The sequence below is a fragment of the Paenibacillus sp. SC116 genome (genome assembly GCF_024733555.1).
Taxonomy (GTDB): domain Bacteria; phylum Bacillota; class Bacilli; order Paenibacillales; family Paenibacillaceae; genus Paenibacillus_B.
The window spans coordinates 461,370-519,040 of sequence record NZ_JANIOF010000002.1 but is presented as its reverse complement, the minus strand read 5'-3'; the positions used below and the strand labels follow the sequence as shown (position 1 = coordinate 519,040).

The 57,671-nt window shown below is 41.0% G+C and carries 39 protein-coding genes (1 of these 39 only partly in view); all 39 read right to left on the bottom strand.

Annotated features, from left to right (window positions below):
• Window positions 1–138, bottom strand: the start of a protein-coding gene (argJ, locus tag NQ117_RS13995) for a bifunctional glutamate N-acetyltransferase/amino-acid acetyltransferase ArgJ (RefSeq protein ID WP_258278639.1). 1,146 nt of this gene lie to the left of the window's left edge; only the first 138 of its 1,284 coding nucleotides appear in the window; it begins with the start codon at window positions 136–138; its stop codon lies off the left edge, out of view.
• A gap of 57 nt (window positions 139–195) precedes the next feature.
• Window positions 196–1,263, bottom strand: coding sequence for an N-acetyl-gamma-glutamyl-phosphate reductase (gene argC, locus NQ117_RS13990; RefSeq protein WP_258278638.1), 1,068 nt, complete (start codon window positions 1,261–1,263; stop codon window positions 196–198).
• A 531-nt stretch (window positions 1,264–1,794) separates the two neighbouring features.
• Window positions 1,795–2,688 carry a YitT family protein gene (locus tag NQ117_RS13985; RefSeq protein ID WP_258278637.1) on the bottom strand — a complete coding sequence of 298 codons (894 nt, stop codon included), beginning with the start codon at window positions 2,686–2,688 and terminating at the stop codon, window positions 1,795–1,797.
• A 318-nt stretch (window positions 2,689–3,006) separates the two neighbouring features.
• A protein-coding gene (gene prfB / locus NQ117_RS13980) for a peptide chain release factor 2 (protein WP_258278712.1) occupies window positions 3,007–4,123 on the bottom strand; the annotation gives its coding sequence in 2 pieces (ribosomal slippage) (window positions 3,007–4,050 and window positions 4,052–4,123; 1,116 coding nt in all).
• A 168-nt stretch (window positions 4,124–4,291) separates the two neighbouring features.
• A complete protein-coding gene (secA, locus tag NQ117_RS13975; RefSeq protein ID WP_258278636.1) occupies window positions 4,292–6,793 on the bottom strand; it encodes a preprotein translocase subunit SecA in 2,502 nt (833 codons plus the stop codon).
• A 269-nt stretch (window positions 6,794–7,062) separates the two neighbouring features.
• A complete protein-coding gene (gene hpf / locus NQ117_RS13970; protein ID WP_258278635.1) occupies window positions 7,063–7,620 on the bottom strand; it encodes a ribosome hibernation-promoting factor, HPF/YfiA family in 558 nt (185 codons plus the stop codon).
• Window positions 7,621–8,039: 419 nt separating this feature from the next.
• Window positions 8,040–8,237, bottom strand: a complete 198-nt coding sequence (locus NQ117_RS13965) for a cold shock domain-containing protein (protein ID WP_019424729.1) — start codon at window positions 8,235–8,237, stop codon at window positions 8,040–8,042.
• A 163-nt stretch (window positions 8,238–8,400) separates the two neighbouring features.
• Complete coding sequence (gene fliB, locus NQ117_RS13960; RefSeq protein ID WP_258278634.1) at window positions 8,401–9,636, bottom strand: flagellin lysine-N-methylase; 1,236 nt, start codon at window positions 9,634–9,636, stop codon at window positions 8,401–8,403.
• Between the two features lie 98 nt (window positions 9,637–9,734).
• Complete coding sequence (locus NQ117_RS13955) at window positions 9,735–11,063, bottom strand: UDP-glucose dehydrogenase family protein (protein ID WP_258278633.1); 1,329 nt, start codon at window positions 11,061–11,063, stop codon at window positions 9,735–9,737.
• Between the two features lie 82 nt (window positions 11,064–11,145).
• Window positions 11,146–13,035, bottom strand: a complete 1,890-nt coding sequence (locus NQ117_RS13950; RefSeq protein ID WP_258278632.1) for a glycosyltransferase — start codon at window positions 13,033–13,035, stop codon at window positions 11,146–11,148.
• 286 nt (window positions 13,036–13,321) lie between these two features.
• Window positions 13,322–16,675, bottom strand: a complete 3,354-nt coding sequence (locus NQ117_RS13945; protein WP_258278631.1) for an FkbM family methyltransferase — start codon at window positions 16,673–16,675, stop codon at window positions 13,322–13,324.
• Between the two features lie 225 nt (window positions 16,676–16,900).
• Entirely contained in the window at window positions 16,901–18,754 is a 1,854-nt protein-coding gene (locus tag NQ117_RS13940; protein ID WP_258278630.1) for a tetratricopeptide repeat-containing glycosyltransferase family 2 protein, read from the bottom strand.
• A 3-nt stretch (window positions 18,755–18,757) separates the two neighbouring features.
• Entirely contained in the window at window positions 18,758–19,861 is a 1,104-nt protein-coding gene (locus tag NQ117_RS13935; RefSeq protein WP_258278629.1) for a glycosyltransferase, read from the bottom strand.
• 61 nt (window positions 19,862–19,922) lie between these two features.
• Window positions 19,923–26,012, bottom strand: coding sequence for an IPT/TIG domain-containing protein (locus tag NQ117_RS13930; RefSeq protein ID WP_258278628.1), 6,090 nt, complete (start codon window positions 26,010–26,012; stop codon window positions 19,923–19,925).
• Window positions 26,013–26,030: 18 nt separating this feature from the next.
• On the bottom strand, window positions 26,031–26,357 hold the full coding sequence (locus tag NQ117_RS13925; protein ID WP_258278627.1) for a hypothetical protein: 327 nt from the start codon (window positions 26,355–26,357) through the stop codon (window positions 26,031–26,033).
• Window positions 26,358–26,373: 16 nt separating this feature from the next.
• Window positions 26,374–26,772: a flagellar export chaperone FliS gene (fliS, locus tag NQ117_RS13920; protein ID WP_258278626.1), complete on the bottom strand. Its 399-nt coding sequence runs from the start codon at window positions 26,770–26,772 to the stop codon at window positions 26,374–26,376.
• A gap of 31 nt (window positions 26,773–26,803) precedes the next feature.
• Window positions 26,804–28,300, bottom strand: coding sequence for a flagellar filament capping protein FliD (gene fliD, locus NQ117_RS13915; RefSeq protein ID WP_258278625.1), 1,497 nt, complete (start codon window positions 28,298–28,300; stop codon window positions 26,804–26,806).
• Window positions 28,301–28,315: 15 nt separating this feature from the next.
• Window positions 28,316–28,651 (bottom strand): flagellar protein FlaG, encoded by a 336-nt coding sequence (locus NQ117_RS13910; protein WP_258278624.1) that lies wholly within the window; start codon window positions 28,649–28,651, stop codon window positions 28,316–28,318.
• A gap of 91 nt (window positions 28,652–28,742) precedes the next feature.
• Complete coding sequence (locus NQ117_RS13905; protein WP_258278623.1) at window positions 28,743–29,582, bottom strand: flagellin N-terminal helical domain-containing protein; 840 nt, start codon at window positions 29,580–29,582, stop codon at window positions 28,743–28,745.
• Window positions 29,583–29,748: 166 nt separating this feature from the next.
• Window positions 29,749–29,991 carry a carbon storage regulator CsrA gene (gene csrA / locus NQ117_RS13900; RefSeq protein ID WP_258278622.1) on the bottom strand — a complete coding sequence of 81 codons (243 nt, stop codon included), beginning with the start codon at window positions 29,989–29,991 and terminating at the stop codon, window positions 29,749–29,751.
• Window positions 29,991–30,419, bottom strand: coding sequence for a flagellar assembly protein FliW (gene fliW / locus NQ117_RS13895; protein WP_258278621.1), 429 nt, complete (start codon window positions 30,417–30,419; stop codon window positions 29,991–29,993). The genes csrA and fliW overlap by 1 nt, the downstream gene beginning before the upstream one ends.
• A gap of 66 nt (window positions 30,420–30,485) precedes the next feature.
• Window positions 30,486–31,058: a DUF6470 family protein gene (locus NQ117_RS13890; protein WP_258278620.1), complete on the bottom strand. Its 573-nt coding sequence runs from the start codon at window positions 31,056–31,058 to the stop codon at window positions 30,486–30,488.
• Window positions 31,059–31,068: 10 nt separating this feature from the next.
• Window positions 31,069–31,962 (bottom strand): flagellar hook-associated protein FlgL, encoded by an 894-nt coding sequence (gene flgL / locus NQ117_RS13885; protein WP_258278619.1) that lies wholly within the window; start codon window positions 31,960–31,962, stop codon window positions 31,069–31,071.
• Between the two features lie 15 nt (window positions 31,963–31,977).
• Window positions 31,978–33,546, bottom strand: coding sequence for a flagellar hook-associated protein FlgK (flgK, locus tag NQ117_RS13880; RefSeq protein WP_258278618.1), 1,569 nt, complete (start codon window positions 33,544–33,546; stop codon window positions 31,978–31,980).
• Between the two features lie 167 nt (window positions 33,547–33,713).
• On the bottom strand, window positions 33,714–34,211 hold the full coding sequence (locus tag NQ117_RS13875) for a flagellar protein FlgN (protein ID WP_258278617.1): 498 nt from the start codon (window positions 34,209–34,211) through the stop codon (window positions 33,714–33,716).
• 8 nt (window positions 34,212–34,219) lie between these two features.
• A complete protein-coding gene (gene flgM / locus NQ117_RS13870) occupies window positions 34,220–34,501 on the bottom strand; it encodes a flagellar biosynthesis anti-sigma factor FlgM (protein WP_309137879.1) in 282 nt (93 codons plus the stop codon).
• A gap of 132 nt (window positions 34,502–34,633) precedes the next feature.
• On the bottom strand, window positions 34,634–35,038 hold the full coding sequence (locus NQ117_RS13865) for a TIGR03826 family flagellar region protein (RefSeq protein ID WP_258278710.1): 405 nt from the start codon (window positions 35,036–35,038) through the stop codon (window positions 34,634–34,636).
• A gap of 170 nt (window positions 35,039–35,208) precedes the next feature.
• Window positions 35,209–36,120, bottom strand: a complete 912-nt coding sequence (locus NQ117_RS13860; protein WP_258278616.1) for a ComF family protein — start codon at window positions 36,118–36,120, stop codon at window positions 35,209–35,211.
• Window positions 36,121–36,332: 212 nt separating this feature from the next.
• Window positions 36,333–38,375 carry an ATP-dependent helicase ComFA gene (locus NQ117_RS13855; RefSeq protein ID WP_258278615.1) on the bottom strand — a complete coding sequence of 681 codons (2,043 nt, stop codon included), beginning with the start codon at window positions 38,373–38,375 and terminating at the stop codon, window positions 36,333–36,335.
• Window positions 38,376–38,743: 368 nt separating this feature from the next.
• On the bottom strand, window positions 38,744–39,187 hold the full coding sequence (locus NQ117_RS13850; protein WP_258278614.1) for a glycosyltransferase family protein: 444 nt from the start codon (window positions 39,185–39,187) through the stop codon (window positions 38,744–38,746).
• A 278-nt stretch (window positions 39,188–39,465) separates the two neighbouring features.
• A complete protein-coding gene (locus NQ117_RS13845) occupies window positions 39,466–40,188 on the bottom strand; it encodes a response regulator (RefSeq protein WP_258278613.1) in 723 nt (240 codons plus the stop codon).
• 4 nt (window positions 40,189–40,192) lie between these two features.
• Window positions 40,193–41,353 (bottom strand): sensor histidine kinase, encoded by a 1,161-nt coding sequence (locus tag NQ117_RS13840; protein ID WP_258278612.1) that lies wholly within the window; start codon window positions 41,351–41,353, stop codon window positions 40,193–40,195.
• A 62-nt stretch (window positions 41,354–41,415) separates the two neighbouring features.
• Window positions 41,416–44,109 carry a stalk domain-containing protein gene (locus NQ117_RS13835; protein WP_258278611.1) on the bottom strand — a complete coding sequence of 898 codons (2,694 nt, stop codon included), beginning with the start codon at window positions 44,107–44,109 and terminating at the stop codon, window positions 41,416–41,418.
• A 270-nt stretch (window positions 44,110–44,379) separates the two neighbouring features.
• Complete coding sequence (locus NQ117_RS13830) at window positions 44,380–48,747, bottom strand: Ig-like domain-containing protein (protein WP_258278610.1); 4,368 nt, start codon at window positions 48,745–48,747, stop codon at window positions 44,380–44,382.
• Window positions 48,748–48,920: 173 nt separating this feature from the next.
• A complete protein-coding gene (gene metK / locus NQ117_RS13825) occupies window positions 48,921–50,120 on the bottom strand; it encodes a methionine adenosyltransferase (RefSeq protein ID WP_258278609.1) in 1,200 nt (399 codons plus the stop codon).
• 181 nt (window positions 50,121–50,301) lie between these two features.
• Window positions 50,302–50,589 carry an alpha/beta-type small acid-soluble spore protein gene (locus tag NQ117_RS13820; protein WP_258278608.1) on the bottom strand — a complete coding sequence of 96 codons (288 nt, stop codon included), beginning with the start codon at window positions 50,587–50,589 and terminating at the stop codon, window positions 50,302–50,304.
• 204 nt (window positions 50,590–50,793) lie between these two features.
• A complete protein-coding gene (locus tag NQ117_RS13815; RefSeq protein ID WP_258278607.1) occupies window positions 50,794–51,375 on the bottom strand; it encodes a hypothetical protein in 582 nt (193 codons plus the stop codon).
• A 31-nt stretch (window positions 51,376–51,406) separates the two neighbouring features.
• Window positions 51,407–53,935 carry a hypothetical protein gene (locus NQ117_RS13810; protein WP_258278606.1) on the bottom strand — a complete coding sequence of 843 codons (2,529 nt, stop codon included), beginning with the start codon at window positions 53,933–53,935 and terminating at the stop codon, window positions 51,407–51,409.
• 151 nt (window positions 53,936–54,086) lie between these two features.
• Complete coding sequence (locus NQ117_RS13805) at window positions 54,087–57,146, bottom strand: S-layer homology domain-containing protein (RefSeq protein ID WP_258278605.1); 3,060 nt, start codon at window positions 57,144–57,146, stop codon at window positions 54,087–54,089.
• Window positions 57,147–57,671 lie beyond the last annotated feature (525 nt).

The following is a 57,671-nucleotide window of genomic DNA, read 5'->3' as shown; positions in this document are numbered from 1 at the left end:
TCCACAATGAAGACCTGCTGCCCGGAATCCCGCCGGACATGTAATCGAGCCATCCACAACTGCAAATAGCTGTTGCCCGCTTCCACTCTGATCTGCACTGGCAACCGTTGCTGATGCAGATATCGCCTTATTCGTCATGGCTATCCCTCCGCCTACTCTATATCCAATCTGTACTGGTCCGTATCTACCTATCGATTACGGATAAACAGGCACATATGATAGTCCTGTTGTCTCGTCCCAGCCCATCATTAAGTTCAAATTCTGAATAGCCTGCCCAGCAGCGCCTTTGACCACATTATCGATGACGCTAATAATGGTCACTCTCTGCGTACGCTTATCTACACTGAAGCCAATATCGCAATAATTGGAGCCGTATACTTCTTTCGTTGCTGGCCAAGTACCCTCAGGACGTACACGAACGAATTGCCGACCCGCATAATGTTCACTATACATTTGCACAAAGTCTTGATCGGTATAGCTACCGTTCAACTTGGCATACATCGTGCACATAATTCCACGCGTCATTGGCGTCAAATGCGTTGTGAATGTAACCGTAACTGGCTTACCATGTACATCTTGCAGCACTTGTTCAATCTCAGGAATGTGCTGATGTCGATTTACTTTGTATGGCTTGAGGTTTTCATTGATCTCCGCATAATGTGAGGTCAAGCTTACTCCCCGACCCGCACCTGATACACCAGACTTGGCATCAATAATGATCGAATCCGCATCGATCCAACCTGCCTGAAGAGCCGGTGCAAGCCCAAGTAATGTCGCAGTAGGGAAACAACCAGGGTTGGAAATGAAAGACGAACCTACCACATCGTTTCCATACCACTCACTCAGTCCATATACCGCAGATTGCAACAATTCAGCGGGTGCTGGCTCATGTTTATACCAATGCTCATATTGCTCGCCGTTCTTCAATCGGAAGTCTCCCGACAGATCGATCACCTTCAGACCCACCGCCAGCAACTGTGGCACCAATTTCGTACTTACACCTGAAGGAGTTGCTGTGAAGACAACGTCTGCCTTTGCCTTCATTCCAGCCGGATCAACCCCATCCAACGTATTCATCAAAATTTGATTTAAATGAGGATAGCCCGCTGCAATAGACTCTCCTGCGCTAGACGCCGAGATAACAGATGTAATTTCCACCCCTGGGTGATGGATTAAAAAGCGAATAAGCTCGACACCGCCATACCCTGTCGAACCGACAATTGCGACTTTCACCTTTTTTTGATTCTGCTCTGTCGTATGCAACTAACTCTCTCCCTCCACCTGATACTTCGGAATCCAACCGCCCGTTGGCTCCAATCAAGTATCTGTTTATTTATGTATAGCCGATAAGAAGTTATGCATTATTATACTTTCAATGTTATATAGATACAATAACTTTTTTGCTCCACTTTAAATAAACAAACAAAAGGAGCAAATAAAAAGCGAATAAAATCCTTGCACATCAATGCTTTTCAACATTTTTAGTTCCTTTTAAAATTTTATGTACGAATAGACATTATTCATTCATGCATGAATAACGCATAAGAATTGAGATGTAAAACGCTCATTTGAGATAAGTGAACGAATGAGAAGATTGAAGATATATTAGGGAGGGAAACCAATAACCATTATTCCTTAATGCCGTTAGTATAGGGACAACCAATAACTGCTGTCTAATCGTCAATTTCCGAAAAATAGATACTAAAAAAAGGACCGTATGCACGGCCCTTCATTTATTGCATATTTCGTATTCCACCATCTTCAGTATGGTAAAATGCCACTTTCGTATAATTCTTATGTCGGAATTTTAAAGCCCTCGCCCAACACTTCATTCGTATCGCTAATAATCACAAATGCATTAGAATCTACGCTTTGCACGAGCTGCTTCAGTTTAATGACTTCCGTTTGGCCAACTACTACCATAAGCACGATCCGTCCTTCGCCAGTGTAGCCACCTTCACCCTGCAGCTTCGTCAAACCACGGTTTAAGTCCTTCAAGATCGCAGTACTCATCTCGTCTGTCTTATCCGTAATAATGAATGCCACCTTCGTATAACTGAAACCGACTTGCACAACATCAAGCGTCTTACTCATCACGAATAGGCCAATAAGAGCGTACATCGCATCCTCAAACGATAATAATACTCCCGCCAAAATAATGACGATTCCATCACACATCGCAATTGCGAGCGGCCTGCTAATGCCTAGATAGGTATGAATAAGCTGAGCCGTAATTGCATTCCCACCTGAAGAGCCACGACCATGGAATACAAGACCAAGACCAAGGCCAATTCCGATACCGCCAAAAATAGAAGCCAACAATGGATTATATGTTGCAGCGGACAAATCAGAGGTTAAGAAAATGAATGATGGCATAGCGATTGAACCGACCAACGTCCGTATACCAAACTGCTTGCCTAACAACATGACACCTAAAATAAAGAGCGGGATGTTAAACGCATACTGCGTTATTGCTGGCACCCATCCAAATACTTCTTCCAATACAATTGATAATCCAGAAATGCCGCCAGAAGCAATTTTATTAGGCAGCTGAAACATATTGAACGTAACACCCATAATCAAGGCGCCGAGCAAGATTAATGCGTAGTCTAACACAATACGAATGGGATGATTGACGGGAAATAACGGCGCTCCTCGTCGTTCACGCTTTAATGACCAAGATGACATAAGTATAAATTCTCTCCTTTTTATGAACCTGCCTACTTTTCTCCATACAGACCTTACCTTACTTTTGCAATCTCTATCTATTTGTGTATCAAAATCATTGCCTCGCCCGCCCCATGGATTGACTCATAAGAGTATCGGATGACACTACTTCGCAAATCTTCACTCTATCTTTTCATACTTCAAAATGTGACGATACATTCACGCTGCAAATGTAGTATGTGCATCTATACGGCAAGCATTCTTTGTTAAGGTAGTGCGTTCAAGCACACAAAAAAACCTGCCCCGACAATGTCGGCGCAGGTTCATTTTAAAGTACTATTAGCTCTCCGAAGAAGAGACGATTCTAGTGCGCAAATAGGCTTCAATGAACATGTCGAGGTCACCATCCATGACGGCGCCGACATTGCCAGATTCCGCTGATGTGCGGTGGTCTTTGACCATGCTATAAGGGTGGAATACGTAAGAACGGATTTGGCTGCCCCAGCCAATCTCCATTTGCTCTCCGCGTATTTCCGCCAGATGTTTCCGCTGCTCTTCGATCTTCCGTTCAACGAGCTTGGAGCGAAGATGCGTCATTGCGCGTTCACGGTTCTTGATCTGTGAACGTTCTGTCTGACACGTAACAACGACACCTGTAGGGATATGTGTAATCCGTACCGCGGAATCCGTTGTATTGATGTGCTGTCCACCCGCACCACTTGCACGGTACGTGTCGACCTTCAGATCTTCCGTACGAATTTCTACTGTTGTATCATCCGTAATCTCAGGCACAACGTCACAGGATACGAACGATGTATGTCGACGTCCAGAGGAATCGAATGGGGATATACGAACAAGTCGATGAACACCCTTCTCCGCTTTCAAATATCCGTAAGCATTAAAACCTTTAATTAGAAGCGTGACACTTTTAATACCCGCTTCGTCACCAGGTAGGTAATCTACAACTTCTACCTTAAAGCCACGTTTCTCTGCCCATCTCGTGTACATCCGCAGCAGCATTTGTCCCCAATCTTGAGACTCTGTACCGCCCGCTCCTGGATGCAACTCTAGAATTGCATTGAATTTATCATAAGGCTCACTCAATAACAATTGCAACTCAAAGCTTTCTACCTTATCCAACAGTTGCTTTACTGTGGACTCCAGTTCAGTCGCAAGCGATTGATCCTGTTCTTCCTCAGCCAACTCCAACATCATGGCTACGTCTTCATGTTCTTGAGACAAGGCCTGATACTGGTCAACGCTACCTTTAACACCGTTAAGCTCAGCAATTAAACCTTGCGCACGTTCGTTATCATCCCAAAAGTCAGGTGCGGCCATTTTTTCTTCAAAGTTCGCTACCTGCTCTAACTTAAGGTCTAGGTCAAAGAGACCCCCTAAGATTCGTGAGCTTGGATGCGATATCTCGCAGTTGATGACGGACATTTGGATCGATCATCATAATTCACCTCACTAAATATTCATGTACATAACAACGGGCACCCAATGCGGCTGCCCGTTGTTTCATACAGTTCTACCTCGGTTATTATTAAGTCACGTACACTAAAGGTCTTTCAGATGAATTCCCGTTTAGCTTTATACACTTTACTAAGTGATAATACGTTCTTTATTTACCGTGGCACTGTTTATATTTCTTACCGCTGCCGCAAGGACAAGCGTCATTACGTCCGATTTCTTCATCCTTCTGAACAGGACGCTTCACGCCTGGTTCAGCATTCGTAGAGATCTTGCTCTCATCAATGACAGCCTGACGCTGTACATTTTGCTCTACATGGGACTTCATCACAAGCGTCGATACTTCTTCCTGAATCGCTGCAATCATCTGATGGAACATCTCATAGCCTTCAAATTGATATTCACGAAGCGGGTCTGTACCACCATATGCACGGAGATGAATACCTTGACGCAGGTGATCCATCGCATCGATATGATCCATCCATTTCGAATCTACTGCACGCAGCACGATAACTTTCTCGAACTCACGTACAAGCTCTTCGCCCATCGATTGCTCGCGCTCGATATATTTCTCTTCAACCTTCTTGAAGAGAACTTCCTTAATCTCTTCTTTCTCTTTGCCCCATAGATCGTCCTTCGTAATCGAACCATCTTCAAGCAAATGAAGGTGCATATATTTCATAATTTCTTCGTAATCCCAGTTCTCAGGAATCTCTTCGTCATTACAATGCGCATCTACGATACGATCGATGCAAGGCGAGATCATATCCATAACGATTTGGCGGATATTTTCTGCTTCTAGAACCTCACGGCGCTGCTTGTAAATGATCTCACGTTGTTGGTTCATGACGTCGTCATACTGAAGAACGACTTTACGCATGTCGAAGTTGTTACCTTCAACGCGTTTCTGAGCCGACTCAACCGCCTTCGTAATCAACTTGGATTCGATCGGCTGATCTTCTTCAAAGCCCATACGTTCCATCATTGCCATAATGTTATCAGCACCGAAACGACGCATTAGCTCATCTTCAAGAGACAAGTAGAACTGAGAAGAACCTGGGTCACCTTGACGTCCTGCACGACCACGCAACTGATTATCAATACGACGGCTCTCATGACGTTCCGTACCGATAATGTGAAGACCGCCCTTGTCAGCTACGCCTTCACCAAGCAAGATGTCCGTACCACGACCTGCCATGTTCGTTGCAATCGTAACGGAGCTCGGCTGACCTGCACGAGAGATAATTTCTGCCTCTTCCTCATGGAACTTCGCATTCAATACTTTATGCGCAATCCCCTTTTTGCGAAGCATGTCAGACAAACGCTCCGAATTCTCGATGGATACCGTACCTACAAGTACTGGCTGTCCCTTCTTGTTACATTCAACGATCTGCTCAACTGCAGCCTTGAATTTGCCGTTAACTGACTTGTAAACGACATCCGGCGTATCTTTACGTTGGTTCGTCTTATTCGTCGGAATCTGAATAACCTCAAGACCGTAAATGCTCTTGAACTCTTCTTCTTCTGTCTTCGCTGTACCCGTCATACCAGCCAGCTTACGATACATACGGAAGTAGTTCTGGAATGTGATCGTCGCGAGCGTCATGCTCTCGTTCTGAATTTCCAGACCTTCCTTCGCCTCGATCGCTTGATGCAAGCCATCACTGTATCGACGTCCAGCCATCATACGTCCTGTGAATTCATCAACGATGACAATCTCTCCATCGTTAATAACATAGTCTACATCCAGACGCATAATATAATGCGCACGAAGTGCTTGCTGAAGGTGGTGATTCAGCGTTACATTCTTCACATCATACATGTTCTCGATGCTGAAAGCTTTCTCAGCCTTTGCCACACCAGCTTCAGTAAGAGAGACTTGACGCGTCTTCACGTCTATTGAATAGTCCTCCTCCACTAAACGGCGAATAAAGCGATCTGCTCCAAAATATAATTCAGCAGACTTTGCAGCCTGTCCAGAAATAATAAGTGGTGTACGCGCCTCATCGACCAAGATAGAGTCAACCTCATCGATAATCGCAAAGTTCAATGGTCGCTGTGTCATTTGCTCTTTGTACAACACCATGTTGTCACGCAAATAGTCAAAGCCGAACTCATTGTTCGTTCCATAAGTAATATCACAAGCGTACGCTTCTTGCTTATCATCAGCATCCATGTTAGCCAAGTTCAATCCTACGGTCATACCTAGGAAATTATAAACTTGAGACATGATCTCGCTGTCACGTGTCGCCAAATAGTCATTGACTGTAACCACATGAACGCCTTTACCTGCCAACGCATTCAAATAAACCGGCAAAGTTCCAACAAGCGTTTTACCTTCACCCGTTTTCATTTCTGCAATCTTACCTTCATGAAGTACCATACCGCCTAGAAGCTGTACATCATAATGGCGCATACCCAAGGTACGCTTCGCTGCTTCACGAACAGTAGCGAATACTTCCGGTAAAAGTTCATCCAATGTATCGCCCTTCTCAAGGCGCGCACGGAACTCATCTGTTTTCGCACGAATCTGTTCATCCGTTAATTTTTCGAATTCTGGTTCCAAGCTATTAATGAACTCAACGGTCTTCATTAACCGTTTCACTTCACGTTCATTAGCATCTCCGAATAGTTTTTTCACAAGTCCTAGCATGGTTAGCCCCTTTCACGCAAAACAGAACGCATTCTCACGGCTTATCTTGCTAAATTAGGCCTGCAATAGAGAACTTGTTCGTTGACTCGTTTTGCAATAAATTGTAACATTTTCATGGGATTGTCGCAACCGTCCCAGCCCCGTCCTACGGGTCTATCATTCTTATAATCTATTATACGTGAAAAGAGCCCATTCCGTTGTGGGAAATAGGCTCTGATCTTCATAAATTAGGGACATCGTCCTTTATAATAGAAAGTGCGCCTTATCAGTTAGCCTTGCTCAATGAGGCCGTAGCGACCGTCATTACGGCGATATACGACGTTGACTTCCTTCGTATCAGCATTAGAGAAGACAAAGAAATTATGTCCAATCATATTCATCTGGAGAATCGCTTCCTCCACATCCATTGGCTTCAGCGTGAAACGTTTCGTTCGAACGAGCTCTAGCTCATCCTCTTGCTCCTGCACTTGTACAGAAGAGTGAGAAGCTTCTCCTTCGGTAAACAATTGCTTCAACCCGCCGTCTGGACGTTGGCGGAACTTGCGGTTTACTTTTGTCTTATGCTTGCGTATTTGGCGCTCAAGCTTATCAACTACTGCATCAACAGATGCATACATATCTTTGCTGCGGTCCTCAGCACGCAACAGTAAACCTGGCATTGGAATCGTGACTTCAACGCCGTGCAAATCACGGGTAACGCTGAGCGTTACGTTCAAGTCAGAAGTAGGTGCTTCAAAATAGCGTTCAAGTCGGCTTAGCTTCTTCTCCACATATTCGCGGAGAGCGTCAGTAACTTCAATCTGTTGGCCTCGAATGCTGTAATTCATAGGGCACTCCTCCTTTGCTTACCTCTATTATATCATATGGGCACACATGATTTCAAAAGAACGTTTACGATAATAAGAACTTTATTTCATTACTTATACCCGTTCTCATGGAGGCATGAAACAATGAAGGAACATTGTTAATAAGCAAAGGAGAATAATCGTGCTGTACAAAGAATTTATGGAAAGAAGCAGCATATCTCGTCTGAAGTTAACATACCTACTACAGATAAGATGGACACCGAAATTTAAGATTTTTCAGGAAGGCATGAAGAGTAGTACAAAGATCGAAAGTGCTTTAAAACCCTGTAGAGCTAGGGTGATTTGTTTAATCAACTTTCTAATACGCACAGAAAAACCCTCTGAACAAGTCAGAGGGTTTAGCTACCGTATCATATATTATTCGGCAATTGCCGGTATAATTACAATTTGATTACGTTAGCTGCTTGTGGTCCGCGAGCGCCTTCCACGATATCAAACTCAACTGCTTGACCTTCTTCCAATGTCTTGAAGCCATCAGTTTGGATAGCGGAGAAGTGAACGAACACGTCGTTACCTTCAGCTGTTTCGATGAAACCGTAACCTTTTTCTGCGTTGAACCATTTAACTTTACCTTGCATCTTTATACATCCCTTCATCTTCAAGTACCGTGAAGTTTATCTTCACAATATCGACTATATCATTCGGTGGAAGCGGTGTCAATGAGAAATAGTTATTTTATACCTGCTCGTTAAATTCGATGTTTTTGACCTTAACAACAGGGGTTCGGCCATCTAAACACCTTTATTTCATATCCTTTATTAAAGTCGAAATATGGGCCATTGTATTGAACTTATTCGCATCTAGCATAGTCAATACACCTTCTAAATAGTGACTGTGGTGTTCCGTTGTTTTTACCAACGCTTGAATTGTTTTAATAATTATTTCATAATCTAACCGCTTATTATATCCTGCCACTCCCACAAGATGAACTTTGATCATTGCATAATTGACCATCAGCGTCGTATATTCTTGAAATACTTGGTTCATATCACTTGGAAATACATTTTTAAATATTGCATTTACAACATAGTTCTCAAGAATATATTCATGCTCATTAATAAATGGATAGTAATAATTGAGATAATTATGCTTATAAACTTCAACTACTTCACTTATTTCATTCCCTATTTCATCTATAGCATATCCTTCTTTTAACTCACTCAAAACCTGCTCATATCGTTTGCCTACAGTGCCATAGTTAAACCTATTTTGTAGAATTCCAAGAAGAACTTTAACTTGCAACTCAATACTTACATCAATATTGTGAATAGCCTCTAAATATTGAGTATTATTCATTTTCATACGATATTCATGAATAATATGTTCAATATCATGTACATTACCTGCTGCTAATTCCTGTTGGATGCGAGCAATAAACAACCCTAATGCAACTAAACGGTCTGGAAGTTCAACTCTGCGATTCTGTACTATCTCAATGCTAAACATTCTTATTGGCCAAAATAGATGCTGATTCGTTAATGTATCATGGGTGTTCATTTGTTGAGATATAGCCCAGTTACTAGACATATCAAATTCAACTTCGTCAAATTCAATCCCATTTTCATTTAACAGTGCCAATCTAGCCACTTCAGGACATGATAAGCTAGCAGACATCTCTAGTTGCTCATTTATCCGATTTATTTTACGAGGATATGTTGAACATGTAGGTGATAGAGCCTGCTCTCCTAATTCTAATTGAATAGAGCACAATCCGCCTGTAGTAATCATAGGGCAACGTTCATTTTCATCCATCTTAAAATAAGCATAAGAGCGGTCACTATGTAAAAACTCCGGGGTTTTTTCAATTTTCCCTTGCATCCTTGATTTAAGGTCTTTGCTCTTCGTTTTTTTATAGGATTTATAGGATTTTTTATCGAGCGTTATTGACCACCCGCTGCAGCATGTATCTTCACATGCTCCACCTATACATTCAAACTTCCTCATATAAGAGGGCATTAGTGAATTTTCAATCGTCATTATCCTGACCCTCTTTCTGCAATGTATCTACATATTTCTAGAAAAGTGATTCAAAACACCTATTGCCATAACTCCTTTTCTCTCCAAACACTTAGTGATTAGCATAAAATCTCACTAGTATTTAAAATAATGCTTCTTCTGCCAATAGAATGATACTCCACAGGGAATTGTTCAACTTCATCCAAGTGGTAACAGTTACGACCATCAAATACTATTGGCTGTTTCATTAAAGTGACGTAGCTAGATATAGGTTGATTCGTAACCTCTTCCCATTCTGTTAAAATCATGGCACAGTCCGCTTCTTGTATTGCCCCCTCAAAAGAATCCGTATATTCAACCTGATCAGGCAAGACCTTTTTAGCATTGTTTATTGCTACTGGGTCGTACGCAACAACATGTGCTCCTTCTTTTATTAGCTGATTAATTACCACAAGAGAAGCTGCTTCCCTGATATCATCCGTATTAGGTTTAAAGGCAAGCCCTAGTACTGCAACTCTCAAGCCTTTTAAAGTCCCAAAACGTATTCTTGCTTTTTTCACCAGTAAACCTTGCTGCTCGTTGTTTACTTCTATAACTGATTTGAGCAATTCAAACTCATGTTCAATATTCCCTGCAATCTGTACCAAAGCATTGGTATCCTTAGGGAAACATGAGCCGCCATAGCCAATTCCAGCCTTTAAAAATTGCCCTCCTATACGCTTATCCATCCCCATGCCATAAGCTACTTCTTCTATATCTGCGTTCAGCTTCTCACACAAATTAGATATCTCATTAATAAAACTTATTTTTGTTGCTAGAAAAGCATTTGACGCATACTTTATCATTTCTGCGCTTCGGATAGTCGTTCTATAAATAGGAATCTCGAATGGTCGATTTATTTCCTCTACAATTTCCGCTGCTTTATCACTGTCAGCACCTATTATTATTCTGTCTCCCTTAAATGTATCAAATATAGCAGAGCCCTCTCTTAAAAACTCGGGGTTGGAAACAACATCAAACGATGCAGATTTTTGTTTGTGCTCCGCAACCAAGCTTCTAAGCCTGTCGTTCGTACCAATAGGCACTGTACTCTTCGTAATAATCACCGTGTAATCTGATATACGTTTAGCAATTTCTATACCGACTTGCTCAAGAGCTTCTAAGTTAGCTGTTCCATCTCGCTTGGCAGGCGTCCCAACGGCGATATAAATAGCCTTTGCACCACTTAATCCCTCTTGAAAATCATTGGTAAAGTGCAGTCGATCCGCTGTAGTATTTTTCTGAATAAGCTCTTGAAGCCCTGGTTCATATATAGGTGATTGACCGTTCTTCAAAAGTTTGATTTTATTTATGTCTATATCTATACAAGTAACTTGATGTCCTACTTCTGAAAGACATACACCTGTCACTAATCCTACATACCCTGTGCCAATTACAGCAATTTGCATGTCCATCACTCCAAGCTACGATTATTCTAAAATCCTATCTCGTTGAAATGTAAAATCTATGTTCAGCTTGCTGCGATACCGTTCAATCTTTTAAGGAAATTATGTTAACAACTCCAAGTAACTCGGTTAGCAGTTCCTTATCCGTCCATCCTTTTTCGAATACGATATTTGCAAGTGCCTCAATATTTTGTATTGCTTCTTGACTGAAACAAGGGTTACCCAAATTATGAGCATTCTCTCTCACAATTTTAATATCTAACTTAATTTCATCCGTTAAACTCTTACCCGCATACACTAACGCACGTTCAATAAATGCTTCCAACATTAAAACTACATTGTCGGATTTAAAAACATCTTTATATATTTCACTGATTTGAACTGTACGATATAATTTTTTGAAAATAATTTGTTCGTAGTCATTTGTTTTCGCTATGATGTCATTGTACGTTACCGGACTTTGTTCCGATCCCCTTACCCCATTATGAGTTCTATATCGAACTGTTGGTACCGGCAAGTACTCCATCTCGAAATAACGAGCTAGCCTCAACCAATAATCATAATCTTGGGCTCTAATAAGTTCGACATCCCACTCTCCAATGACACGTAGGCATTCTCTTTTAAAAATAACAGTAGGCCCATGAATGAAACAGCCGCGAACTAACTGCTTAAAGTCGAGTTGCTCTGATAAAGGAGATAAATCATGAACGAGATCCACTTGATGCGTAGCTCCATTGAAACTGATCCCACGCGTGTGCACCATCCCCAAATTAGGGTTTAACTCAAATCTCTTAAGTTGAAGCTCTAGCTTTAATGGCAATGCGATATCATCATCATCAAATACCCATATAAAATCACCGTTCACATGCTTTATAGCTTCATTTACTGCCGATGATTTGCCGCCATTCTCCTTATAAATGTAGGTGATCCGATCTAAATAAGGTGCAAGCGCTTCTTTAGTTGGCTCATTAGAACCATCATCCACTACTATGACCTCAATGTTTTGATGCGTTTGCTGCAATACAGATTCTACAGAATCCGCGATATATTTACTTCTATTATAAGTAGCGATAATTACAGAAACTAATTTGTCGCTCTTAGGGAGCGTAAAAGGTTGCGGCAAAAACAATTCCTTTATATTGACCGATGTATACGGCACTTCAACATCCATGATAGGCTTTTTAACTGTGCCCATAATCCATTGGTTTGGAATATGGTCATTCCATGTTAAAGAACTGCCTATTGCATTATCAACCAGGCCATTTAATAATGGTCTCGTAAATATATTGCAGTGATCAGGGTCTGGAATGGAATAACCGTTAGGAACACTTACGATAATAGTACCACCTGGTTTACACACCCGATAAGCTTCTTGAAGTATCCTTTTGGGATCATCTACATGCTCTAGAACCTCCGCTACGACAACTGTATCGAAGATATTGTCTTCAAATTGCAACTGGTATCCATTCCCAACTTGAAAACAGCAAGTATCAATGCCAAGCTTAGCGACTTTATGCCTAGCCAAATCAATAGCAACTGGATCAACATCAACACCGAATAGGTTGCTGCCGTGACTTGCAATAAAAACGGACAAGTCTCCATTCGCACATCCGATTTCTAGAACATCCCCCTTACACAAAGGCGCTGTAACGGACATTCTAATAAGCTCAGCTTGATTACGATCTCTGCGGTAGTTATCCCACTTTTTCTTAATGTCCATATTATTAATTTGCTTCATTACTCTATTAAAATTAGCATTCAGCTGCTCTAAGGCAATCTTGCTCTGAGAAAAATACATATCTGATACTTCATGATTTCCTACTACAGCGGACAATAAGCCAAGCAATGCATTTATTTCTTCCTTATTGGACGGGTTATTCATCAACTCATTGAAACAGAGTTCATATCCGCGCTCTGGATTCCCTACAATAATTGTTTCTACAACAGAAAAAGTTAACGTAGAAGCTACAGTCATATCGTCAATTCCTTCCTTATTACCTCTATAATCATTTTTTAACTAAATAGATAATATAGATCCACATGGTCTCGTTTTTCATTTCTCTAGTTATATAGTTAATCGGTAAAAATCCGCTTTATTTCAAGAGCACAAAAAATGGTGCCTGCAAATACAGACACCATTTCTTACTGGACATATGTTTTTTCAACCGTTCATACTAAATCAAGAGTTCAGCCATATATCAGCTTTTATTAGGAACATAGGTTTTAAATGACTCCCACAGCTCCCAATTTCAACATGCTGTTTATTGTTGATATTCAAATAAGTACGTTGGAGTATGATTAAAGCAAGCTATAGCTTTGTATCCTACTGGGGACAATAAGTCATTAATCTCTATTAATTCCTTATCCGTCTCGGCTTCAATATATATGAGAGGATTATCGCGTTTAATGATCTTCGCAGCTCCCTTTAGCACTTCTATTCCCATACCCTCAACATCTATTTTGATCATATGAATCCGAGTTGTTCTATTGTAAATAACAGAATCTAATGTATCTATGAGTATTTCGCCATCCACTGATTCAACGATTCTATTCATCCCCATATTAGAATCATTCACCACATTTACATTTGCATTGGCTCTCGAACTCCCCAATGCTAGCAGATATGGAACAACTACATGCTCAATTTGGTTAAGTTGTATGTTTTTCTCGAGAATTTGATACGTAGGCAGATAAGGCTCGAAGCTATACACTTTCTGTGTATTGCATATTTTCCCGAAAAACAAACTATGATTCCCTATATTCGCACCGACATCTACTACAACAGATTGGGCAGGGAGTCTCCTTCTGATATCTTCTAACATTGGCAATTCATAAAATTGTCTTGTATTCGCCAATAAATATTGAATATGATCGGACAGATTAGGTGTACATACTTTTACTGAATAGTCGTCATATTTAATATTTGCTATTAATCCGTCACCGGTTTCTTCACCCATTAATTTTTCAAGCAATTGCATCGTTGAGTCTATTTGTTTCTCAAGAGAATAATTTCCTTCTATAAAACTATGATATTCTTCTGAATTGTATTCATCTGCTACGATTAATTGAACGGCTTCATCTATTGTATTGAACAAATACTTTTCGGGCCAAGTTTCTTTACTGAACACATAGTTGTGTATTACTGGCTTTATACCTCTTGCCATCGCTTCAGCAATTCCATATCCAAAGCTTTCATGCATCGTTGTCGAAAGCAGAATATGCTTATCTTCAAGCCAGCTCTTCATATCCATTTGAAATCCAGTAAATATTACATGTTCCTCTAACCCTAATTCTTTAATTTGATAGTTCCAATAATACTCTAACTTTTCATCTTGAAAAGCGCCTGCAATAAAAATCTTATATCTCGGATCTATACTCTTAAGTTTGGAAGCAATTTGCAAAAGCATCATTGGATTTTTTTTAGCGGACATATATCCAACATAAGCAATGTTGAAGCCATGTTCTCGATTATCCCACTTGAATTTTTTTAAATTAACTCCGTTTGGAATGGTGATAATATCCACTTGTTGTTCAATCTGAGGCACTTTATTTATTAGTATTTGTTTAAGATGATCAGCGACAACTATAAGCTTATCAACTACCATCCAATTTATACTTGCAGGCTTATTAGTAAACACTTCATAACTATGGATTCTGCAAATTATTTTTTTGTGCATGGCTACAGGTAGCTGTGAACCATATTCCAGTAATTCATCACACCATTCAAACCAACAAATGTCGGCCCACTCCATGTTTGGTTGTATTTGATCAAAATTCTGAATGATTACTTTCCTAACATCGTATATGTTGGATAAATAATCGATTGTATCATACAAAAATTTATCGCCATCTTTAATAGAGAAAAAACATAGTCTCTTCTTTTTTACTTTTTCTTCTTTTTTATGCTGTAACGTATCGAAAATATTCGCTAATTGCTTCGTTAAATATCTTCTTTCATACTTCTCTATTTGCTCAGTTACCTCGAATGAATACTCTTTTCCTTCCCACATCTTATAAAGTCTCAATATGGATTCCTTAATCCCATTGATATTGTTATAGTCTGTATTTATTCCTCTACCCGTCTGTTCAAGCAATTGCTCAGATAGACTTCCTAGAGGGGACATGGATAGTACAGGCTTATTTAAGCGTAAGTATTCAAATATTTTCCCTGGATACATGGCCTTATTTTTATCTCCAGCTCCAACTAATAGTAGTAAGACATCTGCCTCATAAGCATGCAGCAAACTTTCCTCATGTGTCATATATCCGTGGAATTGAACGATTTCTTCAAGCCCTAGAACAGCAGCATAGGCACGCCAAATTTCCTCATCTTCCGTCCAAGCAAATCCAACTTCTATTTTATCTCTTGGTATTTGATTGCTATTCACCAGTTCTGACAGTGCCTCAAAAAAGGTTTGAGGCGTCCGGATTGAATATAGTAATCCATTATGGAAAATTTTCATTTTTTCACTGGCTCGAGTATTGCTAGGTAAATTCTCAAAATCTTCTTCATCGTATCCATTTGTTATGGTTGAAATCTTACTCGGGCAAACATCAAAAATGTCTATATAGTTTTGAGTAGCAAGCGGCGTTGTAGTAATGACGTGATCCGCCGTGCGAACTAACTCCTGCTCCATTGCCAATTCCATTTTGTATTTGGGATCATCTTTTTCATAACAAGCATATGGATTATTCGTCCACTCATCACGGAAGTCAGCAATCCACGGTTTATTAAAATGCTTTTTCAATTCATAACCAATGATGTGATCCGAGTATGGTCCAGAAGTTGTATATATTAAATCAAAATCATCATATCCATATTGTTCTTTTATTTGTTTAATAGCTTTCATAGCCCATAATACATAAGCGTCTGGAAGCAAGTAATTATCAGCATAGTTATCAATGGATTCTAGAAACTCGTCCATTACTTCTTTACGGTTTACTACATTACTATACAATTGGAACAATTGAGCTATCTCATCTTGATCAGGTTGCAGCTCTGGCTCGTCTACTCTTATAATCTCGATATTATCCGGTACTTCCTTCAACAATGTGGAATCAGTAAGTGGGTATTGCGTTTTCCCTACCGTAACAACAATAGGTTCCCAACCATTTCCCTGCAGGTATTTAACAAACTTCAAAGTCCGTTGTACACCTGACCCTCCTACAGGCGGAAAAATATGTGCTACGATAAGCACTCGCTTACTACTAGCAGCAGCTAATAATTCGATTTCGCCAAGTTCACCTATTTTCTCTTTTGCTTCACTTTGAATCGTTTCATCATTTGTTAATTTTATCACTTTATCAAATTCTCTATATGCCAATGCTTTCTGACCGTTCTCAACATACACACAGCCGAGATTATAATGCAAATCAACATCTGTAGGATTGAGCTTTATCCCTTGTTTATAGCATTCAATGGCACTCAGCAAATCCCTCTCCATGTGTGCGATGATTCCTTTAAAGCAATATATACTATAGTCAACAGCATTTATTTTTTCATATTCCGTAATAATAGATTTCGCTATCTCTAATTCAAATGTTTGAATATGGTTTATTATTGTTTCTTTCAACTTCTCTTGAATGGTCGTAAGTTCATTACTAGGTCTCATCATATTGACTCCAATCTCTTAGCAAAGCACAGTGTAAAATTGCTGATGTATCTTTTATCGGTAAAAGACCTACCATGTATAACGTACTTGTTACTTTTTATCATGGTAACTTCTAATAATCACTATGTTATAAAAAAAATCAGAACCTATGCAGGCTCTGAGATATAACAATGATTTAGATTAACTACAACTTTAATATTTTAAAAAGGCTAAACCTTTCTCATTCCCTTATTGAATCCATTTCGATTGAATAGATAATTTGTTAATATCCTTAATTACTTGTAACCGCGCTTCTGTATTTGACGTTCTCCAAATGGGATACAAGGTTTCCATACTTGAATGAATACGATTAGCCTGTTTGTAATAATAATTTGCGTCTTCTATACTTCCTATTCTCTCCAACGATTTACCGGCTAACATATAAACCTTATAGTTCACATCATTGCTACTACTTTCAGTTATTATATCTAACGCAAGTTCGTAGAAACCAAAATCAAAAAATTGTTCACTTGCAGTATATCTAAGTTCAGCATTTAACTCGGAACGCATCAATCGTTCTATTTCATCATATTTTTGAAGATGCAGCAAATCTTTAACTAATTGTCTCCACAGGCCAATTACTATAGGAGAATATTCGCTTTCTTTAATTGATCCGCCCATCAATAGACTGTCAAGCCATTTCGAATCCGCTTGATCCAAGCCCAGCTTATTTTTATATCTATCCCATAATCCAGCATTGTTCTGAAGGACACTCAATAATACAATATCGTATATCGATTCTATATTCATACTCTGTTCATGTTCGAGCAATTTCCAACCAGCTTGCTCATAGCTGCCTCGAATAATATGCACAAACACAGATGCTGGGTAGGCTACATTTATTTTTAAATGGTAAAGGAACTGTGAGAGCACAGGATGTCTTACGGTATACAAATGATTGATAATAGCGACATAGCGATTGTGGTCTTGTGGCCATAATTGAATCAATAAGTCTAGTAGTATAACCGGATTCGTATTAAGATGTACATTCAATAGCCTTTCTAATAAAGCCATGGAATCAGGAGCTGCCTGAATTGCACGAACAAGATAGCGATTAGCTTGTTCCCTATCACCCTCATTCATATAAATGCTAGCTAACTGCTCCCATGCTAAAAAGGTATTTGCTCCTTCATAATGATGAAGCTCTTGCACGATAGTGTCTTCATCAATTTCAGTACATGCTATGAAGCATCTTTCCGCATCTTTGAAATAGCCAACATGCATATATGCCATTCCAAGAACGTAATGTAGAGTCGATGACTCCGAATATATCTGTACGATATCTTCGCCTATTTGTATAGCCTCTTCCACTCTGTTTAATTCCATTAAACAGAACATGATTTCAAGCACTACCTTTTTGGAGAAGGTGTAATTACTCCCCAAGGAATAAGATTTCTTGAAAGCTTCCAAAGCGTTCGTATAATTCTCTTCCATCATATACTGTGAACCAAGGTTATGGTAATTAAATGCACTTGGATCTTTTTCGATTTCGTTCATAATAATGGTTCTGTTGCGTTGAATTTTCCCCTTCGAAGCAACAACTTCATCCTGATACCCGTCATGATCAATCATACAAGATAGCAATGCCCAGGTCTCTTCGTCTGGATTTACCTTGATTTGTTCATGCAAAGCACCTTCATATTTATATTCAGGAATATTTCTGAATAATCGTATAAATTGATGAACCATAAAATTGCCTGAAGCAAGCTTGTTCCTTATTCGAATTTGATAAAAATCTTTATCTAAACCTGAGCGAATATCATTATTATCATCAACCAAAACCTCATCGGCGTCTAATTGAAGAATATAATTAGATGTTGCATGTTGAATAGCAAAGTTACGCGCTTCCGAAAAATTTTCATTCCAATCGAAGTCATAGATTCGATTAGTATATTTACTGGCTATATATTTGGTCTGATCCGTGGATCCAGTATCGACAATTATAATTTCATCCACAATACCTTCAACACTTTTCAAACAACGTTCTAAATATTGCTCCTCATTTTTGACAATCATACACAATGAAACAGTACTTGATGGCATTATTCATACCTTCCTCTTGTTTAATATTCTGTCAATACTGTCTCTAGCCTGCTCAAAACCAATTGAAAGACTTTTCTCATAATAGGACAGAGCACTCTTTTCATCGCCTGTAACCTCACAATAAAGCCCTAAGTTATATAGTGCTTTGAAACTCCCTACTCCTACTACTGTCTCATAAATTGGATTTGTTACTTCTCCTAGTTCCAAACAGCTCATCATCGCTTGCGGAATGAGAGGAAACCATTCAGGATTTTTAGACTCTATCAGACCCGTACCGTACATATAATATACATCGGTAAAGTCCGGGTACAATTCAATAGCCTCCCCAACACATTCAAAGAATCTTGTCCATTTCTTTAATTTGATGTGAGAGTATCCTAGATGTAAATATACACTGCTTAAATACGGCGGCATACTCTTGGAGACTAACGCCATACATCTCTCCAATGCATCCTCTGCCTTCTCAAAATCTTTCATTACATAGTATGTTCTTCCAATTTGAAACCACGTATATCCATCGTCAGGATTATCTCGCAGACATTGAAAAAGCAGATCAAGATTTCGGTTGTACTTATTTTTTTCGATAATTTCTTGCTCTTGATAGCCATAATGTTCAAGAACAATACCCGAGTCGTATTTATGAATCATCTTACTGCTAGACTCCAATTGTTCATGTATTCTGCCCACATATTTATAAGACGCTGAATTAGGAAACAGTCTTACAATCGACGATTCAGATATCTCTCCAGACTGAGTATAACTTTGTATCTTTACCTGTGCTGCACTATCCGACCGTCCCATCATCTGTTCTAATAAGCGTTGCAACACTTTGCTATCAAATGTACCAAGACGCTCATCCGCGTCCATAACAAAAATAAACGGCTGGGTCGCATAAGATATGCATGTATTTCTCATGCTTGCAAAGTCATTGTCCCACACTTCAACAAATACACGCGCTCCTAAACGTTCTGCCAATGAAACAGTATCATCTGTAGAGCCCGTATCAAGCACAATGATTTCATTTACTAAAGACTTCACGGATTCCAATGCAGCTACAATATGTTTTTCTTCATTTTTGACTATCATACACAATGAAATAGGAAACAATCTATTTACCTCCTTTAAGTAGAAAGAGAGCAGGTGCAAAGCACCTGCTCATTCCACTTCCTTACTGGTACGTATAACCATTGCTCAACGTGTGTGATGTTCCGTTGTTATTAACAACTTTCACTTCTACTTGCCCTGCTGTTGAACTTGCTGGAACTCTAATTTCTATTTGCGTTGGAGACATATAGTAACTCTCTGCTAGTACTCCGTTAACAAATACTTTCGTAGAACTTTCGAAATTAGTTCCTCGAACATAAATCCAATTTCCACCTCTGACACTACCACGATTAGGACTAACTTCAGTAATGTTTGGTGTCTTCAATTGGATTTCAGTATACGTAAAGCCATTATCAAGTTTTGCTTGACCATTTTTATTCACGACTTTAACTTCTACAGATCCAGCATTTGCATTTGCTGGTACTCTCACTTCAAGATCTGTTTTAGACAAGTACCATGTTTCCGCAGCAACACCATTAATAAAGGCCTTCGTATCTCCATCGAAATTCGTTCCTTTAATAATAATCCAGTAGCCACCTGTCTTAGTACCACTGTTAGGCGTTACACCTGCTATAGTTGGTGCATTTGCATTATTGCTGCTTGGTTCTTTATAAGTGAACTTTTGTTGAGCTGTCACAGCTCCGCCATCTCTGTTCACAACTTTAACATCTACTGCTCCTATTGTAGGGCTTGCTGGTACTTTTACTTCAAGTAAAGTCGAAGACAACAACCAAGTCTCAGAATCTACTCCATTAATAGAGACTTTAACTCCATCTTTAAAGTTTGTTCCTTCTACCTTAATCCAATAACCACCTGTCTTCACTCCTTCATTTGGAGTTAGAGCAGTGACTGTCGGTCCTACAATTACTGGCTCTTCATACGTAAACGATTGTGACAATGTTGCATCTTTGCCGTTGCCAATAACTACTCTTACGTCTACCGTTCCTGCTGTTGCTCTTGCTGGTACAGCCGCACGAAGCTCAGTTCCAGAACGGAATGTTGTTGTTGCTTCTACCCCATCAATAAATACCTTAGATTGTGCATCGAAGTTTGTTCCTGTTACAACAACCTCATAGCCGCCTCTTGTTAAGCCTTTATTTGGTGCTATAGCTATCACTGTTGGTTGAATAGCTGCTGGCTCTGTGTAAGTGAAGCCTTTATCCAGCTTACCTGTTCCGCTATCTGGATTTGTAACTTCTACATCTACTGCTCCTGCTATTGCACTTGCTGGTACTCTTACATCCAACGCTGTGCTCGAAATATAATAACTTTCGCTAGCGACACCATTAATCGTAACTTTGATACCTTCTTTAAAGTTGGTTCCCACTGCTTTAATCCAGTAGCCACCTGCTTTTAATCCCTCATTTGGTGTTACACTTGTTACCGTAGGAGACACGATTACTGGTGCTTCATACGTAAACGATTGTGCCAATGTTGCATCTTTGCCGTTGCCAATAACTACTCTTACATCTACTATTCCTGCTGTTGTTGCTGCTGGTACAGCCGCACGAAGCTCAGTTGCGGAACGGAATGTTGTTGTTGCCTCCACTCCACCAATAAATACCTTGGATTGTGGATCAAAGTTTGTTCCTGTTACAACAACCTCATAGCCACCTCTTGTTAAGCCTTTATTTGGTGCTACAGCTGTCACTGTTGGTTGAACAGCTGCTGGCTCTGTATACGTGAAACCTTTACCCAGTTTGCCTGTTCCAGTATCCGGATTCAAAGCTTCTACATCTACTGCTCCTGCTACTGTACTTGCTGGTACTCTTACATCCAATGCTGTACTCGAAATGAAATAACTTTCAGTTGCTACACCATTAATGGTAACCTTTGTTCCTTCATTAAAGTTTGTACCCACTACCTTAATCCAATAGCCACCTGCTTTTAGTCCCTCATTTGGCGTTACACTTGTTACCGTAGGAGGTACGATTACTGGCTCTTCATACGTAAACGATTGTGACAATGTTGCATCTTTGCCATTGCCAATAACCACTCTTACATCTACTGTTCCTGCTGTTGTTGTTGCTGGTACAGCCGCTCGAAGCTCAGTTGCGGAACGGAATGTTGTTGTTGCCTCCACTCCACCGATAAACACCTTCGATTGTGCATCGAAGTTTGTTCCTGTTACAACAACCTCGTAGCCGCCTTTCGTCAAACCTTTATTTGGTGCTACGGCTGTTACAGTTGGTTCAATCACTGCTGGTTCTGTATACGTAAAGCCTTTATCCAGTTTTCCACTTCCAGTATCTGGATTCAAAACCTCTACATCTACTGCTCCTGCTACTGTACTTGCTGGTACTCTTACATCCAACTCTGTTTTAGAAACGAAAAACTTCTCAGGTACTGTTACACCATTAATAGTAACTTTCGTTCCTTGTTCGAAGTTCGTTCCCACTACTTTAATCCAGTAGCCGCCTGCTTTTAACCCCTCATTTGGCGTTACACTTGTTACCGTTGGAGGCACGATTACTGGCTCTTCATACGTAAAGGATTGTGACAATGTTGCATCTTTGCCATTGCCAATAACCACTCTTACATCTACTGTTCCTGCTGTTGCTCTTGCTGGTACAACCGCTCGAAGCTCAGTTGCAGAACGGAATGTCGTTGTTGTTTCTACTCCACCGATAGACACCTTTGATTGCGGATCAAAGTTTGTTCCCGTTACAACAACTTCATAGCCGCCTTTCGTCAAGCCTTTGTTCGGCGCTATGCCAGTCACTGTTGGTAGAATATCTGCTGGATCTGTATACGTGAAGCCCTTTTCCAGCTTGCCTGTTCCTCCATCTGGATTCACAGCTTCTACATCTACTGCTCCTGCTAATGCACTTGCTGGTACTCTTACATCCAGCTCTGTTTTAGAAACAAAAAACTTCTCTGCTGCTACACCATTAAAGGTAACTTTCGTACCTTGTTCGAAGTTCGTTCCCACTACCTTAGTCCAATAGCCGCCTGTTTTCAGTCCCTCATTTGGTGTTACACTTGTTACTGTTGGAGGCACGATTACTGGCTCTTCATACGTAAACGATTGTGTCAATGTTGCATCTTTTCCGTTGCCAATAACTACTCTCACATCTACTGTTCCTGCTGTTGCTCTTGCCGGTACAACGGCACGAAGCTCAGTTCCAGAACGGAATGTCGTCGTTGTTTCTACTCCACCGATAAACACCTTTGATTGTGCATCAAAGTTTGTTCCCATTACGACAACTTCATAGCCGCCTTTCGTCAAACCTTTGTTCGGCGCTATAGCTGTCACTGTTGGAAGAACATCTGCTGGATCTGTATACGTGAAGCCTTTTTCCAGCTTGCCTGTTCCACCATCTGGATTTGTAGCTTCCACATCTACTGCTCCTGCTAATGCACTTGCTGGTACTCTTACATCCAACTCTGTTTTAGAAACGAACGTTTTTCCAGGCACTGCTACACCATTAATGGTAACCTTCGTTCCCTCTTCAAAGTTCGTTCCCACTACTTTAATCCAGTAGCCGCCTGCCTTTAATCCCTTATTTGGAGTTACACTTGTTACTGTTGGCGCTTCTTTAACAGGAGGTTTGTTATAAGTAAATCCTCCCGTAGAGATAACTTCTCCACCCGAGCCGTTTACAATCTTAACGTCAACTGGTCCGAATACTTGACTTCTAGGCACTTGTGCTTCAATTGAGCTTTCTGACAAGAACATAGAATTAACTAATACGTTATTAATGTACACTTTTGAACTTGGTTCAAACTTGGTTCCATTAATAACAACCCAGTACAGACCAGACATTTCACCTGTATTAGGTGTGATGCTCGTTATTGTCGGTTGCGGTGGAGCTACGTACGTAAACGCATTAGTTGCGATTGTACTTCTACCATAAGCATCTTTAATTTCGATATTTACAGCCTCAGCCTTTGCCCAAGGAACCGTTCTCAATGTAATTTCAGTTGCTGTAACAGATTCAAAAAGAACTTTTGTTTGATTAAAGAATATTTCCATACCTTTTGTGAAATTCTTACCTGTAATCGTTACAGTAGTACCACCCATCATAGATCCTTGTGCAGGTCGTACTGAATCAATAATTGCCTTTTCAGGCAGCTCAAAAGTAAATCCATCTTTCAAAATAAATTGTTGCCCATCTGGATTTACGATTTTCACATCAACTGGACCAACTTTATTCCCTTCGGGTGTCTGGAATCCAACACTCTTAGAATCGTAGACAGTTACTCCTGTTACTAGAGCATCATTCAAATAAACTTTTGCACCTTGTTGGAAATGATCACCTTGCATCATAACAGACGTTCTTGCTGTTACAGATCCCTTATTTGGTGTCAATCCCGTAATTTGAGGCGCAGGATATATATATTCGTATCCCTTTGCTAAAGCAGCTTCTTGACCGTCAGGGTTCACTACTTTTACATCTACTGCTCCCGCTGTAGTCCCAGCAGGTACAGTTGCTTGAATAGATGTAGTAGATTCAAACTGTGCAGCTGCCTTTTTATTCCCAAAGTATACTTGCACACCATCGACAAATTTGGCGCCTGTGATCTTTGCAACTTCTCCACCAGCGATTACACCTTTATTAGGAGAAATAGAAGTAACCAAAGGCCCCCCCACATAAGTGTACGCATCTGCCAATGTTACTGTAGTATTATCGGGATTCGTAACTGTAATGGATACTAATCCTTCCTTTTGCGCTGCTGGAACGGTAACTTTTACTTCTGTAGCAGTTACGGATACAGTTGTGGCAGCTTGTCCACCAATCGTGACTTTAGCACCATTCATAAAATGGCTACCTTTAAGCACAATTTGATTTTCGCCCTTTACTGGGCCAACATTTGGTGTTACAGATTCAATAATTGGATTAGCATAGTAATCATATTTATTTACTGCAACTTGTCCATCTGGATTCGTTACCTTAACTTCAACAGTTCCTTGCGTACCTGCTGGAGCTGTGACTACAAGCTTTTCAGGAGTAACAAACTGCACGTTCGCAATTTCATTATTACCGAAAGATACCTTGGATCCAGACTTGAAGTTTGTTCCATGTATCGTAACCGTTTCTCCACCTTGGATAAGGCCTTTATTGGGATCAAGGGAAGTTATAGTAGGTCCATATAGAGATACATCAACTGTAGGCTGCTCTAATTGATAGCTTTGTAGTTGATTTAGATGATCTTTGTAACTAACTTGGATAGGGCTGGCTCCTAGCGAGAACTTACCAGCAGGGGTACCCTTTTTATGCTTGACCTTGAAAGTTAAAGTCAATAGATCCTCTTTAAGTTCATTAAAATTCCATGTCATTTTATTTCCTACTACTGTTGGAGCAGGAATATTATGCTCGTATGATCCAGGAACAATCTCAAATTCAGGAGATATAATATCTTCAATTACTACATCATACGCACTTGCTATACCAATTTCTTTTGAAATTGTCTCATATACTTGCTTTAATTTCTCAGAACTGTATTCGATGTAATGATGTTTCTCTGTAGTTGCCATGTTTTTCATCAGTTGCTTGATGCTAGCTTCGTCTTTACCGCCTTTGGTTACTAGACCAACTGTGTAGAAAACGATACCTTCTTTTTTAGCAGCCTCAGCCTCTCGAAGTGCATCAGGGAAAGAATTAGCTGCACCATCAGTCATTAATACAATTACTGGCTGTGCATCTGGGCGTCCATTTTTTAGTTCTGCTCGTGCTTTCGCAATAGCGTCATGCGTTGCTGTGCCGCCATTTGCGATTAAAGTCCCTATGTAATCATTAAGTTCCTTAACATTTGTAGATAGCGGCTTCGTGTTAGCCGAACTACTGTAGTCCACCACAGCAACTTGATGCTTAGTCATGTCAATCATGCTAACAAAATGCTGTGCCGCCTCTTTAGCATTGCTCATTTTATCTACGCCATTGTTCTCAGGATATCCTGGCGCCATACTTCCGGAGCGGTCAATAACGAGAATAACATCATTTGGTTTCACATAACCAACTGGTGGACTTCCCTTTACCTGAAGGCTTATTTCCGCTTCTCCCCCCTCTTTAATTGCAATAGGGGCTACAGACTTGTTAACTGCTACGGTATGGCTTCCTGTTAATGCGGAAACTGAAGAAAGTGGTAGGCTAGTAAATGCTAAAATGAAAACTAGCAGCATACTTAGCCATTTCGACTTAGATACACGCACAATAGTTCCTCCTATATTTTATTGTCTTCTATCCAAGAAAACAGATTCTTGAACAGCTTGATACCTCTGATATTGATGATTTGCAGCCTGTTTCTTATCTAGAAGAGTCATTTTTTCTCGCAACTTAGACTGTTCCAATTGAATGACGTCGATGACTCGATGATGAAGATGCTGAATTTCCAACAAACTATCTCTATGTTCAGACCGAATATTATTTTGACTCAGTTCCCCGTAACACTCATCAATCTGAATAGAAATTTGCTCATAGACATCATAAGGAGAAGAGGCCTCAAGAATGGAAGCATAGTACATTTTTAATTGTCCTAATAGTTCCAACACTATCACTCTATCTCTCTCCTCCTTAGACAGAAGCATGTTGTCCACCTTTACGCACAATTAATAGAGCCTGCTTCCATGTTTCTGCCATTTCTCTAGCGAATTCCAAAACATCATCCAACAATTGCTCATTACGATTAATAATGAAATTCGTTAAATGACGCTGATAGAACATATACAAGTCGTGCAATTCGCGCGCAATGGCATAATCCATATTCAAAGTAATAGTAAGTTCATTCAGGATATCTCTAACCTTGTATATACAGCGCTTCATCTCATCAAGTTGACTTTGAGAAAATAATTGTTTTGCTTTCTGTAATGACTTTACCATCTCTTGATATAATAATAAGGTCAATTCGCCAGGGCTCGCTGTCTCTACTTTCACCTTTAAATACTGCTCTTGTTTTGCGTTATACATCATCATTCATCTCTCCATCAGTCATTCTTATGTAACGTCACATTGCGCCAAGCTGCTGCGATAACCAATTCCCTTTATTGTTCAAGCTTTGAAGAGCCTTTTCCATAGCTGTGAATTTTTTGTAATATCGATTTTCGATATCAATCAATCGATCATTAACACGAGATTCTTCACGACTTAGATTTCTAAGCTCTTTACCGAACCAGCTTTCATCCATTGATTCTAAAGATGCAGAAGATCCAATCTTTTTACTAACACTATCAATTCTCTTAGTAGCTTCTTCATAGATTCGTTCTGCAAATCCTTGCTCAGCTCGTCTAGTAGCAGCACCTGTAGGAGTTTTTCCTTCGGTAGTAGAAGGCTTGGTAAAGAGAGTTACGACTTGATCAAACTTTGTATTAAGTGCCTCACTTAATTTAGCTTCATCAATCTCAAGCTTTCCGTTCATTTTGTAGTCAGATGACTGTTTAATACCGATATCAGAGAGAAGTTTAACATGACCATCTTTGACACCTTCTAACGGTGTACGGATCATCGTTCTAAGTTGAGTTAAGGTACTTTCCAAAAAGTCATCACTATAAAGAGTCCCTTGGCGGGCCTTCTTTTCCCACTGCTCGATCTGCTTATCTGTCAATGCTTCTTTTTCGCTGTCAGTAAGCGGTTCGAAATTACGGTTTGGACGTGTTGTTGTAGCTTCGGATAACTTGTCTACTAATTCATTATATTTGGCTACAAACTCTTTGATCTTCTCTTGGGCGCCATCTTTATCTGTATTTGTAGCTAATGTTAGAGTACCCGTTCCTTTTAGAGCTACCATAATTCCATTAACATCTACTGTATTACTAGAAGATGAAATTACAGCAGTAGAACCATTAATCGTATAAGTAGCATCTGTTCCCTTTGTAGAACCCGCTTTAATATTTAAAACATTCGTCAAAACAGCAGCATCCCCGCCAACCGTAACCGTTGCCTTACTGCCCATTTCGGTTGAACTAAACATAAATCGCTTCGTATTCTCATCAAAATAGGCTTTTACCCCTGTTGTAGATGATTTTGCATTAACGGAATCTACAATAGATTTAACGGACGAAACATTCGCAGTTACAGTAATAGTCTCTTTTCCGTTTTTGCCTTCGATGGTAAACGTTCCTCCGGAAGCGATCGGTTTCGTCGTATCATAAGCAACACTATCACCAAATGTTATTGCTCCAGTGGCTAAAGACTTAACATCGACTACAGCACTTGTCGCAGCGGCATTATTGGAAATGACATCTGCAAGGTTTGTATTGGAGGAAGTGACCTTTGTTTTAGCAAATCCACTTTCCAATCTTAGATCGTTAACACTATTACGCAGCGATAACAGCGTTGTGTTCATTGAGCGATAGTCTTCACGCTTCCAGACGAGTTCCTGCTTTTGTCGATGCAACTTATCGAGAGGAAGTCGTTCTGTACGCATGAGATCACTAACAAGTTTATCAATATCCATCCCAGACGACATTCCACTTATACGTATTGGACCACCTATAGCTGGCATAATTCCCTCCCCCTTCTACACTTTTTCGTCCATGAACAAACCATTCTTAACGCAAAGGTTGTACATCATATCTAGCATCTTTTCACTTGGAATTTCTTTGATAACTTCATCCGTGTTACTGTCAATAATAGTAACCATGATAGCATTCATATCTTCATGCATTTTCACTTTAATATGGGTCTGGCTATCCTGCATGGCCGTATTGAATTTATTCACAAGTTCTTCAACTGTATATTTCTTTTTAATTTCAGCACTTTCCAACTCAGCCGTCATGCCTGCTTCACGTGAAGTCATCTCAGGATTGCCTGAAGAGAACATGGACAATACCGGTTGAACAGAATCAATCCGCATAAATCCCACCCCATATTTCTATTAAAATAGGTGAAGTTACTCTACAGCATAAAAAAAGCCGGCCGGTAAAACCGGCCGGCCTTGTCCTAAATTAACGAAGCAATTGCAGTACGCCTTGTGGCTGTTGGTTAGCTTGTGCCAACATAGCTGTAGCAGCTTGGTTAAGAATGTTATTCTTAGTAAAGTTGCTCATTTCTTTAGCCATATCTACATCACGGATACGGGATTCAGCTGCTTGCAAGTTCTCAGCTGTTGTACCCAAGTTGTTGATTGTGTGCTCAAGACGGTTTTGAACAGCACCCAAGTTAGAACGAATTTCAGAAACTTTGTTGATAGCTGATTGAACAGATACCAAGTTAGTTTTAGCAAGCTGGTTAAGCGTGCTACCTGCAGGGTCAGCTTTGCTCAACTCTTTAAGTTTGTGAAGAGCGCCCAAATCAGATGCTTTTGCAGCTTCCAATTTAAGAGTGATTGTTTCGTCTTTGTTAGCACCAACTTGGAATACTACATCACTAGCATCCTTCAACAAGTTCTTGGAGTTGAACTGTGTTTGGTTAGCTACATCGTTGATTTGAGCTGTAAGTTGTTTAACTTCAGAGTCAATCTTAGCTGCATCAGTAGTTGTCAAAACTTCGTTTGCACCTTGAACCATCAACTCAGACATACGTTGTAGCATAGCGTGAGTTTCATTCAATGCACCTTCAGCTGTTTGGATCAAAGAAATACCATCCAAAGCATTCTTGGAAGCTTGCTCCAAGCCACGGATTTGGTTACGCATTTTCTCAGAGATCGCAAGACCAGCTGCATCATCAGCTGCACGGTTGATGCGGTAGCCAGAAGACAATTTCTCCAAAGACTTACCTTGTTGAGTGTTGTTGAAAGACAATTGACGGTGTGCATTGTATGCACTCATATTGTGGTTAATACGCATGATTAAGTTCCTCCCTGGAATTGTGTTATGGTGTTCGCTTCCTTGCTTACACCCTGATGGTCATCGCATGTTCTTCGGCCGATAGAATCATTACGTTTGACCTAATAATTAATATATCGGTTGTTTGTTAGCGAAGTTTATAGCAGTTGAATTTTTTTTTCATATTTTAACGCTTTTTATGTGGAATATTGCTGCTTATTGTACTCCAGTCTTCTGTCGACAAACTTTCATTTATCGCGGCTTCATTTTGCGCCTTTATACTTAAGTAAATCTCCTCACGATAAACTGAAACATCTGCCGGTGCATCTACACCTAGGCGAACTTGGTCACCGTTCACTTCTACGACCGTTAATACGATATCATTGCCGATCATAATTTTTTGACCTTTGGCTCTCGTTAGTACGAGCATTACGATTCGCCTCCTATCGGATGCTGAACATCGTACGGGACACCCTCCAATACGACCTGCGCAGCTTGCCGAGATTGTGTGTTTATAACGAGAGGAGCTTTCAAATTAATCGTCATGCGCTCCCCTCCCTTTATCGTCATAATTGTTCTGACTAATACTTGTTCTTCCGAAACGATATTAAGCTTATGTTTCCAATTTGAAGACAATTCAAACCCATATTCGGAATGATGATGAAATGGATTAACAACGATAAATGTCAAATCAGCATCATCTACGCTTTGAAGCAAATCTATTTCCACCTTAAATCCTATAGCCTGAAGCCATACATACTTTTTACAATTAGGAAATCCTAAAATTCCATTTTCAAAACTAATAATATCCGACTCTTCCACTTGTAGTGTCCCTAATCGAGTAGATTGTACTTCCATATGTCTGAGGCCTCCTTGAAATAAAAATAGCTATAAAGAACAGAGTTCTACATAGCTACATTATCATTACATAACAGCGTCTAACTGCTGTCCTGTTGCATTAAAAAATATAAAATTCTGCTGTATTAAATATGGATTAATCTTGCCTGGATAGTAATCTATAGACGGCTTTGTGCGCTCGAACTCGAAGTTTACGCCACCTGGTTTGACGTTAGTCTGCAACTGCCCAGGCATATAGGTTACTTCCACATTGTCATAATTCGGCTCTCCTGCAATATCAATTCTAAACTGTCTGAACATTCTCTCACGAGCAATCTCTGCGAAAGCATTGCTCTTCTGATGAGAAGCCATCATTCTATCGCCCTCTTGAGCCAAGTTAGCGATATTTTGCATCGATATTTGTAACGATTGCTGCGCAATACGGTCTGTTACTTCCTCGAAACGGGCTCGACCAAGCGCCGACCAAGCTTTCCTTGAATCAATCGACAATGAATCATCACTGCGAGACAATTCCACTGATACGTGCTCTTGATGAATCTTGAGTTCTGAAGGAGGAGTCTCTATCTTCAGTTGACCAGGGTTACGCTCTAATCCAACTCGAGCAAATTGTTGATTAATCTCAATACGCGGTAAATTCATTCCGCATCACCTACCGTAGAAAATCAAGCAAGCTTGGACGTGAAATACGCGCGATCGTATCCAAGGAAGCTTGGAATATACTTTCTGCTGTTTTCAATTCCGTAATTACCTTCGGCATATCAACATCTTCCGTCTTCGATTGAAGGCCAATATAATTTAAGTTCAGGTCTTCCAGTCGGCTCGTTGTGAACTCCAGTCGATTTTGCTTTGCACCGACTTCCGCCTGTGATAATGTTAACTTTTCTAAATTTGCCTGCAGTCGTGGGATCGCATCTGCAATTCCAGCAGTATTGTTATCTACGAGTCCCTTACGCAGATCGTCGACAACTTTGAACATACTGTCCGTAGCTCCAAACTTACCAAACACTTTATCTCCAATCAAGTTAACATCTACATAAAGCCCCGCTCCAACTTGATACTGAACAATACCATGATCCAACTCATAGTTCTCTCTCGCTGGATCAGTTGGATAAGGAGCTTGATCAATACGTTGACCGTTAAAAATATATTTTCCTTTAAATTGAGCATTGCCAAGTGAAACTAAATGTTCGTACAATTGCTCCACTTCACGAGCAATATTTTCACGAGCATCATCTGGTACCGTTTCAGATGCACCTTGAACTGCGAGCTCTGATAATTTTTGTATAACTTGAGTGGCTTCTCCAAGTACTTCATCTGTATATTTCATGAAACTGTCGGCATCTTGTACATTATCCGTAAACTGTGTAGTCGCGCTGATTTCTGCACGATAGTGCAGCGCACTCGCTACACCTACTGGATCGTCGGAAGGACGATTCAAACGACGGTTCGTCATGAGTTGTTCTTGATACTTATCAAGTCGTTTGAAGTTCCCCTGTAGGTTCTTCATCATGGAATCGCCCATCATAGACTGTGTAATACGCATCTAGCTTACCTCCTTCTATCTTCCAACGACACCTGTTCCGTTAATCAGCTTGTCCAGCATTTCATCCATCGTTGTCATTACACGTGCAGATGCGCTGTATGCATGCTGGAATTTAATCATATTAGCCATCTCTTCATCTAACGATACGCTGCTTACCGATTTGCGAAGATTATCTGCATGGCCTGTTAACAGCTCGCTGTTTTCAACCATTTTCATAGCATGATCCGATTCATTACCAAGCTGAGCAACAACTGACTGTACATACCCATTTATCGTTGCTGAATTTGTGACCGATCCTGGCTGGGTGAAGCTATATACACGTTCACTTAATCCGGCAATAAGCAATGCCATGTCACCATTACCTTGGAGCGCAACTTCCGCCTGTGATCCATTCGGCTGCGTACGAAGCTCTGTTCTCATCGATACTCCGATATTTTTAACATCATCCTTAATCGAAGAATGAAGCACAATATTATCTGCTGTAATAGTCGCACTTCCATCTTTCGTCGTGAAAAACGGAATGCCTGATTGTGCTGGTGACTGCAAATTATAACCTAAGGCATGAAGTCCATTCAAACCATTTACAGTATGCTTAGCATCTGCTAAAAGACGGCGTGGGTTAGCTGGATCCATCTGCGCACCTGGAATCGTCACTCCCTGTGGAAGAATTGATCCAGCAGGTAGCGTTACTTCAACCGGCCCCGTCGCAATCGTGTTTGCAATAATATCGAGTTGTTTACGATAGTTAGCTACATGAATATCACGAGAATCCACATAACCTTTGATTTCACCATTTGTCAAACCACCAGTATCCCCAACCGTTATCGGCGTAGATACCATATTATCTACAACCATCGTGCCACCAAAAGAAACCTGATAGTCTGCAGCTGTTTCCGTTACGGTAACATTACCAAGTCCAGATAGCTGATCAACAAGTAAATCACGCTTGTCTCGGAGATCATTTGCATGATCACCAAGTCCTTCAATACGTTTAATCATTGTCGTCAAATCAGAAACTTGTTGTATGTAATTATTAGCTTCAGACACTTTCACGTTAATACGTTCAGTCAAGTTACTTTCGAGTACCTTTAACTGGCTTGAAATATGGCCGAATGTCTCCGTAAGAGAAATCGCTTTCTGCTGAACAAGTGTACGTGCGGAAAGATCAGAGTTTCCTGGATTTTTGCTAAGCAACTGCCACGAATTCCAAAACTCCGAAAGATTTTTAGCAATGCTGTTATCCGAAGGTTCATTAAAAATACCTTCTATGTTACGGAGCGTTTCCTGCTGTACTTTCCAAGACGACTGTACGGTATTCTGATTGCGATATTCAATGTCGAGCAGAAAGTCTCGAATCCGATAAACACTTTCTGCTTCAACCCCCATTCCCATTTGGTTGGGAAGTTTGGAATTGTTATGAAGTCCCGGATAATCGATTGGACGAGCAGCAACGAGTCGAGTTGCCTGTCTAGAAAAACCCGGAGTATTAGCATTCGTAATATTATGTCCTGTCGTTGCTAGTGACAATTGATGGGCAGCGACGCCGCGCTTACCAATTTCTAAAGTATGAAAAGTTGAACGCATGGGGCGATGTCCCTCCCTCTCTTGAATTCGTCCCTCTGTATGTGTTCTGCAACACTAACGATGAAACTTATAACATTGTATTTAAAGATCGCTTTGTCTAACTAAAGCTAAAGCAACATAAAATTCATACTTCAAACAAATATTTCACTATTATTATCCACAGATTCTTACGCTCTTGTATCGAACATACTGCGCCCTATCTTGGGCTGCGGCTGCTGAGGATGACGATATAGTGATTCATCTTCTGGACGGCTTGTCATAATGTTCAGAGAATAATCGACGAAATCCAGCGATTGCTGTAAGAGCTCACGCACGAACTGATTCTCTTCCTTCAATTTATTCAATAGCACGTTTAGTGACTGCTGTGCCTCTTGCAGTTGCAACCGTTCTTCCGGTTGAAATACAAGACGAGAAAGTTCAGTTACAGTAAGACGAAGATTGGAACGAATCCCTTTCTCTTGTATAAAAGCTAACGAAGCAGCTACCCGCTCATCATCAGCTTCTGCTACGAGTTTCAGAATTCTATTCTCCCTAGAGGTCAAGCTTGAAAGTTCTTGAACATCATTCCGAGTAATAACACCCTTCTTCTGTTCAGCTATTTCTATTAGCTGCTCATGCAGCACACTCAAGTTCTCTAGCGCTACAATGACTCGCTTTATACTCATCTCATCACCTATTTCTTCATATCGCGACTAAATATCGGAAGCAGCTTCTCTGCAATTTTGTTGGAATCGACATGATATGTTCCAGTAGAAACAGCCTGCTTAAGCTCTTGAATACGCTCAGCTTTGCTGCTATCCTGTGCACGAGTATTTGCACTTAATAATTGCTTTGCTTCTGTAGATATCGTAACCTCATCCTTACGCTTGTTAGGCTTAGTCGCATGGGTTATAGATTGCTGACGTTGATATTGTTGAGCCGCTCCGATTCGCTGTGTATCATTTATTTTCAACATAGTCACCTCATTTCAAATCAAAAAGCCGACGACCTTTACTAAGATTATCGGCTTGATGTCAACAATTATTTAGCTATCCAAAAAAAGAAAATTGACATAACTTGATAAAGCGAGCTCTTTCAACGTATGCCTCTACTCTTTATCAATTATTCTATATGTCGCTGCATTGTTCTTGTTCGAGGTATTTGTATGAGACTCTGCCTCGTTTTTCGCCTGAGAAAGATCATTAAGAAGGCGGCGTCGACAACTCTCACACATATGGCCTTCTTGAATAAAACCTCCGCACACTTCACACGGATATGAAAGATTGGGCATATTCAATACAGAAATACGTCCCTCACGAATAAATTGTGTAATCTGCCGCACGCTAACCCCTGTATCATCAGATAATTCGGTCATTGTCGCTTGTCTATGTTTTCGCAAATAATCTGCACAGAGTTTGTAATCCGCTTCGATGTCTTTCAGGCAGTTGGGGCATATATCTTTATATACTTTCGCGAACAGTCGCCCGCAACGATTGCAATTGCTTAATTCCATCATCGACACCTCTTTACCTTTATCTGATACCATCATAACGCATGTTGGAACAGATGACGAGAGGTGCTTTTTAAAGAATATTAAAAATGTCGAACAATGTTGAATAAAACGAATACTCATATTTTCCTATACCTGAATGAATATAGACAGGTACTCTAACACGTGGCTATTCAAGCACGTGCCCATGTATAACTACAAATAACCGCCGATATTCCGTTGTTACGAAATACGCCTGTCAGCGCCCCTGCACAAGCACGGACGGTGCTACCTGTCGTATACACATCATCTACGAGCAGGATGTAGATCGGGTATTTGCTCGACGTGTTAGGGATAAGTGATTGTAGTGCCTTTGTATGGCATCGATAGGCACCAGCTATTGTAAGCTCTCGGCCGCTGCGCCCTAGATGGCTTTGCCTTCCTTGATCGGTCGTGCGCATAAGCAAAGGCATGACCGGACGCCCCCATTCGGTTGCTAGCAGCGTGGCAAGTCGCTCGGCTGGATTGAAGCCGCGCTCTTTCAATCGCTCTGCGGTGGATGGAACAAAGGTGACGATGTCCGGATATGGTACGGACGGCAACTGATATAGCCAACGTCGCAGTCGCTCATAGAGAGGCAATCGCCCATTGGGAATCTGCGGATGGAAGCGTGCAATCGTCGCAGCCAGCAGCTCATAACGGTGCAGCATCATACCCGCCATGATAGCAGCGTAGCCTGCATCGCCTTGGAATTTGAATCGATGGAGCCATGCTTTCATCGCCTCGCTGTAAACAACGGCACTTCGATTCGCCGTAAGGCCATGAACAAGGAGTGGATGTCGCTCGCAATCCGTACAGCGAACTGCTCTGCCACAGTGCAGGCAGCCAATTTGTTGAATATAAGATATGGATGATTTACATAATGTACACAGCTGCCTACTCCAAGATTCAACAGAATAGGTAGAGGTTATACCTGATTTACTTCTACTATTTAACCTCTTCTCGTTGTGGGGAACCGAAAGATAAGGAATCTTACCTTCACAACCTATACAAATACTAGACCGGGGCATACTTATGCCTTCATACCAGCCTTTTGGCGTATTCATGTGGTCCTCTTCACACTCCTTCATTGACCATATCAAGCATGAGCATGTAAGGTCTGTTCTATTTCCTGCTTCATTTACGAATCAAGCACTCTATATTTCTAACTTCACAATAGAGACTAAGTGAACTGAGATTCAAATATGTAACATATAGAACATAATCATCTTTCCAAAATACACTTCATGATGCATTTAATGATGCCACGTGAAATTTGTTAAGCATTGCGCGGGACGCCCTTTGTTCTCAGATAACCCCCACGTTCAGCAAGCCTATTCATTCTTTTAATCTGGACCATGGCCCCTCGTTGTGATTTCGTCCATTGTGGTGCTGCAAAATAAACGAGTCCGTGCGGATCCTCCTTGGATCGCCCAGCCCGGCCTGCCATCTGTACGAGTGAGGATTCATCAAATAATTTGTCATCTGCGTCCAAAATGATAACATCGCTCTTGGGAACAGTAACGCCACGTTCCAGAATAGTCGTCGTGACCAACAGATCAATTTCTTTACTACGAAACTGTTGAACTTTCTCGGATCGCATAGCATCAGCAGCGGACGTGCCTTCTACAACATACTCGGGCATCGCGGCACGCAGCAGTCGTACGATGCCCTCAATATGGCGAATTCTCGCAGCGAATATAAATAGCTGCGCACCCCGCGCCAGCGACTGATGTATCACCTTCATCAGTTGCCCATGCAGCCGCCCACCTGCAATCTGACGGGCAACGGCTGGCATCGCGAGCCTTTGCGGTACAGGCAGCGGCTCACGATGATACCGCACAGGCACAATAGCCTGTGCGAGTCGGCCCCGCCGCACGGTGCGCTGCATCGCCTTTGGCGGCGTAGCCGACAAATACACGAACGCTCCCCCAGGCGCGCACGCTTGCCTGGCGGCCCGTTCAAGCATGGGGTTGTTGTGGAACGGAAACGCATCCAGCTCATCCACAACAACCAAATCAAACGCTTCGCGAAACCGCATCAACTGATGCGTTGTCGCAAGCGTCACATCACCCGGATCCCACCGCTCTTCACTGCCGCCGTAGAGCGTTACGACCCGCATATTTGCAAATGCTTTCGCTATGCGAGGCTTCAGCTCCAGCACAACATCGCGCCGCGGCGTTGCTATGCAGACGCGCCCGCCGCGATACAGCGCATGCGCGACAAGCGGATACATCATCTCCGTCTTGCCTGCTCCCGTTACCGCCCACAGAAGAAACTCCCCCTTCGCTTCTTTCCCAAGTTGCCAATGCTTCTCCAAATATCGAAGTGCCAACTGGCTCGCATCACGCTGAGCAGGCGCCAAACCGAAGCGTTCAAGTAACTCTTCTACATGTGACTCTTCTGTATGACTACTAACGGCGGCATCTACTACCTGATCACGTAAACGTGCATCCTTTCGCTTTCCGATGATAAGCAATCCACATGTTCGGCTTCGTCCCAACTGCAAGCAACCAAGACAGGTGTAGCACCGCTCTGATCCACATCGTTCACAATTTGATACTCTTAACCGCTCACCAATACTGCCGCAACGCCGGCAACTTTCTTCACTTCCAATCAACCCCTGCCTGTCCTTCGCAGAACTCGAAAACATAGAAGATAACATTTTTCTCTTCCACACGGTCAGCAAACCTTCGGCTTCACACGCGTCGCTCCAATCCACTCCATTTGTAAGTTCAATATGCCCATCCAATACACCCTGCTGCAACAATCCCAACAACTGCTCATCACTCAGCGCAAATTGATTATGCTCGGCTACGCTTCTTACCTCGCTCTCAAGCAATGCTTTTCCTGATAACAAGAACATCAATTTACGATATATAATATGACCTTCCAATATTCCGTCTGCAGCCAGTGTAGAGAAATCACTAGCCTCATTTATTCCAAACTCTAGGTTCCTATTACGCTGCATCTGCGAAGCCACTGCTAACAGCTCATAATGGGTAAGTCCCCTAACTTTCGGCCATGCATAACCATTCAACCGTTCTAGTCGTTCACTGAATGAGCTTAATAATGCCTTTCCATAAGTGGTCCACTTCTTTTCATCCCATCGGTCCATCTCTGATTTCGCAGTAAATCGTTTCACAGCTCGCCGTGCCACATCAATGGGGACTCTCAAATACCACAGTACTACTTTGTATACATCCGATCGCCCTGTTTCCTCGCACTGTTTAGCCCCCCAATGACATACATCCACTCGCCAATCCAATGAAAGTCTAAGCTCCCACTTGCCTGCTAGCTTAATCGCATATAGCCATAACATACGTCTCACTCCATATCTAGAAAATCATCAGAACAAACGAAAACCAATCAACCTTTCACAACATGACAACATAGAATACAACAAAAAAGCACACTCGCTCTGATTGTTATCAGGACGATGTGTGCTTCACATCACTTAAAATATTCTGGATATTCTTACTGAGAATACTTTTGCATTAGATTAGACTCCAACTACCACCCGCTGTATTTACAGTTACAGAAATCCATATGTTTTACGATATGCTTCTAAGCTTGAAAACATCCATTCTGCTCACATTCAATCGACTGTATGAGCAGATGCATACTTTCATTACGACTTGAATCCGCTCTCATCGACGCCTGCGGCGCAACCAACGCCGCCAGCGCCGCCTACACCGTGCCGCCAGCCAAAAAGGGAAGCTTCCGCCAATTGTCTTGACGATATAAATAAAGAATAATTTGCGTTTCCTCATCTTCCTTTGCTTGCTGTAACTGCGCGACACGTAATTCACGTGCCTTCACTGTTGATTCGGTCATGACATGACAAATGACTTCATATCGCTTCATCATGCGAGTCACAATAGGAAGCGTCTCATCCGTAGATCCGCCATCCAATACCGTTATCTCCAAACGCTTGCCTTTGAACCAAGCATACCAACAGTAAGCACGTATAATCCATTCCAAATGACGTTCATCATTTTGCGCTACAATAACAACATGTATCCAAGGTTGCGGGCGATTTCCCCGCAGCTTCTTCGTAAGCCGGTGCGCTAGATGAACAGCCACTGCCGCCAATCCGTAGCACAATACGATCCAACCCAACATCGTGATCATGCGGCCCACCTCCTTACTACCAAGTGTATGCCGCGAAATGCGCTACGGTGACGGACAAGCGTCGTCATTTTTCACTTTTTTTCTAAAAGTTGTACACAGTAGTCGAAACCAATATTCTACGTTTCCTTAGTCCACAAATTCTAGGGATGAAATAAATACAAAGTATAATGGGATCTCACTCTTGATTTCATCCAATTATAATTACGTGTTCCTGCCTCTTATCATCGTGCATACTTCACACATATGTATCGACGATTAAATCACTTAATCTGCTTAACTTACAAAGTCACCCAACCATTTTTAATCGAGTTAATAACGGCCTGTGTCCGATCATCAACTTCCATCTTTTGCAGGATACTACTAACATGGTTTTTGACCGTTTTTTCACTGATAAACAAAAATTCACCGATCATTTTATTACTCTTGCCTTCCGCCATAAGGCGAAGCACTTCAGCTTCCCGACGTGTCAGCGGATTACCCTCAATATGGTTAAGACGTACACCGGATTCTCTCACAACATCTTCATCCATAATGCCGCGTTCATCCAACAATGTCATACGGCGCAACTGTTGTATCAATTTACCTGTCACTTTAGGGTGAATAAAAGCATGACCTGCTACAACGGAGCGAATGGCATTAATGAGTGAATCGGCTTCCATATCTTTAAGCAGGTAACCGGTAGCACCTTTGCGGAGCGTTTCGAAGACATAACTTTCATCATCGTGGATCGATAATATAAGAACCTTAACATTTGGGAATATATCTTTCATTCGTTCCGTTGCAACTACTCCATTTTCAACAGGCATGTTGATATCCATCAATACAACGTCTGGCACCTCGTGGTTACAGAACTCTAATACCTGTATCCCATCACCGCACTCCCCAATTACTTCTAGATCATCTTCCATATTGAGAATGCGCTTCAATCCTTCACGGAACAGCTGATGATCGTCAGCAAGGAGTACTTTGATTGTACTTCTACCCGTCTTACGACTCTCCATACACTTACTCCTCTCTCTTTTCTACATTTATTGGTATAAAAAATGATAGTTGAGTTCCCTGTTCTCTACTCGATCGAATCTTCATACGGCCTTCCAGCAACTTAACGCGCTCTTTCATACCAATGATACCGAAATGGCCTTGTTCTTTAGAAATAGACTCCAACGATTCCACATTGAAACCTTGGCCGTTATCTTCTACAACAAGTTGAACCTCATTCTCCTCATATGTCAGTTTACACGATACATAGGAGGGATCGGCATGCTTAGCTGCATTCGTAAACATTTCTTGTACTAGTCGGAAAATGGCCGCTTCCATTGCCGACTTCAGGCGACGTTCTTGCCCTTTTACTTCCAGCATAGTCTTAACTTTCATCTTCTCTTCAAAATCATGCACAAATTTGCGTAACGTTGGGACTAACCCCAGATCGTCCAACGTCATAGGTCTTAAATTAAAAATAACTTTCCGAATTTCTTCAAGACCGCCACGCAACTGTGACTTCAAATCTACTATTTCGTCCTGAACCACTTCAAATTCCTGCTTCGACAACATTCTTTCTACAATTTCCGTCCTAAGAACTACGTTGGCCAAAGACTGAGCGGGACCGTCATGTATATCACGAGCGATACGTTTGCGCTCTTCTTCCTGGGCCAGTATGATCTGAAGTCCTAAAAGCTGACGATTTTTGGCTGATTCCAAAATTCTTGTCACCTGTGTCAAATCACCCGACAAGTAATCAAGAACTACACTCATCTGAGAGCCGATCGTTTCTGCCTTTTCAATGGATGCATCCACATTGCGCATACGTTTGACCAAATCATCACGGCGCGTCTTCAAATAGTTCTCTTTCTCACGGAAGATCATCAGCTCAACCTGATATTGAGTTGCCTTCTCGTAAGCGTTCTTGCTGTCTTCCTCGCTGAATTTGGAGAAGTCACGACTGACTTCAGTCAAACGCAAACGAGCCAGACGAAATTTTCGTTCCAGCTCGTCTACCTTATCACAAATACGGGCGGTTTCTTCCATAAGCTCCGTCATTTGATATTGAAGATTAGCAGCCTCATCACGAGCCGCCTTTAGAATTTCATAGATTTGATATTGACTATCCTGCATGACTTTCGTGGCATTCTTTATGACACGATCGATTTGGTCGACTTGATGGTCCACGGGTTCTCCGTCTCCTTGCCTTGAAAAGGGTAGTTGGATCTATCGACCTTTATCATACCATATCAGCGGATAGTAATGGACTTCGACTTTGGTTCCCAATTTACGGATAGGCCTAATTGTTCGGAAACAAGTCTCAACGGGACTAAAGTCCTGCCACTTCGGATGATTGGAGACACTTCTGCCAGCTTACGTTGTCCATTGCTGAAGTATGATTTGTTATTAACTATTAACTCCAAATAATCGTCTCCGCGAAGAACCGTCACTTTCTTAGCTCCGTTATTCCAAGTAGCTTGACCACCGAATTCGTCCAATATTACTTTGACCGGTACATAGGTCGTACCATTCAACACAAGTGGAGACACATCAATGGTCTTCTTCTTGCCATTCACCGTAATCTGTTTGCTACCTACTGTCAGCTTCATATCTGCCTTCGGCATTGAAATTGTACCCGCTGGCAGCATCGCTTTCATGTTATCAAAAGCAACTTCTCCAACGGAAGCACGCTGCTCCTGACCATCTTCAAGATTAACGACATACAGACGCTTCAATGTATAAGGTCCGCCGCCCTTAACATCAGACAGATCAACTTTTAAGTTCTTCCATCCATCCCAATTCATTGTCTTAGCTACATCGACCATATGTGCCTTGCCACTGCCATCAATGACTTCGGCTCGCAGCCAATTGCTGCTATTATCACTGTATACATCGAGTGTAAATGAAGCTGGTGCTCCTCCAAGTGAAATCCCCTTGCTGCCATTTACTATGGAATAGGCAAATTTATTGCCGGAACCATTCGTCATATCATAACTAAGTTTCAATACTTTGTCCGAAGCACTTCGCCCATCGTAACTGCCTACGATTGACGTTTGTCCTGCCGTTGCCGTCTTTGGAAGCCCTGCAAAGCTTGGAGACAAAGTGGAACTATTGAAGTTTTCAATAAGTGTTTCCGTGCTTTCTGACAATGGAATCATTGTTTTTATGCCATCATAGCTGGCGAACGCATATCCGATTTTCGCATTCTTATCTACATCTGTTACATTCAGCACTCCATTTTTCACATTACCTTGGAACCCTTTGAATTCCCACTTAATAGATTCTGCAGGCACATTTACAGTACTTCCGTCTTTAAGCTTCGCACGCACAGGTACTGAAACAGAAGTTCCTGCCTGCAGCGGTGCCGTCGAACCAGCAATATAAAGAGCATCTAGATCAGCCGCCCCGATAACATCAACTGATAGTGTTTCTTTGGAACTGCCGGATTGTGCGATAACTTGACCCTTGCCTGACTTCTTCGCTTCAAAGGACTCCCCGTTCCATGCAAGTACACTATTTCCTGATTTCCACGCAGCATCGAGGTTCGTTGCTTCAACCGGATTATAATACTGGTCATATGCTTTCACCGTATAGTCTGCTTGCTGACCGATAAACAATTTCTTAGAACCTGACAGCACCATACCTTTTACTTCACCTTGAGGAGCCGTTGTATATACGCCAATACCATTCACAACATTTCGCTGTGTTTGACCATACTCCGTATTATGTGTCAGCGTAGTACCTTGCTCAGCGAGCGGTCGATGCACCATCGTTGTCGATCCGCCACCATCCAAGTTAACTGCCTTCCAGCTTCCTAGGCTTACTAGAACATCTTGCAGCTCTTTAAGTGTTAAGCCTTTACTAGAATTACTTTTCTCAGCAGTTACGATATAAACAAATCTTCCATCCTTAGAGTAACCAATAGCTGTTCTCGCACGGGATGAGGTACCACTTATATTCGCAATTTCACGTGTGTATCCAGATGCTGCACCATTTTCCACTAACAGTGTGTGACCGCCTACCATCATGTCGAACTGACTTGGATCAACCTGCTGCCCCGTTGTCTTAGAAATTAAATGATAGTCTGCTTTAACTGCAGCACCAACCTGCATATGCTCACGCATATATTCTGCTGCCTTTCCATGTCCACGAATAATAAATCCGTCTTCTGGTACAACCATAGACAGGCCGCCTTTATCACCAAACTCCACCACGACTCCATCGCGAACAAGCGCTTCTGTTGCGGTTGTAGAGCTATTTTTAGGACGCTCTTTATTTTTCCAAGCACTTGTGTAAATGTACATTTTGTTTACGTGACTGTACGAATTGTCCGGTTCTGTCATATATGTTGTCTTATTTATACCTGCAAGTGGGAACGTTGTGCCACTGTCGCTTGTAACGTTACCTTCGAATGTGTAATGATCAATGCTCGGTTTACGATCTTTGGACAAACCAAAAGCATACATCCCTATAAGCTCAGATGGACTGGATATCATCTCGCCCTCAGAGATTTGAGCGCCCATTGGTGCTCCTTCTCTGTTCATATCGTAATAGTCGCCATTAACAGCGGCAACCGCTCCATTTTCTTTTGCCATACCCGAAATATTTTGATGTGTATTCAATTTATTGTCTTTTCCGGTCATTACATCAAGCTTCACATATGGATTGCTCAAATCAGCACGCAATACATGAACATTTGTTTTGGACTTGTATTTGTACTGCTGGCGCAGAACACCTGAAGTTACAATCTCTTCAGACATCTTAGTCATGGATGAATTTGCTCGAAATTGTTGAGATTGATGAGTCTGCTCTTCTGTTGGACTATCTGCATACGCAGTCAACCCTGCTACTCCATTCATCGTCACTAGCATGGCAGTACTAATAAGCAGCACCATCCATTTTGAACGACGAGTTGTGTGTACTTGCGTTGTTGCTTCTGTCACTTTCGATTCACTCCCCAAAGTATTCGCGGCTCCTCCGTCCCAAATTACGCTTGAGCCACTCATTTCTATTACATGTTATCCCGATTTCTTCTGCCAAGAGTAAACCGTTATATGTATACTCTACTATATTCATAGTTATAGACTCCTCATTTCCATAAAAAGTTTCGTCTATTTTACTGTATTTACTAACCATATCACTATGAATCTAGCAAATTTGCACAAAAAAGCTAGCAGAATGAAAAATGCTTCAAACTGCTAGCTTTTATTTGACTACATATATTGTATTTTCTCAAGCATACGTCTGATCATTGACGTCGCCTGTGCACGAGTAGCTTTCGTACGAACTCCGAATGTATTTTGGCTCATTCCTTGAATAATACCTGCCTCCAGCGCCTGAGCAACGGTTGCTTGGGACTTGGAAGCAAACTGACTACGATCACTGAAGCGAGTGAAATAGCTATCTACAGACTTCGAGAGCTGCTGTGTATAGCCTGCCGTCTTCATCGCACGCACCATCATCATCGACATGTGCTCACGAGTAATCGGATCATTTGGTTTAAATGTTCGATCTTCATATCCTAAAATGATGCCAGCTTTAACTGCCGCTCCGATATAAGGGGCATCAGCATGGCCTCTGGATACATCCTTGAAGCTACTAACTTGGTTCGGATCACCTTTTAAACCTAAGCCTCGTGCTATCATTACAGCAAACTCAGCACGAGTCACGCTGCGATCTGGTTGGAACTTATCGCCTGATGCTGCATCCGCTATAAATCTACCAGCTAGTGCATTAATATCCCCGGCAGCCCAGTGTCCAGCTGTATCTGAGAATGTTTTTGTACTGTTAACGACAGCTATACGTTCATTGCTTGGCGCTTGGCTTTGCAGAACATGAGCACCTTGTTCAGATCTAATCTGAGTTGGTATATATCCTAGGCGCACCGCTTGAGAATCAAGCATAACTGCGATTGTTTTATTCTTATCAAGCGCAGTACTAGAACGATAGTTAACTTGTGTCTTTACTTGAACATCGACTGCCTTAACAGATGGAACAGATGTGAACGCGGATACATTGAATTCATGTACCCCTGTAACATCCTGCCCCGACTCTTTCGCCAACCAGCTTGTATACAATGAAGATTGACCTGTTTGTTTCTCAATTGAAAGCAACAAGGTTGCACTTGAAGCAGACGTGTTCAACTGATTCGAAATATTTTGCAACGACAGATCACGAAGCGCAATTGTGTACATCCAATCACCGTATCGCACACCAATTCTAAGATCTTTGCCGGCACTCATAACTTCCTCAATTGGCTTAAGCGGGATTGCTATCATTGCTGCTTTCTCACTAGTCGGTACATCAACAACAACCGTATTCAGCCCTTTTTGAATGGCGTACTCCATAGAGGACTTCCAGTGATCCTGTTTCACTGTGTATTTATTCGTATGTTGTTTATTACGCGAAATATCGATGTTCTTAGTTGTTGCTTCCGTCTTAACTAACAACACCTTGGATAAAAACAACGTATATGCTGCTTCTTCTGTGTTTGCAGGCTGACCTACAGATGGTGTGCCTCCTGTATTTCCCCCGTTGGAGCTTTTACTTACATCAAAGCCTGAGAAACTACGTATTTTATTTCCGCTCATATCTGTTAACGGGTAAGCATATGGAGCACTGTACGTTAACTTAATAGACTGAGCTTGATCAATTGCGTTAAATAAGGTCAACGTCACCATTGTATTATTAATTCGAACGGATCGAATGGATTCAGTCTTATTATCTACACGCAAAGAGAAGCTAGTTTGTCCCGGTACTGATAAGTTATCCAGCTGCTTGGAAAATTCCAAAGTAACTGTGTCTCCACTCACATAAGCCTTATTCAGTTGAGGTTGACTTGTATCGGTTTGATTGCCAACCTTAATCACACTGAATTCCGGCGCTTGATTCCCAGCTAAATCCACAATTCTTTGCGTTCCTGGCACATACGATAAAGTGACAAGATCATTGCGACTTACCACCGAAGATTTTAATGTCAAAATAACTTGATTACTGCGAACTTCAACTTTATCTACATAACGAGCCTTATCATTGACCAATACCGAATAATGACTCTTCATTGGTAAAATGTCAGGGTTCAGCCCTTCGTTGTAGCTAAGTATAACTTTCGTACCGTCTACATGTGTTGACACCAAAATAGGTGACTTTGTATCAATCGAATTGCGTAAGTATTTTGGTCCAAAACCAGCGATATTGGCATCGTACCTATCTTTAAGTGGATATGCTCCTGGTTGATATTGAATCGTAACAACTTGACCATCCGTCACAACATTGCCCAATGTTAACGTCAATGTTGAACTAGTGCCACCTTGAATCGATGTAGGCGTGTAAGCAATGCCATCCACCATAACTGTAAATTGAGAAATAGCTCGAGCATCAACTTGCTTCAACCACTCATTAAAAGTAAGTTGAATAAGAGATCCTGTCACGACTGCATGTGTGATGCGAGACATCGACTCTTCAATATTATTTGTAACATCCCTAGAAGAGAAGCTAGCTACACGATTTCCATTTCTATCCTTAAGTGGAATGATACCTTGCGTGTATGAGATTCTAACCACTTGTCCAATCGCAATCCCACTCTGAAGACTAATACTTACCTTATTACTGTAAATATGTGCTCCTGATAACGGTCTTTCCTCATCGTTGACCGTTACTTTGAAGTTATCTAAATATGGTACGCTTGTACCATCCAACTCTTTGTTGTATGTCAATTCAATAATATTCGTTTTTGCCATTACAACCGATTCCAATGTAGGAGCCACTGTATCTGGGACTAGCGTATTGAAGCGCCATGCGTTTGTAAGCCCTGGATATGAATTACCAGCCATATCTTTCACAGCATCTTTTCCAATATCCACGGTATAACTTGTTCCAGAAGCCAGAGGAGATCTTGGACGAATTCTGACCTCCCGTTTATTAGACGGATTAACACTAACATCTACTGATACGCCGTAACTTCCGCTCCGCTTCAACGTAATACTACCGCTGCCCAACTGCACTTCTTTATTCATCGTCATTACAAGCTCTGTATTCAACGGTACATTTCGTGACTGATCGCTTGGAGATACCGTAGAGATTGCTGGCGGACTTGTATCTGAGGATACTTTAAACGCCCATGTGTTCTTATTTTGAATACCCGCGTATGCAATTCCGTTCACATCACGGAACGCACCATCCGATATCCATATATAATAGTTTTCATTATCCGCAAGGGCATTAGCTAAATGAATTTGTATCGTGTTTGTCCCGCCTCCTGTGATAGCAGAGGAGTTCACGCTGGACTCTTGAACAACTTGGTCATTGCTTGCCTTTTTAATGACGACATGGCCATTCCCTGGATAAACAGGTCTATTAAAGGTCAGACTAAGCTGTGGTTTGGTAGATACGCCAGTGCTGCCGCTAATAGGCATATACTGTGTAACTGCCAATGCAGAGGAATCTTTACTCGCTTCAGTCGTAAAGTTCCAGCTGTTCGCCGTTGATTTTCCACCATACGGAACTCCATCTGTATCATGGAACGTACCTTTATCGATCAATACATAATACTCGGTATTGGGTTGCAAACCATTCAAATTGACACTTACCGTGCTACCTGCAACTGATACGTCACCTGACTGGACATTTATCGTCTTTGTTGTTTCATTATCACGAAGTCGTTTAACATAAATATGTCCTGTACCTTTAATCACTTCTTCATTGAAATGAAGACGCATTTCCGTATTAACAGGAACGCCTCCTGCTTTGTGATACGGAACTGTACCATTCAAGCCTGGAGCCATGTTGTTAGCATCCGATACAGTACGGAAGCTCCACTGCCCATCGGCTAAACCAGCATAGTCTTGTCCGTTACCATCTTTAAGTGCGCCTGGTGTAATCGTAACATTGTACGTCACTCCAAACTTCAAGTTAAATGGTCCAGCGACTCTAATTTGGCTCGTTCCCAATTGAGTTACACGTGGACTTGTGATAGAAATCGTTTCTACCACTAGACCATTTTGATCTTTAATAGTGATATAACCTTGATTGGCAAATACGACCTTATTAAACGTTAATTCTAACGACGTGTTAACAGGTACACCGATTGCTCCGTGTATCGGAGTTTGAGCTGCCACTGTAATTGGGCCAGTGTTAGCATCTCCACTCGTCTTAAAACGCCATTGGTAGGCTCCTTGGATTCCCGCAAAGCTACCGCTGTTCCCTACAAAAGTCCCTGCACCTGTTTGAATATAATAGTGAGTATTCGCTTGCAGATTAGGAATTCTGAATGAAGCTACAGATTGATGAATAGAAACATCCTGCTTCTCAATCTTCGCGATTTCTCTATTATCTTGTGCTTGATGAACCGTAATAAACGTATTATCCTTCATCTGTACAATTTCTGAGAACGTAATTCCAAAAACAGCATCTTTTTGTACCGCTTCATTTCCTGAAAGTGGTGAATAATTAACCACTTGAGGACCACTATTAAGAATAGTAACTTGGCCCGATTGTGCTGCCGCATATGTGGTAGTCTGATATGCCAGACTTCCTTGCAGAATTAGCATCGCAGCTAGTATTGCTGATAAGTATCGTTTCATGTATTTATCCCTCCGAAAAAAGACACTCGTACTTTTATTTTCGGTAAATGACGTGTAAATGTTTAGAGTTGTGAGCATTCTATGGGTACAAAAAGAGCTTTGGACAGATTGTTGCTCTGACCAAAGCTCTGCTCTTAATCATTATTAAGAAATAATAATGGCGTACGAACTATTTATAGACCAGCTTGCTCGCGCAATACTGCAGCTTTATCAACTTGCTCCCAAGGAAGCTCAACATCAGTACGACCGAAGTGGCCATAAGCTGCTGTTTGCTTATAAATAGGACGACGCAAGTCGAGCATACGAATGATGCCAGCTGGACGCAGGTCAAAGTTGTTTTGGATAAGCTCAACGAGCTTCTCTTCTTCAACTTTACCTGTACCGTACGTATCTACGTTAATGGATACTGGTTTAGCTACACCAATTGCATATGCCAACTGGATTTCACATTTATCAGCTAGACCTGCAGCTACGATATTCTTCGCTACGTAGCGTGCTGCATATGCAGCGGAACGGTCAACTTTTGTAGGATCTTTACCAGAAAACGCACCGCCGCCATGACGAGCATAACCGCCGTACGTATCAACGATAATTTTGCGGCCTGTAAGACCTGCATCCCCTTGTGGCCCACCAATAACAAAGCGACCAGTTGGGTTAATGAAATATTTAGTCTCGCTGTCCAACCATTCTGTTGGAACAACAGGTTTAATAACATGTTCCAAAATATCTGATTGAATTTGTTCTAGAGTAGCTTCTTCAGCATGTTGAGTCGATACAACAATCGCATCAACACGAACTGGCTTGCCATCTTGATATTCAATCGTTACTTGTGTCTTACCATCTGGTCGAAGGTAGCCAAGCATACCGTTCTTACGCACCTCCGACAAGCGGCGTGCCAAACGGTGAGACAATGCGATCGGTAATGGCATTAACTCAGGTGTCTCGTTCGTTGCAAAACCGAACATTAAGCCTTGGTCACCCGCACCGATATTATCGCGTTCTTCCTTAGCGTCTTCAGTACGAGTTTCAATACCTTCGTTTACGCCTTGAGCGATATCAGGAGATTGCTCGTTGAGGGAAGTAAGAACCGCACACGTATTATAATCGAAACCAAATTTCGCACGTGTATAACCGATATCTTTAATCGTGTTGCGTACGATAGATGGGATATCAACGTAATCGGCTTTTGTACTAATTTCTCCGATAACAAGAACTAGTCCTGTAGCTACGGATACTTCACACGCTACCCGAGCATTCGGGTCATTAGCGAGAAAGGCGTCCAATACCGCATCTGAGATTTGGTCACATATTTTATCTGGATGACCTTCAGTAACGGATTCGGAAGTGAATAAGTGGCGTCCTTTAATAGACATTGGACTCAACCCCCCATACGTATAATGTAGGCTATTCTCTCAGGAATGCCCATAACAAAAAAAGTACCTTTTCCACTTGGAAAAGGTTGTTATACCAGCCTTCGAGAAATCATATTACTGTATTTAGGGGAGCGTGTCAATAAATGTTGACAAATTTCATCTTCCTTATATTACTGGTTATTTATAATTGCCCATAAAGTGTTTGCTCTGCTTGTTGAATAAGACGTTTTGTTATCGTTCCCCCTACTGAACCTGCGTCTCTTGACGATAAATGCCCCCAGCTATCACGTGAAGAAATTCCGTATCCTGACACCGGTATTGCACCTAGTTCGGAGCTGAATTCTGTATCTGCAAGTCCGCTTTGAATCCCGTTATAAGCTACAGGAAGCCCCAATTCAGCAGCAATCTCATATTTCATACGATATAATGCATCTTTACTTGCAGGGACCAGTTTCTTTTTGTTAGCCATTAAAATCTCCTCCTCGTTTGTTTTGTGCAGTGCTCATCAGAAACATCAATTGATTAGATGTTTATAGTATGTACTGCACTTACACCTCCACTCGAAGGAATAGTTGCTGCTTCTTCCTATAAAAAGAAAGAACGGCATCGCTGCCGCTCTTCATTACAGTAGCACTTGTTATTTTAGCCAGCGTATAGACTTACGAATAAAGCGCTACGCATTGCTATTCGAATTGCTATCGGTTGACTGTTCAGCCTGCTCCTCCACAGGGATTTGCTTCACTTCATAGCCACCACGTACAGCGACCACAACTTGATTTTTAGGTGTGTCAGAAGCTGTAATACCACGACCGTCTCTTGGGAATAACAATAGATGATTGTTCGCAACCGTCATGCCATTAGTCAAGTCTTTGCCTTCCGTTAAGTCTGATACACCACTTGCATCAGAACTGTATATCGTTGACTTTCCAGCACGGACTACAAATTCAGCTCCTGCCTTACCAATCAGCATTTGGCCCGGCTTAATCGTTACAATTTTCATTGCTGAACTTTCAGTTGTTGGCTTATCATTTCCTGTTGGAGGCTTACTACCTCCCGTCGAGGAACCGCTGCCCTTACCGATTTCAGCCTTCAATGCATCGATTTGCTTATCGACATAACTTTTGGTCACGAGCGGGTCTTGAGAATCCCCAGGCTGTGCATGCAGCGTTGTACGGTTAGAACCGACAAGACTGCTAGTGATAAGTATCGCTCCAATTGCAGCAACTGTTAAGCCTAGTTTGAATTTCTTAGTCATAATCGCTCCTTGTTAGTAAAGTCATTAAAAATTACTCTGGTGCTCCAAAAGAATAGACTTTATGAGTGAGCAACAATTTTCGTGCATCGTTAACTTCATCATAAATATTCAAAGTAAATCCTGAATTAACGATGCCTTTCATATCAAGATCATTTATTGTAAAGCTTCCTTTTATTTTATCACCAATACTCAAACCACCACTTGTTTCAAACTCAAATGGCTTATCTACCTTCTTACCGTTATATTCTATTTCCATAACAAGCTTGCGCTTATTCATCATATGATCAAACGGCTTGTAAGAAGACAAGTTGTATTCAAAATTAAACTGCACAGAATCTTCACCGTTGAGAACAGCATTAATTCGATTAAATTTAAACGTATAAGGTCTTAGTTCCAATGGTTCAAACAGAGAATGAACTCGCTTGTTCTCTTCCTTCAATGCTAGTAGTGCGGCATTTACATAGCTGTCAGCTTTTTCATTTCCGCTTGCGTACTTACCCCCAGCAATTCCTTGTCCAACTAGCAACTTCAAATCCTGCGCTGTATAGCGCTTAGGAACTGTAGCAGAAACACTAATTAAATTTGCAGAATCAGGTCCTACCTCTGTTTCAATAGTCGTGATTTTAGCAGGTATTTGGGTTCCGTCTTCCAAATAGTAATAAGCTTGTAGACTAGGAAGTTTACCATAACGTGTTCCTACATTTCTATAAGTTAAAAGGGACTCAACCACATTAGCTCCCTTCGTCTCATATGTGTTCGTTTCTACAACACCCAATGTTGCTTTCATACCAGGCTGCTCAAGTGTATAATCCGAAGTTGAGCCTGGTTGATACACTGGTATACTAGCTTTATCCGCAGACACCATGAAATTCCCCATCGTTTTGATAGGCTTATCATCAACTGTCTCAGATAACTGTACTTTAGCGTTAGTAAATTTCGCTTGACTGGATACCTTTGTGGTCAAGATTAGCTTACCGCTCTCACCCGGATTCAAGCCAATCTTCTCTTCAATCGCAAGCATTTTTATATCTTTACTATTGATTTTGACACCATTAAACCATGTTGTAGCAGCCATTTTCGGCATAGGTTGAATTTCTTTACCTATGTTCTTAACAGTTACCGTAGCATTAACGATATCTTGGCTATCCCATGGCAAACGCTCAAAGTTCTCAACGGATACTTCGTACGCACCCTGTTTGTTTACATAGGTTGATTTGCTGCTTTCTTTAATCGGTTCAGTAGAAGGAATAACATGCTGACCAACGACATAGTCATTCCGTTTACCTTCATCCGCTGTTTTTCTTACGATTAATTTCAAGCCATCCATGGAAACATTTGCAGGCAATGATGCAGTCATCGTTATTTCTTTCGTTACCCCTGGCAAAAGGGTTATATCTGTTTCCGTATCCGTTGTTTCTAAAGGAAACATGGTTTGCGCAAATGTGGACAAGTAATACTGGTATTTAGGAAGCTTTACTGGTTTCTTCCCAGCATTCTTCAACTCATAGCTCAAAGTAATATTATGATATTCCGTATTGGAATCAACCATCATATTTGCCACTTTACTTCTTACAACTTGGCCATCAACTAATAAAGTGTTTTCTTGATTTTTCCCCGTTATTGCTTCAGCTTGCTGTTTTATAGTCAATGCAGAATAAGCCAAAGGAATTTCAACCTTTGTTTCTGTTCCACTTTCCTCAGCAATAAACAATTGATACTTCTCTTTTCTCATATTGTCTGGAAGCTTAGTATGTAACTTTATACTCTTCGTTTCACCCGGAAGGACTTGAATATCGGTTTGCTCCGACTCCAATAGATAATTTCGGTTCTGATTCGTTCTTAAATAAAACTTATAAGGGTTTAATGTAACAGTACCCGCCGTTTTGTTCTTAATTTGCAAAGTCAGATTCGCTTCTGTTTGATTTCCATTTTCAATAAGTTGCAGGGAAGAAGGAGTAGTTAACAAAGTTGTGCTACCACTCTTAATTTCTCTATTAACACCAACCGGAGTAACATTCGAATATTTCGCCGGTATCCCAATCGTCCCGATACGACGCTCTAAGTTAGGACGGGAAAAATCCCACTTGATAACATCAAATAACAAATTATGTAGATTAAGTTTGCTATTCACTTTTGTATATACTTTAAAAGTCTTAGTTGTATTTGCTCGGACTAAATTATCTTTCTTCTCTGTCAGACCCATTAAACTAATAGGGTAACTTTCCCCTGTAGTGGATCGAATAGAGAACCAGTAATCAAGTAAATTAATAGGTTTGCTGTCTTTATTTACTACCGTGACCGTGTAGTAAACGATCTTATCATTTTTGGCATGATAAAATTGTATATCATCGATTTGAACATAACTATTCTTACTTAAATTAACCTTCTTCAATGATGCTGGTTTAAATGTTGAGTTTGTATTGGATTTGTTAGACTTAGTGTTTACTGTTTTAACCGTACTTGTTGCAGGTTTAGCTGCTTCTATACTGGATGGAGATACAAACGACACTGCCATCATGAATGACATTATAGCAGCAATCTTGCCTCTATTAGTTAACAATACTATTCACTCCCATAAGTTAGTCCATCTACCTTTAATACGTATACTGTACGCTTAAAGTTGCTAAGAGGGAAGTTAAAATAATTTAATAAAATAAAAAGAACCTCAGTCTAAAGACTGAGGTTCTTGACATTATTAGTGTAGTTGTCTATTAAACAATTACAACTTTAATGCTTGTAGAAACGTTGTTAGAAGCGATAAATGTTACAGTGAACTCGCTACCAACTTTAAGATCTGTTGCAGATACTTGGTTAGCTGTCAAACCGTCATTCACGAATTTAACGCCTTCAGATCCAACAGAAAGGTCAGCTTTCAAGTCTGCTGCATTAGCAAGCTTCTCAACACCGTATTGGTCTTTAACCAATACTACTGGGAACAAGTCAGCAATTTGAACCTTTCCATCAGTAGCTTTAATTGTTACAACTGGAGCTTTTACGTCAACAACAGTACCAGCAGCTTTTTCTGCAAGCTTGATGGAAGCAGGAGCAGATTTCGCTTTAGAAACTGTAACTTCTTTAGTAAGTTGTGCATTTTCAGCACCGTCGATGTTGATTAGCAACTTAACTTTAACTTCGTTTTTGTCACCGTAGTTAGTAAGGCCATCAGCAACAAGCTTACCATTTACGAAGTTAACTTTTTCGTTGTCAGTGCTAACTGTGTACAAGGAAGAATCGATAGCAACTTTTTGACCGCTAGCGTTCACACCAGATACTTTAAGTTCTGTTTTGTACTTCTCTACGTAGTTAACATCTGTTACACCCGCTCCTGTAAGGTCAGCGATTGTAGCAACATCTTCTACTACGTAAGAAGTAATAGCACTCTTACCAACAACATTCACATTGAATGCGTAAGTAGAACGAGTATCAGGTTGGCCATCTGGCTTAACAAGTGTCAACTCAAGGGATGCGGATCCTTTTTTAACACCTTTAACAGAGATAGCTTTGTTGTCCTTGCTAAGTACAGTATCATCAGCTGCTACTGTAACAAGCTCAGGGTTGTTGTTTTTCAATTGCAATTTGTAACCAAGCTCAAGAGCTTTATCAAGTGTCATTTCACGACCGTATTGATCTTGAATCTTGATGTTGTCTTTATTCAAGTCAGCTGTTGCATTTTCACCAACGTTAATACCGTTAGAAGCTACACCAGAGATAACTTGTGGGAAAGCTTTCTTCTTAACTGTGAAGTTAACATAAGAGAATTGAGCAGTGTTAGGAATGTTAGATGTAACACTTGCGAATTCTTCTTTATCTGAGTCTTTAGCTTTGTACTCAATTACAAGATCTTTTGTAATTGGGTCTTTTTTAGCTTCAACGTTGTTACCAGTGATTTTAACATTTTTCAAAGCTTCGAAAGAAGTAAGTTTGTTTCCAAACTGATCTTGAGCTTCGAAAGGAATCTTAACTGTTTCACCAGCAGCTACGATGTCCGGGTTAAGCAATTTAAAGCTTGTTACAGTAGCAGCTTTTGCAACTTCAACTTCATGGCTGAATTGCTTAGAAGAAAGCAAACCGTGAAGATTGATTGTTACTTTGCCATCAAAGCGAAGTTCACCTTCACCTTTATTTACAAAGCCCAATGCAAGGCTACCGTCTTTTTGGTGTACTTGTGCATATGTTGCACCAGTAACCGTTTGAACAGCAAGAACGCCTTGGTTTGTAGTGTACGCGTACACAGAATCTTTCAATTGATCTTGAGTCAATTTGTTACCGTATTGGTCAAACGCATCGAACAACAAGAAGAATTCAGAGTAGTTAGCATCTGTATTCAAAGTTTTCTTTTCTGGGTGGTAGATACCTTTGAAGTCAACTTTGTCAAGAACTGCGAACTCACTTACAGTTACAACTTGGCTCAAGTTTGCAGCAAACTTATGAGTGTCAAGAGCACTGATGCTGATTTTTTCATTCAACATGAACTTACCAAAGTTTCCTTTAGGTCCATTAGAATGCAATACTAGACGGCTGTTTTTAGCATCTACTTCAAGATTACCTTTAGACACGTTCCACTCTACAGAAGCAGTGTTGGAAATGTCGTCGCCGTATTGGTTTGTAATTTTGTATCCGATAGATACACTTTCAAGATCTTTAGAGATAGCAGCTTTGTCGCCAAGAAGAGCGATTTTAGCAACTTTCTCTTCTTCTACTTTGAAAGTAGTAGAAATTGGTTGGTAAGAAGCACCAGTAACAGTCAACGTGTACTCGCCTTCTGCCATTTTAGCACCAAGTTCAACTTGAGCAGTTGTCTTAGTGTCGTCGAATTTAACTTCTTTGTTAGTCAAAACGCTAGAACCACGTTTGATTTCAACTTTTACTTTAGCTGGATCAACTGTACGGTTCAATTTAGCTTCAACTTTTTTCAAGCCAGCAACTTTAGCTTCAACTTTCAAAGCTTCAAGTGTAACTTTAACTTGGTGTTTAGCACCTTTATGTGTAACTTCAACAGTTGTTTCTTGACCTTCTACAAGAGCTTTGTCAAGAGTATGTTTTACAGTTTCACCGTCAGTGAACTTAACTTCGATTGTTTTCTCGTCAAGTGCTTTTACGGATTCAACTTTTACAGAAGTTTTTTGTTTAACTTCGTAAGCAGCTTCTACCAATACAGCGCGTTGAACTGGAACGTTCCATTTGCCGTCTACGGAGAAGTCAAAGCCAGCTGCTTTGATTGCTGCAACGTAGCCGTATGCCCATTTGGACACGCCTTCTACTGCTGGAGCATCTTCAACTTTTTTCAAGCCAAGAGCCAATGCGAAGGATTTCGCCATTTGCTCACCAGTTACTTTACCTTTAAGATCGAACTTCTCGTTACCTACACCAGTCATGTATCCAGCTTTAGTAACAGCTTCGATGTAACCTTTAGCCCAGCTAGTGCTGTAACCTTTGTCTTTGAAGGAGTTACCTTCTTCTTTGGACAAACCAGCTGTAAGAGCCAAGATTTTAGCGAACTGAGCGCGGTCAGTCAAAGTGTTAAGTTGTGGATCAACGTTACCGTTTTTGTCTTTAACACCAGCGAAGATACCATCTTTCACCAATGCTTCGAATTTTTCTTTAGTTGTGAGTTGTGCTTCAGCACCGAATGCTACGTTTGCGAACATAGAGAACGCCATAGCAACGGAAAGCAGCATAGCCAATCTTTTCTTCATAACCTTTTTTTCTCCTCCTCTAAATTGCTTCGGTTGTTGAGAGTGTTGCTCTGAAAGATTTCTCATTTCCCTCATCGCCGATTCACCCCCTTCCTATAAGTAGAGCGAAATGGTTTATAAAAAATGAAGTCTGTAACATGAGTCATGCCACAGAAACTCGTAATCGAATTGGGATTAAATAGAGATAATTCTTCCACTCTAGACATTATACATGTACCAAAGCCTAGCGTAAAGCATATTTTTGTGAAAAACAGGGAAGACTAATAAATTATTTCCGCTTGTTTTTCGACTTCATGTAATTAAACGCGCTAGTTGCAAAAAAGTTGCGGCTAGAGCAAAAAAACTTTTTCTTTTTCAAAACTCATAAGAATAAACCGTCTCTTTGAATCAGTGTACAAGCAAGATATATGCAATATCACATGACTTTTCAGTAGCGATAAATTACATAATAAACCATAGCAATTATTAATTTAATTAATAGTTAAGTAAACTAAGATTACTTTATCAATTCTAAAAGAGAAATCGAGGTAGAAACTAACTACCTCGACACTCTCCATTGAATTATCATCATTAATGATTGAAAGCAAAATACTTAAAACC

Excerpts from the sequence above, each read along its gene's own strand:
- NQ117_RS13890 (WP_258278620.1), bottom strand. The coding sequence starts at position 31,058 with ATGAATTTACCGCGTATTGAGATTAATCAACAATTTGCTCGAGTTGGA.
- NQ117_RS13815 (WP_258278607.1), bottom strand. The coding sequence starts at position 51,375 with ATGACTAAGAAATTCAAACTAGGCTTAACAGTTGCTGCAATTGGAGCG.
- NQ117_RS13940 (WP_258278630.1), bottom strand. The coding sequence starts at position 18,754 with ATGCCATCAAGTACTGTTTCATTGTGTATGATTGTCAAAAATGAGGAG.
- NQ117_RS13865 (WP_258278710.1), bottom strand. The coding sequence starts at position 35,038 with ATGGAATTAAGCAATTGCAATCGTTGCGGGCGACTGTTCGCGAAAGTA.
- fliD (WP_258278625.1), bottom strand. The coding sequence starts at position 28,300 with ATGCCAGCTATAGGTGGTCCAATACGTATAAGTGGAATGTCGTCTGGG.
- NQ117_RS13860 (WP_258278616.1), bottom strand. The coding sequence starts at position 36,120 with ATGAATACGCCAAAAGGCTGGTATGAAGGCATAAGTATGCCCCGGTCT.
- NQ117_RS13875 (WP_258278617.1), bottom strand. The coding sequence starts at position 34,211 with ATGAGTATAAAGCGAGTCATTGTAGCGCTAGAGAACTTGAGTGTGCTG.
- fliS (WP_258278626.1), bottom strand. The coding sequence starts at position 26,772 with ATGATGATGTATAACGCAAAACAAGAGCAGTATTTAAAGGTGAAAGTA.
- NQ117_RS13950 (WP_258278632.1), bottom strand. The coding sequence starts at position 13,035 with ATGACTGTAGCTTCTACGTTAACTTTTTCTGTTGTAGAAACAATTATT.
- flgK (WP_258278618.1), bottom strand. The coding sequence starts at position 33,546 with ATGCGTTCAACTTTTCATACTTTAGAAATTGGTAAGCGCGGCGTCGCT.
- NQ117_RS13985 (WP_258278637.1), bottom strand. The coding sequence starts at position 2,688 with ATGTCATCTTGGTCATTAAAGCGTGAACGACGAGGAGCGCCGTTATTT.
- fliB (WP_258278634.1), bottom strand. The coding sequence starts at position 9,636 with ATGACGATTGAAAATTCACTAATGCCCTCTTATATGAGGAAGTTTGAA.
- fliW (WP_258278621.1), bottom strand. The coding sequence starts at position 30,419 with ATGGAAGTACAATCTACTCGATTAGGGACACTACAAGTGGAAGAGTCG.
- NQ117_RS13850 (WP_258278614.1), bottom strand. The coding sequence starts at position 39,187 with ATGATCACGATGTTGGGTTGGATCGTATTGTGCTACGGATTGGCGGCA.
- hpf (WP_258278635.1), bottom strand. The coding sequence starts at position 7,620 with ATGAATTACAGCATTCGAGGCCAACAGATTGAAGTTACTGACGCTCTC.
- flgL (WP_258278619.1), bottom strand. The coding sequence starts at position 31,962 with ATGCGTATTACACAGTCTATGATGGGCGATTCCATGATGAAGAACCTA.
- NQ117_RS13805 (WP_258278605.1), bottom strand. The coding sequence starts at position 57,146 with ATGAGGGAAATGAGAAATCTTTCAGAGCAACACTCTCAACAACCGAAG.
- csrA (WP_258278622.1), bottom strand. The coding sequence starts at position 29,991 with ATGCTCGTACTAACGAGAGCCAAAGGTCAAAAAATTATGATCGGCAAT.
- NQ117_RS13965 (WP_019424729.1), bottom strand. The coding sequence starts at position 8,237 with ATGCAAGGTAAAGTTAAATGGTTCAACGCAGAAAAAGGTTACGGTTTC.
- NQ117_RS13945 (WP_258278631.1), bottom strand. The coding sequence starts at position 16,675 with ATGATGAGACCTAGTAATGAACTTACGACCATTCAAGAGAAGTTGAAA.
- NQ117_RS13910 (WP_258278624.1), bottom strand. The coding sequence starts at position 28,651 with ATGCGGATTGATTCTGTTCAACCGGTATTGTCCATGTTCTCTTCAGGC.
- NQ117_RS13855 (WP_258278615.1), bottom strand. The coding sequence starts at position 38,375 with ATGTTATGGCTATATGCGATTAAGCTAGCAGGCAAGTGGGAGCTTAGA.
- NQ117_RS13820 (WP_258278608.1), bottom strand. The coding sequence starts at position 50,589 with ATGGCTAACAAAAAGAAACTGGTCCCTGCAAGTAAAGATGCATTATAT.
- NQ117_RS13955 (WP_258278633.1), bottom strand. The coding sequence starts at position 11,063 with ATGCAAATTGCTGTAATTGGCACAGGGTATGTAGGATTAGTGACAGGT.
- secA (WP_258278636.1), bottom strand. The coding sequence starts at position 6,793 with ATGCTAGGACTTGTGAAAAAACTATTCGGAGATGCTAATGAACGTGAA.
- NQ117_RS13830 (WP_258278610.1), bottom strand. The coding sequence starts at position 48,747 with ATGAAACGATACTTATCAGCAATACTAGCTGCGATGCTAATTCTGCAA.
- metK (WP_258278609.1), bottom strand. The coding sequence starts at position 50,120 with ATGTCTATTAAAGGACGCCACTTATTCACTTCCGAATCCGTTACTGAA.
- NQ117_RS13845 (WP_258278613.1), bottom strand. The coding sequence starts at position 40,188 with ATGGAGAGTCGTAAGACGGGTAGAAGTACAATCAAAGTACTCCTTGCT.
- flgM (WP_309137879.1), bottom strand. The coding sequence starts at position 34,501 with ATGTTGAAAATAAATGATACACAGCGAATCGGAGCGGCTCAACAATAT.
- NQ117_RS13905 (WP_258278623.1), bottom strand. The coding sequence starts at position 29,582 with ATGCGTATTAACCACAATATGAGTGCATACAATGCACACCGTCAATTG.